Origin of the sequence: Novosphingobium sp. (assembly GCF_030699305.1) — a bacterium.
Taxonomy (GTDB): domain Bacteria; phylum Pseudomonadota; class Alphaproteobacteria; order Sphingomonadales; family Sphingomonadaceae; genus Novosphingobium.
This window is the reverse complement of the sequence record NZ_JAUYNB010000035.1, coordinates 1-51,423: the sequence shown is the minus strand read 5'-3', so window position 1 is coordinate 51,423 and position 51,423 is coordinate 1. Positions and strand designations below refer to the sequence as shown.

Genomic DNA, 51,423 nt, shown 5'->3' with positions numbered 1-51,423 from the left:
AGCAACCGCCGTGTCGGCTATTTTGGCACCCAGGGGAAGATGACTTTCGTCTGCGCCAGGGAAAGATTCACCGAGAAGACGACATTATTGCTATTTATCAATCTATTGATGTGATTGGCGCGTTCTTTGTCACGCCACAGCTTCGCGAGGACGAGAATGACTTCCTCGAGCTCGGCAGCGAGGAGGTGATCATCGAAGGCAAGGTGTTCCAGCGCTTCGCTGCAAGGGGCAGCGCTTGGGCAGCCTCGCTCGCCGCAGCCATGCGCCCGCATGTTTTCAGCCTCGGAGCCGCGCCGCTGGCGCTAGCCGGGCTCGCACCGCGTGCCGCATTCCGAGCCGAGCTTGAAAGCCCCCTTCGCTCCGTGCTGACCAAGGCGATCGGTACGGCCGCCGATGACCTGGCAACCGACCTTGCCGCGGTCCGCGCAGCATTGGCGTTGGGCGACGAGCGCCTGGCTGGGCTCTACGCCTCGTCGCAGGCGCCTGTTGTATGGCAGCTAATAGCGGCGCTGGGGCCCCTTACCCGCGCCGAACTGGCCCGCGCCCTCGGCGTGACCCGTCGCACCGCCTCACAGGCCGCCACCGCGCTCGAGAAGGCCGATCTGGCTATGTTACGCGCCGGAGACCAGGCGCTAGCTGCTAAAACGGCACGCAGAGCCTTCTAAGGCTCCCTACGGCCACCACGAGACTTCGCGGTAAGGCACGCCAATTCGTTTGGGGGCGCTGGCTCGTCGGCGCAGTAGCTGCCTGGCAAAGTGCGCGGCCTCATCTTCGGCAGCGAACGAGATCGCCCTCCCCTGCCCCTTCGTGCCAATGCGCCCCCAGGTGAACTCGACGATCGACGCGCCGAACAGGTCGCGGCTCAGCGCGACCGTGTAGCGCCGCGCGACATTGCGCTCCGCGCAGACCGCCTCGAGCCAGATGAAGGTGCCATGGGTAACGGTGTCCATCCGCGCATGAATGCGGCAGGCGGCAATGCGCAAGCCAACGGGAATTTTGAATCACTGGAATTGAACTGATTCACACAGGCGATTTGTTGGTGCCTCAAAGTCGAGAACAGCCGACTTCAAGTCCAGTATCGGTCCAAAACCGCGCGCACTGCTTCTTCGGCCTCCTGACGCGTCGCTCCGCCCTTACTCAGGAGGGTAAGGCGAATGCCCTTGCGATCAGCACCCTCGATCCGAAGCACGGGTTTGCCGCTCCCATTGGCAACCGTTTCTGCCATTCCTGACTTCTTGGGGGATCCTGACTTCTTGGGGGGATCGACCGCCAGTGACAGCGCCTTGATCACATCAATCACTGGCATGGATTGGCCGGTTGCCTCGCGCTCTTCAGCGAGGCGTGCAGCTTCACGGAAGGCCCTTTCCCTGCGATCATCAGGTTTCAAAAGTGCTTTGAGAGCGATCGCGTTGCGAATGCCAAGCTCCTGCGGATTGGCGAAAGCCTTAGTGAGCTCCTCCGGTAGACGCGCCAGATCGAGATAGCGCGTCAGCCAGCTTTCCGACACCTTCAGGCGCTCGGCCATCGTTTTTTGCCGGCCGTCATAGTAAGCTGTGAGCGCGCGCAGATAGTCTCGCGCCCTTTCAAGATCTGTGAGATCGTCCCGGGCACGGTTCTCGATGTCTGCGAGGCGGAAGGCCTCCTCATCGCCAATCTCTCGCACATCGACGAGGAATTTGAAGTCAGGGTAATTGTGGGACCTGAGCCAACTGATCGACCAATGTCGCCGGGCGCCGCAGATGACTTCGAATTCGTAGTCCTCATCACCCGATAGGCGACGAACGATCGCTGGGATTTCCTGCCGACCTTGCGCCTTGATGCTCTCGATGAGATCCGAACACCGTTCTTCGTTTAGCAGGGCGTAATCACGATTGTGCCCCGCCCACATCCGGCATCTGGCAGGATCCACCAACTCATGAGTCCGATTAACAATCGCCCCTGACGCAAGGTCGGCAAGACGGTTCGCCCGGCCGGTGAGCACGTTCGAAGCTATGCTCGATCGACGGGGTGCCGCACCTGCGTCGGTGAGGTCGATGCCTGCCGCCAAATCAGCTGCAAAACCGCTGTTTTTCTTACTCATGCGACCCTCCCGTCAGCATAATTGCACGCGTGCAATTTTCCGGGAACGCGTGGTTTTCGCGGCTAATTGCACGCGTGCAATTCCCGGATTTCATGCCAACGCCTCCTGGCGCAGGCGTTTGTGATGGCTCGGCCACATCGAACGGATATCGACTTCGATTTCGGCGTTCACGCCATCCAGGTAATTCAAGCATCGGTTCCGCACAGCCGAACTCGTAGCCGGACCATCAAGCTCGTAAACCGTCATCAAACGCGCGGTCGCATTGTCGATTTCAGCCGAATCTTTCAGCGGCGTGCGGACCATTGCATGTCCGAAAAGTGTGCGCATCAACTGCAGCAGCTCCTTTTGCATCGACTTGTTCTCATCGACTTTCGATGCAACGAAGCGAAGAAACTTCAACTCCGGCGCCAAGCCACGGTCTGCAAGCTGCTCAATCGTCTCGTCCAACATCGACAAGAATGCTGCGGTCGAAGAGAAATCCATGACCGTCGGCGGAACCGGCACAACCAACGAATTTGCGGCGCGAAGGACGGACAACGAGATCGCGCCGAGAGCCGGGGGTGGATCCATGACGACAACGTCAAACCGATCGGAAATACTCTCAATCCCCTCCTTCAGTCGGTCAAGAAGCCCGCCGTTACCCTGCGCCATCCGTGCTGCGAGTTCATATTCGGAATTGAACAGCCGAAGGTTAGCCGGGATCAGTTCCAAGCCGTCAAAATGCGTCTTGCGAAGAGCGTAATCGAGTGAGGACCGCTCCCCCTCCCGAAGAAACGGATAGAGGGTATCATCTTCGGTCAGATCGAGGTCGGGGACGTAGCCAAAAAGCGTTGTCGCCGATGCCTGGCTATCACAATCAACCAGCGCGACGCGATAACCTCGAATGGCAAGGTACTGGGCTAAGTGGACCGCCACGGTCGACTTCCCTACCCCACCCTTGAAGTTCTGAACCGCCACGACGCAGCAAGGATCATCCGCCGTTCGATAGGGCCTCGTCCCAAAGACACCTCGCATGTCGTTGAGCTGCGCCAGTGTATATCGTTCCCGCCTGTTGTTGTCGGTCCTTGCTGGCTCAGGCAGGCGACCGTCCTTCTCTGCATCGCGGATCGCAGCAGGAGTTCTGCCTACAAGTTCCGCCGCCTTGCCAATCGTGAAGGTTGGTTCGCGGCGGTCATCGGCGCGGGCGCTTCGAGCTGAATCCCGCAGTTTTTCGAGCACGGACGAAGTCCGACTGGCGAGCGTCGCGACCGAGACCAATCGCTCCGCTTCTTCTATCTGAAGTCCGTTAGACACATGCCCACCTTTCGCAATTGGGCGTGTGCTACACCCACTTGCGCTTTTGGGTCAAGAAATTCGCAAATTTCGAAAGTAGGCATGCCGAAAAGGGATCAAGCCGCTCCAAGTGGGCTCCAACCTGACTCGGTGGGGGATGTCGAAATTGCACGCGTGCAATTTCCGCTCATTGGGGCCGGCCGCGACGATTGACCCAGCCCTCACAAAACCCCTTCCACGCTGCGGTTAACTTCGCCCCACGAAGCTTTTCCAACCGCTCGCCCATATGTCCGCGAAAACCATCGGCGATCATATCCACATCCCAACCGCCGCCATACTGTCGGCCAATCGAACGAAACTCGGACTCGTCATCGCCATAGCGCAGGGAACCTCTCGGAAAGCTGGCTTCTGTCGGCTTGCGGCTCGCGACTGCTTTACGCGGTGCCGGAATAGCCCCCTGCCCCACCGAGATGTTTTCAACCGTCCCTTCCCGACGCGCTTGGCGGCCAGCTGAATGCCTATCCAGTTCGTCGACTGTCTCGATTACCTCGGGTGCACCCTTTGGCTCAAACCTGAACTCAAGCTCGGTAACGGTTCTGCCCTGCCGGATCTCACGCCACTCGACGCGGAAGTGAGCCAACTGATCGATCTCCGACTTGGCCTTTTCCAGGACCTTGCGGCGAAGCTGGGCGAAGTCCGTGTAGACATCGGGCGGGATACCAAGGGCTGCTCGGAGTGCTTGCATATCACCTCGCCATGTTGCCTGACGACGATGCAACCGAAGCGCCCCTAGTTCATACAATTTGAGCGCGTAATTCGAGCGGAAGCCCAGAACGGCCTGGCGGTTGAGAACGGCATAGGTTTCGGACGCTTGAATCAGTTTGCGTGCATCTGGCGTGAACTCCCACTCGATCCAGCCTGCTTCGCCGCCCTCTTCCTCTGTTTCCTCGCGAGACCGAGAGATCAATGAGAACAGGAGCGTTGCCTTCTTCCCACGCCAGGATTTGTCATCAACGGCAAAGAGCGTTCGGTGCAACTCCTGAAGCATGTCGGTGATCCGCTCATTGCCCTTGTGGCCGCGGCGGATGTCAGCTTTGCGGATTCGGTGTGGCCGATCCTCCCAAGCATCTCCACCAGCAGTTAGGATCATCAAAGCGAGAAGCCGAGACGCCGTGAGACTGAGCGATTCACCTTTGACGAACTTAATTTCGATGATGCTGCCGGGCTTGGCGAACTCGTCTCCACCCTTCGCCTTCAGGGCCGCAGCAACGCGCATGGCACGACCGGGAGATACTTCCTCCAGGTCCTCTTCAACAGCTTCGGCTATTTGGCCAGCTTCACTTTCCATGCCATATTTCGATCAGAACGTGATTCTCGGGATTGGATTGCTGCCTGACCTGACCTCTTTCGTCAAGTCAGGTCAGGATAATGATGCGGGTCCATCCCCCAAGCGGTCAGGATAGAGTTGCTGCCCGCCGGAACGGAAAGCGGCGAAAACTGGCGAGTCGGTGTACTTTTGGTCAAAATAGGAAAGTGACCTTGATTCCGTACACTTCGAGATTCAGAAGTTAGCGATGCGAGAGCACGGGAGGCTTAAATAGACGACTCCCCCAAGGAGTCAGGAAGACCCCAATGGGTCAGGTAAGTTCCCCCGGGGGGTCAGGCTGGAGCCCCCATGAGGTCAGGGAAACTCCCCCGTCCGGTCAGCTTTGGGGCTGTAAACATATGGATTTACGCCGCTTTTAGCCTACTGAATCTGAATCCTTAGAATCAAGAATGCTTCCGCTGCAAGCAGCGGCGTTTCCAAATTGATTTTAAGAGGATCAGATACCGATTCGTGTGCCGCACATGTACCGCCCATTCGGTAAGCACGGCATACAAGACACCCGACGGGGGAGGGGAGTTGGGCTGAGCTGGGCGGTTATGCCCCTCGTCAGCAATCACCCTACATCAGATCTCCGCACCCTCGTTGCTCGCCTGGGTGGCAAGTGGTCAGGCAACACCGCGATGTGCCGTTGCCCGTCCCATGCAGACCGAACCCCGTCACTCGCGATCAGGCAAGGCGATCGCGGCATCCTCGTGACCTGCCATGCCGGTTGTGATGCTAACGATGTTCTCCGTGCACTGCGCAAGATTTCGGACCTGCCAAGCATTCGCCCCGCTGAGGTAGCTGACCGACAAGCTCACCGGCCAACAGCCTTCCTGGCCATCTGGCACGCTGGTCGTCAGATTGAGGGCACCCTGGCCGAGCGATACGTCCGCGAAGTTCGCAACGTCTGGGCACCCCTTGAAGACCTGCGCTATCATCCACGCTGTCCAAGAGGGCAGGGGAGGCTCGTCCAGTTTGAGCCCGCCCTGCTCGTCGCGATGCGCAGGTCAGGCGAGATCGTCGCAATCCAGCGGATATTCCTCGATCCAACGACCGCCCACTACACCGAAAAGCTGGTGCTCGGGCAGGCCATTGGCGCTGCCTGGACCAACGGTCCGCCGGGCAAGACGATCGGTATCTGCGAAGGGTTTGAATCTGCCGCAGCATACACTTCGCTCACCGGCATCCAGGCATGGGCAACCATGGGCGCCAAGCGCTTCCACCAGGTCAAGATCCCGGCCAGCGTCGAACGCGTGATCCTGCTTGCCGACAACGACCGCGAAGGACGGCGCGCCGAAACCAAGGCCCGCGATGCGCTCGCCCGCCCGGGCCTCGCCATCGACACCGAGTGGCCACCGGGGCGCATGAATGACTGGGCACAGATCCTGAAGCGATGAGGGGAGGGGGGCTGCAGGGGATGTGCCGCCGGTCGGCAGCAGACCTCACAATTATCCCGGAGACCTCCATGACCGCTACGATCTCACGCACCAGCGCCATACTTGGCGCTGCGCGCACGCTTGCCGCAAAGCTTCTGCTCGCCATCACCATCGATCGGGCCGCGCTCACGCAGGCCATGACTGAAAGCGCGGGCGGCAGCGATGCCGCGGGAGGCTGGACCCAGCGCGAGAGTTTCGAGGCCCTCGAGGTGGCGCTGGCCATGGCAATCCCGGAACTCGTTGGCCGAATGGACGCTGGAGCGGCCATCGCCACGCTTGAGGCTCTGGCTCGCGAACTCCCCACCCACACAGTGCGCAGCGAAGACCAGATCGCATTCCAGCAGTTCTCGACCCCGCCAGCGCTAGCGTGCCTTGCCGTCCATCTTGTGCGGCTCGGGTCCGAGGATGTTTTCCTCGAACCCAGTGCGGGCACCGGGATCATCGCTTCGCTGGCGAAGAACGCCGTGAAGCAGTGTCTGCTGAACGAACTCGAACCGACCCGCGCTGAACTACTCGAAGGCCTGTTCCCGGGTGCACAGGTCTATCGCCACGATGGCGCAAAGCTTGCGGCTCTGCTCTCCGGCATCGCACGGCCAAGCGTGATCGTGATGAACCCACCGTTCTCGGTCTCACAGTCGCGCGGAGAAGATCAGAACACTGCGGCACGGCACCTGCGCGCCGCGCTCGATCTCCTGTTGCCCGATGGCAGGGTCGTGGCGATCATGCCGGACTGGTTCGCCGATACGGCGCGAGGGGGCGAGGTCTATCGCAGAACCCTGGAAGGTGCGCGGGTTGTCATGTCGCTGCGGCTCGACAAGGGCGGCTATGCCAAGCACGGCACCGGCATCGCAGTCCGGATGCTGGTAATCGACAAGGTTCCGGGTGACACCTCGGTCTCGACGATCAATCGCGCCTCGGTGAGCGAACTCTTCGCAGCGCTTGGCCCCATTCCACCACGCGCTGCGCTGCGCGACCCCAGCCCAGTTGCTGTCGCCCGGCCCAAGCTCAGCATGTTCCGGTCGGTGAAAAGCGGCCCGGCGCGCCCGGTTATCGTGCGGGCACCGCAAACCAACGAAATCAGGCCTGTCGCTTACCATGTGCTCGAAGAGGCCGCAGCCATGGGCGAACAGCGCGGAGTGTACGCCGACTATCGTCCCTCGCGCGTAGGGATCCCGGAAGCGGGCGAGCATCCGACCCACCTCGTCGAATCTGCTGCCATGGCGTCGATCGCCGCGCCAAAGCCCGGCTACGTCCCGTGCTTGCCCGAACGGACGGTGACCGCGCGGCTGCTCTCGGCGGCCCAGCTCGAGACCGTGATCTATGCAGGCGAGGCCTGGAGCCGAGATCTGCACGGTCGGTTCACGCATCCGGACGGCGAGGTGGCGCTGAAGGAAGACCCCGACGGTCAGCTCTACCGCACCGGGTTCTTCCTCGGTGACGGAACCGGGGCGGGGAAGGGGAGGCAGGCGGCGGCCTGCATTCTCGACCAGTGGCTCAAGGGCAACCGCCGCCATATCTGGATATCGAAGAACGCGCCGCTGCTTGAAGATGCCCAGCGCGACTGGACCGCGATTGGCGGGTTGCCATCGGACATCATCGATCTCGCGCGCTGGAAGATCGGCGAGGAAATCACCGCACCGGAGGGCATCCTGTTCGTTCCCTACGGCACGCTGCGCTCATCGCGAGTCGAGGACACCAGGCTCGACCAGATCGTGCGCTGGGCCGGTCCCGCGTTCGAAGGCGTGATCGTGTTCGACGAAGCTCACGAGATGGGCGGCGTTGCGGGCGGGGAGGGCGCTCTCGGCCAGAAGCAGGGTTCGCTCCAAGGGATTGCCGGGGTGCTGCTGCAGAACACGCTGCCGCGCGCCCGGGTGCTCTACGCCTCCGCCACCGGAGCCTCCGACGTCAACAATCTTGCCTATGCTGTCCGGCTTGGCCTCTGGGGGCCGGGAACGGCCTTCGCCAACCGCGAACAGTTCATCTCTGAGATCCGCGACGGCGGCATTGCGGCAATGGAACTCGTCGCGCGCGACCTCAAGGCCTCGGGGCTCTATCTCGCTCGCGCGCTCAGCTTCGCCGGGATCGAATACGACATCCTGCGCCATGACCTCAGCCTCGATCAGATCGCGATCTACGATACCTATTGCGAGGCGTGGACCATCATCCACCAGAACCTCGAGTCGGCGCTAGAACTCACCGGCGTGGTCGACGGGCTTGAGAACCGCACTCTGAACAGCGGCGCCAAGGCGGCCGCGCGCAGCCGGTTCGAGGGGACCAAGCAGCGCTTCTTCGCGCAAGTGCTGCTCTCGCTGAAGCTGCCCTCGATCTTCCCGGCGATCGACGAGCACCTGACGCAGGACGAAAGCGTGGTCGTCCAACTCGTCAGCACGGCAGAATCGATCCTCAACCGGCGGCTGAACGAGCTCGATCCCGAGGAGCGAGAGGCGCTGGACGTGGACCTGTCGCCGAGGGAAGCGATTGTCGATTACCTCACGCGCGCGTTCCCGACCCGGCAGATGGAGGAATACGTCGACGAGCTCGGTGACGTCCGCTCACGGCCGATGTGGGACGAGGCCGGCAACCCGGTTCACAACCCGCAGGCTGAGGCAGCGCGCGAACAGCTGATCGAGCATATCTGCGCTATGCCGCCGATCCCGACCGCGCTCGATGCGCTGCTCGATCACTATGGCGTAAGCGCGGTGGCCGAAGTGACCGGGCGGTCCAAACGCCTGGTCCGCGATGGCAGCGGCCAGCAGCGCCTCGAAAGCCGCTCGCCGCGCACCAACCTTGCCGAGACCACCGCGTTCATGACCGGCGCCAAGCGTATCTTGGTCTTCTCCGATGCCGGCGGGACGGGCCGGAGCTACCATGCGAGCCTCGATGCCAAGAACCAGCAGCGCCGCGTGCATTTCCTGCTCGAACCTGGCTGGCGCGCTGATCGCGCGATCCAGGGGCTGGGACGAACCCACCGCACCCATCAGGCCTGCCCGCCGCTGTTCCGCCCGGTGACCACCGACTGCAAAGGCGAGGCGCGGTTCACCAGCACGATCGCGCGGCGGCTCGATGCGCTCGGCGCATTGACCCGCGGTCAGCGCCAGACCGGCGGGCAGGGGATGTTCGATGCCTCCGACAACCTCGAGAGCGCTTACGCCAAGCACGCCCTGCACGACTGGTATGGGCTGCTGGCGACCGGCAAGCTCAAGAGCACGACCCTCGGTCAGTTCCAGTCGATGAGCGGGCTTGAGCTCACCGATCAGGACGGCGTGCTGCGCGAGGACCTGCCGCCGATCCAGCGCTGGCTCAACCGCATCCTGGCGATGAAGATCGCGGTGCAGAACGCGATCTTCGACGAGTTCCTCACCCTTGTCGAAACCCGGGTCTCGGCGGCCAAGGAAGCCGGCACCTTCGACATCGGCGTTGAGACCGTCTCTGCCGAGACCTGCGAGGTCCTGTCGGACACCGTGATCCGCACGGATCCCGTAACGGGGGCGACCTCGCACCTGCTCGAACTGTCGCTGACCCAGCGGCGCAAGCTGCTCACGCTCGAGCGCGTGCTGAAAATGGCCAGCTACGAGGACAGGCCGCTGTTTTTGCGCAACGCCAAATCCGGCAAGGTTGCGCTCGCGGTCCCTGCGCCGTCGCACATGGACGAGGAGGGCGAACTGATCCGCCGCTTCGAGCTGGTGCGGCCCCTGCGCAGCGAATACATCCTCGCTGGCAGGCTGGACGAGACCGCATGGGAGCCGGCGGCCAAGGCCGAGTTCTGCGCGCTGTGGGAGGCAGAGTACGCTGCGGACGAGAATCAGCTGGTGACCGAAACCGTGTTCCTGGCGACCGGCCTGCTGCTGCCGATCTGGGGTGCGCTTCCCAAGGAGGACCTCACGGTCAACCGCATCGTCGACAAGTTCGGCGCGTCCTGGCTTGGCCGACATGTCCATGACCTCTACGTCGACGCGACTCTCGAAAAGCTCGGGGTTTCGCGCAAAGCGCAGACCGATCCCGCCAAGATTGCGCAGGCCATCCTCGGCGGTGGAACATGGAAAGCACCCCATCCGCTGAACTTCACAATCCGGACCTCACGCGTGAACGGGGCGCGGCGGATCGAGATCGTCGGCGCCGAGCCAGCCCGCATCCCCGAGCTCAAGGCAATGGGCTGCTTCACCGAGATCATCGCCTACAAGACCCGCGTGTTCGTGCCGATTGACGGGGCGGAGGGCATCATCACCCGCATCTCTGGGCAGACTTGAGCCCATTACGCCAGACTGGCCGAGGGTATGTCGGTCCACCGGGTGGTGAAACTTGGCGACAGGTTTTCGCGCCGCATCCGCCATTCGCTGTCCTTCTGCGCCAGACCCAGTCTCGCTGAGCCCCGGCCATAGCGGGCATTGATCTGGTCGATCGCACTCATCAGCCTGTCATCGGGCGCTTCGAGCGCATCAAACAGCGATGCCGGTGCCGCCCCAGGCAGGCCGAGGTCAAGCAGCAGCACGCCTGCCTTTCGCCAGCCAAAGCCCTCTCGCCAGACCCGATCGAAGATCCGCCGCACGGTGGCCGCAATTTCGCGCGTATCCGATGTTGGTCGGTGAAACGTAGCCGAGCCTGATAGGGACTTCTGCGGCGCGTTTTGCGCGAACGGGTCGGTCCGCACGAACAACTGGACCGCGCCCGCCACCTGGCCTGCATGGCGAACTTTTTCGGCGGCGCGCTCGACGAAGCTCATGACCGCGTCGTGGACCTGCGCCTTGTCGAAAATCGCCGTGCCGAAGGTGCGCGAGCAGCATGTCGTTTGGCGGGGTGGGGGCTGATCTTCGAGCGCGTGGCAGACAGACCCCCGCAGTTCATGCACCGTGCGCAGGCCAACGACGCCCATTCGCTGGCGCACCCAGGCATCGGGCGCCTCTGCAAAATCGAACGCTGTGTGAATACCGCGTTCCTGGAGCATGACCGTCCATCTGCGCCCTACGCCCCAGACATCCTGGATCGGGGTCTTGTGCAATGCCGGGGTTATCCATTCGGGATTGTGCGAAAGATCAAGCACGCCGCCAGCCCGGGCGGACTTCTTGGCCAATCGGTTGGCAAGCTTGGCCAGGGTCTTGGTTGGGCCGACACCGATCGAAACCGGGATCCCGGTCCACCGCGTTGTCGTCTCGCGCAGATGCCGGCACCATGCCGCGAGGCTGGGGACAGCCAGTTGATCGAGATCGAGGAAGCACTCGTCGATGCTGTAGATTTCATGGGCTGGAGCACTCGCTCCGAGCACATTCATGACCCGCTCGGAAATGTCCCCGTAGAGCGCATAGTTCGACGAACAGACCGCAACGTCGTGCTCATCGACCAGCTTGCGGATCTTGAACATGGGAGCGCCCATACCGACGCCGAGGGCCTTAGCCTCGTTCGACCGGGCAATCACACAGCCATCGTTGTTCGACAGGACGACGACCGGGCGGCCCCGCAACCGGGGCTGAAACAGCCGTTCGCAGGACGCATAGAAGTTGTTGCAGTCGACAAGGGCAAAGGTGGCCATCAGCGGCCACAATGGCGCCGGATACTCGTTGTGATGACGCCCCAGATCTCGCAGCCGTCATCGCTGATCGCGAGCGATGGATAGTCTTCGTTCTCAGCCGCGAGATGCCATTGTCCGGCGACCTTTTTCAGGCGTTTGACGGTGAGGTCGCCGTGCAGGATGGCAATGACGATGTCGTCGGACTGTGGGGTGATGCTGCGATCCACCACGAGGAGGTCGCCGTCGAAGATTCCGGCACCGCGCATAGATTCTCCCGCAGCGCGCACGAAGAACGTGGCGGCCGGCCTGCGGATCAGATGTTCGTTGAGGTCGAGCTTTCCCTCGATGTGATCGTCGGCAGGACTGGGAAAACCCGCAGGAACCTGCGAGCCGAAAAGCGGAAGATCGAGTTTTGAAGGGGAATCGACGAAGCTCAGCACAAGAATGTAGTCCATGAGGAAGGGAACATAAAAAGAACAGATGTGCTCTGATTCGTCAATCGTCCCTCCGACGGAAAGCGGCATGATCGAATGCGGCGAGGTACTGGCCGGGAACTTGTGCGCGCAGTACAGGGCGCGCATGAAGCCCATCAAAGACCTTGCTCAACTCGGAAAACAGATTGCAGCGCAGCATGGCTGGGCGGCGGCGAAAGCGTTCAAGGCTTATGAGATGAACGACAGCGATCGCGCCGTCTTGTCGCAATGCGCGCTCGATCTGCTCAAAGTCTTTCCGCCGATGCCCGGTGCCTGCGCGCTGATGAGCGCATCGCTCGCAGGTACGCTGGAGAGGCGCATGACGGCTCCGGTCCATGTGGTCGCTGGAACCCTGGTGGTTGATGGCGAACCTGTCTTCGGCGACCGAAAGCCGTTCGATGGGCCTGCGGCGTTCGCCGCGTCGAACCCCGATTGGGATGGCCACGTCTGGGTGATGGTCGGACCTTATGTGGTCGATGTCTCCCTGTTCCGTACCGCATATTCGCGGCATGGCCCGCCGCGACTGGCAAAGCATATCAATCTCGCCTTCGGTCCCAACAAAGGCCTGTACGTCGACCACTGGAAGCGGACCGGACAGCTCGGTCTAGGCTATGAGCCCCAATATTATGTATTGAGCGCCGAAGAGGTGACCAGTCTGATAGGCGGCGCGTATCACGTCATCAAATCAGACATCGTCAAATAACGGGGCGGTGGTGACGGCCGTGCGCGAGCCAGATGCGCTCATTGTTTTCCATCACGAGCATCGCAAGTGTGCCAATCACTCTCGGCGGCAGATTGATCGGTCGGCCGACCGTAGCACATGCCCAAGCGAAGCAACTTGGCGTCGATAGCATCTCTGATGGGGCACCACTTATTGATTGTAGCTTCGTCGCTACTGCCTCGACACAACTCGTTTGCCCCGGCCCAGTCACCGAGCATCTGGCGGATTCCGGCAGGTTGATCCTTGTACTGGCGCATCATGTTGCGCTTAGCCTCGTTGTAATAATCCGCGTTGGTTGGATCAGGTGCTGCGGAATCCGGAACGGGAGGATCAATCTTGACCGTGCTTGGGCGCGCTACCAGAGTTGGCGGAGAGGGCGCCGCTGCTGCACTATCCATTCCTTTGGAAGCCGTCGATGCCGGGACGATCACGGTGCTTGTGTCACTTCCAGTCTGCTTAAGAGCGTAGAAAGCTGTCGGCGCAAGGATGGCGACCGCAATTGCGGAAACGATAATCAGAGGCTTCGAATATCCGGACTTTCCGGAGAGTAGCAGCGCCTTCTCATGTTCAAACTCTTCTGCGGTCAGGGCCCCGCTTTCGCGAAGGCGGTTGAGCTTCTCGAGCTTATCTAAATCTGCCACGTGCACTCCTTACGCTCGTCTCTACATAGCTCCCCGCAAGGCCCGTCAAGCTAGCGAGGTCTTCTCTCCCATGAGCAGATAATACCGGGAAGACTTTAGCGTCCCGGTCTGTTCGAGCGCGCCAAGGGAGACCAGCTCCTGCAAGTCACGTGTTGCCGTGGCTCGCGATGTGTCGGCGATCGTGATGTAGTTGGCCGCGCTGAGCCCGCCCTTAAACCCCCCGAGCCCCTCACGGAACATGCGCGCGATGACTTTCTCCTGCCGCGGGTTGAGCTTCCCCCGGTACCGGTCATGGAACCGGGTTTTCTCCAGCAGGAAGTCGATCAGGGCCAGGCTGTGGGCCTGCGCATCAAGGACCGTCTCGGCCCAATAGGCGAGCCAGTCCGAGATCTCATTGGCCTTGTTCGCCGCTTCGAGCGCGTCGTAGTAGGCCGAGCGTTCTCGCTGGATGGTCTGCGAGAGCGCGATCAGGCTTGGCTGCCCGATTGCCTGCGACAGCGCCTTCTCCGCAATCGCGCGCCCGATACGGCCATTGCCGTCTTCGAACGGGTGAATGGTCACGAAGTAGAGGTGCGCGAGGCCAGACCGGGTCAAGCCGGGTAGCGGCGTAGCGCCACCCGGGCCGGTGGCCGCGAACCATTCGAGGAACCGCGCCATTTCCGTTGCCATCTCGCGCGACGGCGGCGCCTCGAAATGGACAGTGGGCTTGTGCAATGCGCCCGAGACGACCTGCATCGCATCTTCGTGTTCGCGGTAACGGCCCACGACGTCGATGTCGCTGCGTCCACTCAGGACCAGGCGGTGCCAGTCGCCCAACGCCTCTTCGGTAAGCGGGTCAGCGAAGTCCCGGTAGAGCGCCATCATCATCTCCGCGATCCCGCGTTCGGCGGGCGGAATTCGGCGCGCTTCGCTTTCAAGACCGAACTCGCGGCGCAGCGAAGACTGGACGCTATCGCGATTGAGAAGTTCGCCTTCGATCTGCGAGGTCTTCATCGCTTCGTCGGTCATGACGTCGAGCACGATGCTGGTGCGGTCCTCATCGGCGAGGTGCTTCACGACCCCGATGATGATCCCGGATTGCTGCAGGAAGCGGGCCTCGTGCACGGCTAGGGCTTCGCTGTTCCAGCGAAAATTGGGCCAATCCGGCTGCTGCCAATTCCACTTCATGAGGCATTCGGTTCCGCTTTATAACTCACCCGATAGCCCATTATGAGGCATAAAGCCATAATTTATGGCTCATGAACTTCGGTCCCGCACATGTGCCGGTGGGTCTGAACCCCTGTGCCGTTCCTGAAATGTCGAGGGGAGGGGGGCTGGAAGGGGTGAGCCGAAGGGCTCGGTCAATCCAGCTTTCAGGAGCACCCCCAATGAACGACATCGAGATGATCCCGCTTGGCAAGCTGCGCTTGTCCGAGGCCAATGTGCGCAAGAACGACAGCAACCTCTTCATCGAGGAACTTGCCGCCAACATCGAGGCCAAAGGCCTCCTCCAGAACCTTATCGTCGCGCCGGCCAAGAAGCGGGGCATGTTCGACGTAACCGCTGGTGGGCGCCGCCTGCGTGCGCTGAACTTTCTCCTCGAGGCAGGCAAGCTGCCCAAGGATCACCCCGTCGCCTGCCGCGTGCTCGACATCGATGCCGCCGAGCAGTCCGAGCTGTCGCTGATCGAGAATGTGATCCGCCTCGACATGACCCCGACCGATGAAATCCGAGCCTACAAGCACTTCGTCAATGAGGGCAGCGACCTCGATGCGATTGCCAAGCGGTTCGGCCGCACCCGCCGGTTCATCGAAGGCCGACTGCGCCTTGCCGACCTGGCCGATCCGATCTTCACCGCGCTCGAGGAAGGCAAGATCACCCTCGACGTCGCCAAGGCCTACGCAACGACACCCAACCATGAGCGCCAGATGCTGGTGTGGAACGAGCTTTCGAACAGCTGGCAGGGCAACCAAGCCGATTCCATCCGCCGGATGATCACCCACAGCGCGATCCGCTCGTCCTCGCCCATGGCCAAGCTTGCGAGCGAGGCCGACTACCTCGCCGCCGGCGGCAAGATCGAGCGCGACCTCTTTACCGAGGATGGCGGCGAGACCTGGATCGACGCGGAGATCGCCCAGCGTATCGCGGGCGAGAAACTCCAGGCCTACGCGACCCAGATCGCCGAGACTTCGGGCTACGCCTGGGTGCGGCCGATCCTCGAGACTCGCGTGACCTACGGCGCAACCGAAGACCTGCATCAGGTCCATCTTGAGCCCGCCCCGCTATCGGATGAAGAACAGGCGGAAGCCGACCGTCTCATGGAGACGATCTCCGCGCTCGAAGCCGAAGGTGAGGCGCTCGACGAGGACGATGAAAGCGCCGCCGCCGAGTTTCAGGAACGCTGGGATGCGGCGACCAATGCTTACGACGCACTCCACGACAAGCCACCAGTGATCCCCGACGAGATGAAAGCCAATGTCGGCTGCTTCGTGATCATCGGTGCCGACGGCGAACCGACCGTGGCCAGCGGGCTCTACAGCGACAAGCCGCTCGAGAAGCGCAAGGCCCGCGGTGGTGCCGATGCGCCGGGCGGCGCTGACAGCAGGGCAGGGGAGGGGGCAGGCGCCGCCTCGGCACCCAAGCCGCTGTCGCAGAAGCTGGTCGAGGAACTCGCCCTCCAGCGCCGCGACATCCTCGCGATCAATCTCGCGTCCAACCCGGCGATCGCTCTCGACTACCTGATCTTCGCCATTGCGGATTCGCGCGCGCTCTACAGCGCCCAGGCTCTCGGCACGACGCTGCGCGCGCCGTCACCCTCGCTCTACCTCGCGAGCTATCCCGAGAGCCCAGCGCATACGCTCATGGCCGACATGCGCGAGACGCTCGATATGTCCTGGACCGAGCACCGCCGCACGGTCGACCGGTTCGCCGCGTTCAGCGCGCTCGACGACGATGCCAAGGCGAGCTGGCTCGCCTGGTGCATGGCCAAGACCCTTGAAGCCAGCATGGGCATCGACAAGAAGACCGGCCAGGGCGGTCCCGAACCGATCGATCTCCACGATCACCTTGCCACGCTGATGGGGATCAATGTCGCGAGCCACTGGCGGCCGACTTCGGCCAACTACTTCGACCGCGTGAGCAAGCAGACGCTGCTCGCTCATGTCAGCGAGGTCGGCGGCCCGACAATGGCGTCGAGCTTCATGGGCTCGAAGAAGGGCGACCTCTCGGCCTCCTGCGAGAAACTGTTCGCCGGCGAAACCATCGTCGCGCCCGAGGTCAAGGAGGCCGCACTCGCTTGGGTGCCCGAAGCGATGCGGTTCCGGGCCATCGCCGCCAGCGAAACCGAGGACGAGCAGGCGCCGATCGAAGCTGGGGGCGAACCCGCGCCGGAGGGTGAGGACGACGGACTGGAAGCCAACGAGGACCAGGAAGTCGTCGCGGCTGAGCCTGTCGACGCCTGATCCAACCCTAACGACGCAGCCGCAGGCCGATACGCCTGCGGCTGCACGTCTCCCACATTCAGGATACTCCACAATGACTACGCTGACCAAACTGCGCGCCCGGGTTTCACCGCAAGCGATCTCCAAGGTGACCCGCATCTTCAACGGGACCCTCGACGACATCTTCAATGAGCTCTTCCAGAACGCCCGGCGCGCCGGCGCCACCTGCGTTGCCGTTACCGCCGAACATCTCGCTGACGCCTGCCTGATCACCGTCGCAGATGATGGCGCGGGCATCGGCGATCCGGCCGACCTCGTGTCACTTGGGCAATCCGACTGGCCCGGCGACTGCCGGACCCGCGAAGATCCCGCTGGCATGGGCTTCTTCAGCCTGGCCGGACTCGACACGGTGGTGAGTTCCACCAGTGCTGTTGGCTCGTTCTCGCTGGCGATCGCAGGCGATGCCTGGACCGGTGAGGCCGACATCGATGTGCTCCCTTGGGATGGCCCGCGCGGCACGACTATCGCGTTCCACTTTCCGCCCGGGCCCGATGGCAAGCTTGAGCGCACCGTTGAAGCGGCGGCGCGATTCTTTCCATTGCCGGTCAGTTACAACGGCAAGGACCTCGCCCGCGCCGACTTCCTCTCCGATGCCTACAAGGTCATCGAGCGCGATGGCTATCGCATCGGGGTGTTCCGCGACCGGCATTCGCCGCACGTGGCGACGCTCAATTTCCACGGGGTAACCCTCAAGCACGCGTTCCCGGTAATCAAGGAGGTCCACCACACCCAGTGGAGCGTCCAGGTCGATATCGTTGATTCCCCGGATCTCGTCCTCGTCCTGCCCGCCCGCAAGGAGATCTACCGCAACACCGCGCTCGACCACCTCGTGGCGTTGTGCCGGCGGGCGATCTTCTCGGTCATCTACGCCGAACCGCTGCACCGACTGAGTTTCGAGGACTGGCTCGAGGCACGGTTCTACTGCGACAATTTCCCCCAAGCGGCGCGGCAACTGCCGCTCTGGTCGCCCTCCACTGCCCGCGGCGACTGTCGCCCGGTCCCGGCTTTCGCTGATCTTGAGCCGTTCGCCACCATTTACGATGACACGGACTCCTATGATTCGGTGACGTTCGGCCGCGCGCTCCGGCGCTCGAATGGCGGCGAGCCGCACAAGCTCGGCGGACCGGACCCCCGCGCGTTCTATGAGCCGATCACCAATTTCATCGGCTATCCATGGTACGACGCGCTGTCCTGCTTCATCCTCACCGGCGAGTGCTTCACGCACGACGGCGATCAGTCGGCCACGAGTGAACCCGACGCCCTGACACTGCGCCCTGACGCGATCAGGATCGAACTGACCGATCAGCACGGTCACCGCCTCGACGTCGAGACCGACTTCGTCATCCAGGAGGGCGATGATTCGTGGGGCGATCCTGACTGCGCGGTGATTGCACTCACCCGGGGCTCGGAACTCGATCCGAACGATCTCACCGACCTCATCATCGATGCGGTGTTCTCGCCCTCGGACGATTCCGATGCGGACAGCTACGACACCCAGGAGACCCGCTTTCGCCACGACGCTGCCGTGCGGGCCCATGCCATCCTTGAAGGAGATGACGCCGCCATTCTTGCTGGCATCCGCATGGCCTTTGCCGACCGCGTAGCCTGGCGCATCCCGCACGGACGCAAGCTCCAGCTCGCCTGGTCGAGCGGCGGCAATGACCTGACCCTTGTCGACGCGAGGGAGGGCTCGGACCAATGACCCGTCATCCGAAGCCCGATGTCGCCCAGGTAATCACCGACCTGATCCTCGAAAAGATCGCCGCCGGCACCGCCCCGTGGCTCAAACCTTGGTCGGCGACCAGCACCCGTCCGCTACGCCACAACGGACTTTCCTACACGGGGATCAACACCTTCTTCCTTTGGGCGGTCGCCGAAAGCCGCGGCTTCACCAGCCCCTACTGGATGACATTTCGTCAGGCAGCCGAGCTTGGGGCCCACGTTCGCAAGGGCGAGAGCGGCTCGTTCAGCGTGTTCTATTCCTCGGCACGCAAGACTGACACCGATCGCCTGACCGGTGAGGCGACTGAGAAGACCATCCGGTTCATGAAATGGAACCACGTGTTCAACGCCTCGCAAATCGATGGACTGCCGGGGCACTACTATCCCGAGCCGCCAAGCCCGGCGGCAATCGGCGAATTGTCCGCCGGGGTTCGTGACTTCCTGGAGGCAATCCCGATCCGCGTCGTCCATGGCGGCGACAGCGCATACTATTCGCCGGGAACCGATACGGTCACCTTGCCGCATCCGCAGGCATTTCATTCCATTGAGGCTTACTTTTCAACAAGATGCCACGAATTTGGTCACGCTACAGGGTCTGCCAAACGGCTCAACCGGCAGTTCGGCAAGAGGTTCGGCGATGATGCCTATGCTTTCGAGGAGATCGTTGCCTCGCTGACCCAGGCTACCCTCTGCGCCGAATACGGTCTGCCCAACGAACTCCACGACAGCCACGCCGCCTACATCCATCACTGGATGAAGATCCTACGCGGGGACAAGACCGCGATCCTCCATGCAGCCGCCAAGGCAGAGCAGGCGGTCAAGTGGCTGCGCCAGTTCGATCCGGCGCTCACGGGCGACCTCAAGGAAGCGGCCTAACGGAAGTCGGACACGCTCGCATGGCGAGCGGGAAGGGGAGGGGGTGGGAGCCCGGCGCGCCATGGGGCGCGATGGAGGCTTACACCCATGAACTACGATCTCGACTTCCGCTATCGCCGGGCGCTCCAGCCCGACGGGCTCGCGACCATCCCGACCGCTACCCAGGCTGTGGTCGACGCGATGCAGGATGCGCGCAATGCCGGCATCGATCCGGCTCGCGATCCCGCGACCATACTGCTGGCCCGGCATCTCGGCCGTATCGCGCTCGGCCATGCTCCGGACGAGACCTTCACCGAGGACACGCCGCTGCGCCGCCAGTGCATCGCCAAGATCGATGAGCTGAAGTCCAAGCCCGCGCTGGTCGCACTTGCCCGGCGCGGGATCGGCTATGACCCTGAAGCAAAACGCGCCTTCCACCGCGAAGCGCGCTCGGCGCTCCGGGTCGCAGCCCGCCATCTGGACCTGGACCCCGATCAGTATGACCTGCGCAGCAACTTCGCCGGTCCCGCTGTCTCAGGCGAGATTACCCTCCATGGCGACGAGATCTACGTCCAGGTCTCGATCCCCTGCATCCGGCCTGGCCGTGAGGTCATGTTCCGCCGCTGCAAGGGGCGCCAGGACTATCTCGGCGGCCGCAATCACTTCTGCGACATCGCCGTCCTCGCCGCCCCGCACAGCTTCCGCGCGCTGGTCGTCCGCGAGACCGGCCTTTCCATCAACCCGCGCAGCCAGGCGCTGCTCTAGGAGAAAACCCCATGGGCTGGCTGTTCATGTCCCGCGGCGGGATGTCGCCTTTCGCCACGCCGAAGGCGTATCTCGACAACCAATGCACCTATCCGCCCGATCCGGACAAAGGCCGCGATACCGGGCTGAGGGTGATCAAATCGACCGTCCGCTCGGGCGCCTACTACGCCGCCTGCCAGACCTATGACGCCGAAGGTCCCAAGGAGACCTTTGCGATCATCTGCCTAGTCAAATGGAACCCCGGCGCGCGCAGCGGCGAAGAGTTCGGCTACAAGGACATGACCGAGACGATGGGCCCCTACCACTGCGATTGCCCGGCTTCGATCCTCGACCTGCTGGGTCCTCCCGGCAACGAGTATGCCGCCAAATGGCGCGAGGCTTGCCGTGCGCGACTTGCGCTGACCTCGCGCCGCAAGCCGCGGCCGGGCGACACGCTCGTCCTGGCAGAACCGCTCACGTTCACCGACGGGCAGAGCGAACGCAGATTCCGGGTGGTCCAGTCAGGCCGGAAGACCATTTTGCGCCGGATGAACGACGGGATGGGCGTGAAGATCAGCAAGCTGATGAGCCGCGCCTGGACGATTGTTCCGGCCCCGGCCGCCCCCTCGGCGCCGTGACTTGCACGCGAGCTTGCACCGCCATGCCGGACCAGCCACCCCCCGAACGCTCACCCAAACGTGGGCGCCTTTGCAGCATCGAGAATGCCAACCGCGTGGCAACCCGCGTCGCCGAGCATATCCTGACCGACACGGCGGTCGTGAAGACAGGAAACCCGCTGCAGCCATTCCGCGTGGTCCTGGCGAGCAAGGCCGCGCCGGGCCGCACCGTCTCGCGGGTCGTCACCTGCAATGATGACGAGCCCTGATCACTCAGTAGGGTTCCGGGCCGCGCTCGACAAACCACGACTGGCCGAGCTCAAAATCGGGGTTCGGCGACACCAGCGGGCCGTCGGGGCCTTCCGCCACATAGGGCGAGACCAGGTCCTTGCGGCGTACCCGCGAGCGGCTGAGCCAGGCCGCAGTCCGACCGCGCGCCTTCAGCATGCCCAGCAGCCAGTCCATTGCCTCGGCCATCTCGACCACGCCGCGCCCGGCGAGGCTGTAGTAGATCGCCCGCTGGAAATCGTCGCACGAGGTGCTGAGGATCGCCGCGAGCTTCGCCCGCCCGCCGGGCGCATTTTCATGCACCAATGACACCGCTTCGCGCAGTTCGCGGACCGAAAAGTAGGCGTCATCGACCCCGACCCCAATGCACAGGGCTGCGATCGCGCGCCGCGGCGGCAGGACATTGAGGTCGCACGAGGCATCGCGCAGCGCGATATCAAGATCGAAATGGTCGGTGTGGGCGCCGATGGGCATCGGGAATTTCCTTTCGAGAAAGAACGTAGCGTGAACGCTCAAGCGCCGTCAACCGGTAGGCGGAGGGGAGGGGGAGTCCATCGGACGATCATTGTAAAAGGAGAGTTTGATGACCCAGCTTGCCCAGGCCGCCCCTGCCGACACCGACCGAACCACCGAGATAGCCGCGCTCAATGATGCCGCCCGCGCAGGGTCGCTTGTGAACTCGAAGACCGTGTTCACCCGGGCGCTCGCGGATATTCTTGCCGGAGAGGATCCCGATCCTGGCACCCGCCAGTTCAACCTGATGATGGGACAGCGCGCACTGCGGCGGCTGATCAACGAAACGCCGATCGATCCTGGCAACGACCCGCACGGCGAGCGCGACTTCGGTGTGGTCGAGCACCAGGGCCACAGGTTATTCTGGAAGGTCGACATCTACGCCAACGACGGCACGTTCGCCTGGGGATCGGAGACGCCGTGGGACGCACAACAGAGCTTCCGCGTCGTGACCATCATGCTGGCGAGCGATTGGTGACGCGATGAGCCGGTATTCGTTGAAGCCACTGCCTAACCGTGCGGATGTGTTCGAAGTAGCAGTGGGGTGGGATCCCGGCCTGAGCACCTATTTTGCTATCGTGTTTGGCGCGCCAGAATTTGCCTGCGAGCCTGAAGTGTTGCTTTGGCGTGGATGCACGTTCGGCGAGATCTGCCGAGTTGCAGAACTGCTCGACATCGTGAGGGAGTTTGCCGAAGTGGCTCCAGAATTGAGGCGCCGATTGGATGCCGACCCAAGCGCTGAACCCCCTAGCTAACGCAAGTCACTCAGCGGGCCACCCGGCGTATCTCCTCGACCAGAAGCGGGGACAGCTCATACATGTCGAGGTTGGCCTCCTTCAGCCAGATGCGTGCCTCCGCGATGGTCATGTTCTTGTTGACGGTGGCATCATTTAGAATGGCTGCGGCGACACGAGACAAACCGAGGCCCATGAAACTGATCATCGACCTGTCCGAAGCACCAACCTCGAGATAGAGGGAAAGTGGCGGCACCGAGCCGGCCATCTCCGACAGGCCGATCTCATTCAAAACGTTAAGGAGCACGGCACAGTAGCATGACATCAGCCGGACCACCTCGAACCGGATCACCTTCTCGATAGTCTCGAGCGTGTTGCGGATCACGGCCCGGGTGCTCTTCTTCTTGTCGAAGTTGATGGCGTTGTCGATGATCTTAGGGAGAGGGTCGCCGCTCATCCAAAACACAGCCATCAAGGCATGGTACCGGTGCGATCCGTGGCTCTCTGGAAGACCCAGCAGGTGCATATGGCAAAGCCTCAGGAGCGATGCGTAGGAGAAGTATGCTCCGCTCTCGCGCGGATGCGCGGGGATCAGCGCGCGCACGCTCTCCTTGTCCGTACCCACTCTGGCGAGTAGTGCGGCGTGAAGCGACTGTTGCCGATGCGGTGACAGGTTCGGACTTTGGCGAACGACCTCAACGGGCAGTGTCAGCACTTTGACCACCTCGTCGAGCGCAGTCTGGACCCGTTCGGTCGACGTTGACGGCACGCCCGCCGCGGTCAGTCGCGACAGCGTTGTCGGCAGCTCACCGCGCGAATGGTCGTCTAGTAGCCGGATGAACAGGGTCTCGAGGTCACCGTCCGGCTTCCTGTCGTCACTATCGTCGTCGGCCATCGTCGCTACGAGATCCTCCAGCCGCTGCGCGACACCGTCTTGGAGGGCAGGCACGATCTCGCTGTCCCTCTCCTGATCGAGCGGCTTGGCCTTCCACTCGTCATAGTCGATCAAGAAGATGTTGCCCTGGAACTCGCGGCGCAGCCGGCCGGCGCGACCGGCGAGGTTCCAGAAGTCCGTACCCTCCAGAGGGCGCTGCCTCCCCTTCTCAGGCCTGCACATGAAGACGTTGCGGGCCGGCAGGTTCACGCCCTGAAGAAGCGTACTGGTACACACTAGGAAGTCGATCGCACCATCCGCGAAGGCATCCTCCACCGCCTGCCGAACTTGCGTTGGCATGTTGGAGTAGTGGAAGCCAACACCCCGACGGATCGCCGCTGCCAGGACATAGGATGGGTGTACCGACTGGGCGACGAGCTCTGCCACCGCCTCGCGCCGCGGCGTAGTCTCCCGGTCCGCAAACAGGTCGGCCAGCTGGATGGCTAGGTTTTCCGCCTCGGCGGCGCCGTTCGCATAGACGATGGAGGGCGCGCCTTTGCCGAGAGCGGCCGATATGTGAACGAGGCGCTCCTTCTTCGATGCGATCGTTTGTCCGATCGCGAACTCGCCGACCAGCGCCTCTTCGCCGCCCGGCTCGATGTTTAAGACCGAGAATTCGCCCTGGCGCGACGAGGTTACGCGCACGATCAGGAAGTTCTGCGCAACCGTCGACTCAGTCGATGGAAGCGTCTCCACGCTATCGAGGCCGAAGGTGCGACCGAACACATCTAGGTTGCGGATGCCCGGGCTGGCGAAAAGGAGCTGCGCATCCGCGCGGCGACGAAGCAGGTCGTCCACGACCCACTGCAGTAGAATGCCGCGGCCTTGGTCGGCGATGCTGTGCGCCTCGTCGACGATGACGATCCCGGCGCTCATGTCCGGATGCGCCGCCAGCATCAGCTGGGTCCGCTCCTGCGTCATCACGAATACCGCGCGATTTGGCAGCGGCTGATCTCCGTCGAGCGGCACGGTGACAATCTCCGGCGCCCCTTCCGTTCCGAAGAAAAGGTCTGCCAGATCGCGAGCGACCTGGGCAATTAATGCACGAGTCGGCACGAGGTAGACGACGATGCGCTCCCCAGCCTCGTTGAACACACGCGCGAGATGGCCCTGAAGGATGAAGGACTTTCCGGCGGACGTCGGTGCGGCGACGGCGATGCTGCGCCCTTCGCCAAGTTTGCACCACAGGTCGTGCTGGAAGCTCGTTAGCAGCGCGGGGCGATCCCGCAGTAGGACGCGGCGCCGGTCCGAAAGGGCCATCTCCTCAATCGCGAGATCTAGCGGCAGGTCCGCAGCTGCGCGGCCGACATCTTCGCGCGTTTCCAGCGCGGGAAAGTTGCCGAGCCGGGCAAGCACAACGCGGAGCGCCTGCTGCATGGGCAGCGTCTTTGCGCCCACCACCTCGTACGTCATGGTCGCCGAACGGTATGCCTGGCTCCGATGCACCGGATCCGTCGAACAAGCTAGGATCGCGGATGCCTGCATAAGCCGCACTGCCTCTTCGACGGTCACCTCCGGCTCAAGTGGCCTTCCTAGCTCGCGCGCCAGCCAAGTTCGATGGGTAAGAGCCGCTGCGTCGTGGAAGCGGCTGTTGCCCCAGATCTGATCAGCCAGTTCCTGCATCAGGCGTTGTCCCCTTCATCTTGCGCCTGCTTCTTGCCGCGGCCTTTCTTCGGTGCCTTCTCGGCGGCCGGATGCTTCCAGCCGATTTTGTCTTGAAACAGATCGCGCAACGTTGCCACGGACGGAACCGGCATGATGAACATCTCGACCTCCTGGTGCTCGATGCCCTTTGCCTTAAGAGCCTTGGCAATCTTCGGCGCGGCTTCTTCAAGCTGAGCAAGAGCCAACTTGCGGAACTCGTCCTCGGCATCGGCCTCGCAGGCCAGCACAGAAGCAAAGGCGTCGAAATCGAAGGCAACGAGGCAGGAAATCACGTCGTGGCGGTTTGTGTATTCCGAACCATACGGATCGAGGAAGTCGAGCATTGCCTTCTTGGCGTGAGGCGTCAGGCTTGACAGATCCAGGTGCCGCTTCACTAGCGTAATCTCGTGCTTGATCTTCTTGTCGTCCAGGGATTCGGCGATCGACTTAGCCGCCTCCGTGATCGCCTGGTCCAAACTGCCGTAGAGCTTCGCCTCTCCCCAGTAGATGTAGAGCCGCCCCGTCGCCGCACAGTATCGGACGTGCACTCCGTCCGCACCATGTACAGGCATCTCGGTGTTCGTCTTCAGCGACATCTTCGCGACGATCTGGGGCGCCTCAAGGAGCCACTCCGTCAGCAGGTACAGTATCAGTTCGCCGGCTTCGCCGTTTCGGTTCGTCGCTACATGGGCGCGCTTGAAGAGATCGAAGGCTTCCTGGCGGAGAACCTCGAACATCTTAGTGAAGTCCTCCGGCGAAACCTTGCCATATTGTTCGTAGAGGTCAGTGACCTGCTGTCGGGGCAAGCAGAAATTGACAATGTAGGTCGAGACGGTGTCCACCAGTTCCGCGATCATCGGCTTGCGCTGCCTAAACGCAGGATAGTGGAGGCGGAGCTTCAACGCCTTGCAATCGGTCATCACGGCATGATCGACCGACTTGAACCGCATCGACAGCTTGGACAGATCGCGCTTGAGAGACGCAAGCGCATCTTCGAGGGCGCCGGTCGGCGGTTCGGACGGAACGGCGGTGGTATCGGTCAACGAAGCGCAGGTCCGTAGGGCTCGATCGTCATAATGTCGATTTTCTCACTTCTCGCCGTTGCTCAAATGTGTTGCACATGGGAAGCCGTTGTTATGCTTGGGGATGGCAAACCGTCAATCACACGAATTCTAGCAAGCAATTCCGTAACAAGGCACAGGGACGGCAATGCCGGACAAGGTATACAAATACAGACCCTTTAGTGTGAACACACTGCGCGCCCTAACCGAGGCAGAGGTCTTCTACGCGAAGCCATCTACTTTCAACGATCCGCTGGACTGCGATCCCACGATCGACGTGGATATCGACCGTAGACACCTCGAACGTTTGCTCTACCGCATGATTGTCAGACGGAAGAACGAGGAAGAGGGACGCAATGAGATCGGCCGTCTCCGCTATAATTCCTCAGAGTACGGCGACTACCGCACTAATGCCGAGGTCGAAAGCTATTTGATGCGCACCCTCGCGAGCACCATCAAACACGAGCTCGACCTGGAACTTGGAGATGAGGGCGTGCTCTCGCTGTCCGCGACGTGGAAGAGCGGGCTAATGTGGTCGCACTATGCCGATGAGCATCGTGGCATTTGCATTGAGTACGACACCCGCGATCAGGGGCACCCACGTCTCAAGGCGGTCGATTACAAGGGCCCCCGCGCGATCAAGACAAGTGATCTTTATCGGTGGAAGGTCCGAGATGATTTGGTAGCACAGGAGCGGGTGTTTCAGACCTACTTCTATACAAAGTCGAATGAATGGAAGTACGAAAAGGAGTGGCGCGACGTTCGCGACAGGAACGGCGTCACTGACGCCCCGTTTCGCATAACCGCAATCCTCTTCGGACTCAGATGCAACGGGTCTGTCATCAAGAGCATAGTCAAGCTCCTGAACGATCATCCACAAATCAAAATTTGGCAGGTTCTCCCTAAGGACGACGGATTCGGACTGCGTCGGTATCTGGTCAATCGAGACGAGATCGATGCGATGGCGGTTCGGGAGCCCAGCTTCCTCATGTTTAAGGACATCGTCTGGGACGATCTAGACGATTTAGAGGATCTCGGTACAGTGGCTGAGCTCGCCGGACCGGAAGAGGATCCCGGAGCCTAAACGTGACCGAACCCGCACATGCCGCATTACTCGCGGGCGCAAAGAAGCACTTCTTGCTCATGGATCAAAACCAGATCGCCAGTCAAATCGTCTTCACAATCTGGGTTGCTCCTGACCTTAGTGTTTTGACTCAGTCGCCTGTAGTAGCTGCGAGCTCGCGTATCAGTTGACTCATCGGTTCACGAAGAGTCTCGTGTCGACGAACCCAAATCCGACGCAAAAGATCTTCTGGAACATAGGCGTCATATTTCTCGACAATGAGATTCTCCACGAACCGCCCGAGGTCCTCAATTGGAGGGCAACCATCAATTGATGCGATCACAGCGGAAGCGTCCTCGATTGGACAGCCAGTCAAAGTGATCCCGACATCGAATGTTTCGCACGCGAAGCCCATGGACGTGAGCAAGACCGCGAGCAGTGAATTTGCTGATGTACCTTGCCAAGTTAGGACGTGCGTCGCGGAGCCCGCATCGATGTAGCGGGATTTTTGCAGGCCGAGTTCGGCAAAGGCCGAGCGGCCGGCAGCCAAGAGCTCCTTGGCGTTGTCGTCGAGATAGTCCGGCAGATCCTCACTCATCAAGACGGCCAGCATCTCAGCTGCAAGGCGGTCATGGATTGGCTCCTGACCAAGGCGATCAAACTTTGGCACACGCCCTGTGTTATGGGCGACAACTTCAACGACCTTCGCCTTGTCGTCGATACCGGTCGCACGCCAACGACGTCCCGCAAATCCGATTATCGATCCGACGACTAGCGCATTTACGATCGGCAGTGTTCCGAGTGTCCGTCCGGAATGGACCAGGCGCCATTCCTCATCGGTCGAGAAGTTGGCATAGAAATCTCGCGATGCAGTCAGCTTTTCCCCTTCTGGGCCGAGCATGAGCGAACCGTCGGGTGCTTGCTCGATCAGACCTGCCTCATCACTGCCCATTCCTCGGAGCAGGTCGGCGAAATCGGCTTTCTTGAGAGCTGTAAACGGTCCCTGCTGACACAAGGATGCGTATAGGGCCCCGGCGCTTATGGCACCCCGTTGGACTATGAGCGACAGAATCTGGTGAACACTGACCGATAGCAAAGCTGGGTCGGCTTGAGGGGGTTCGACGAACTTCAAGCGTAGCAAATTCAGCGCTGCCACGGCCTGGACCACGGGCAAGTGCAATTTGTCTAGCGGATCAGCGTCGGCAACAGGATATGGTTCGCGCAAATAATTCCGGAAGATCGCGCTGGATCCCTCCCGCCGACCAGACCGGCCTAGGCGTTGCCGCAACGATGCGAGCGAGCGTGGCGCGCCAAGCTGCGACACTGCAACGACGGAACCGATATCGATCCCAAGCTCCAGCGTCGTCGTCGCAACTGCTGTTGTTGGCAGGCGGCCATCCTTCAGTCGCAACTCGAGTTCTTCTCGCAGGCCTTTGCTCAGGCTGCCGTGATGAGGAAAGAACTCGTTGGGTACCTGGCCTTCCTCGCTGATTGTGCGTAGCCGATCGGCCAGAGTTTCAACGTTGGCCCGAGAACTGGCAAAAAAGAGGTTGTTGCTGCCACGTAGAGCTTCAAAAGCGTGCCGAGCGATCTGAGCCAAAGCTGATCCAGATTGCGGTTCATTGAGCATCCCATCGCCGTCCGCACCGCCTTCGGGTGGTTCGACATAGGCCCGGACTTGGACTTTCAGCGGTGGGGCACCGCCCGCAACCGCAATGATCTTCGCTGGTTTGGGTGCGGTGGCGCTTAACCATCGCGCCGCGAATTCGAGGTCGCCTATTGTCGCTGACAATCCTACTCGTCGCGGCCGCCGATCGTTCAGCACCTCAATCCGATATAACAAGCTCGAGAGGTGAAGACCTCTCGGTCCTTGGAGGAATGCATGAAGCTCGTCGATTATGATTGCATCAAGCGCACCGAAAAGGGCTTCGGCAGTTGCCGGTCGCCGCAACAGCATTGCCTCGATTGATTCCGGGGTGATCAGCACCACACCGGAGGGTGCCTTGATGATTTTGTTCTTGGGACCTTGGGGGGCATCACCATGCCAACGAACCAGAGGTAATTCGAGTTTGTCGCACAGCTCTTCAAGCCGACGGTACTGATCGTTGATCAGCGCCTTAAGCGGAGCGACGTATAGAATCGAGATACCAGGCTCCGCCCGCGCTGTAGAGGAGCCCAGGAGCGGCAAGAAAGCTGCTTCGGTCTTGCCGGCTGCGGTCGCGGCTGAAATAAGGACGTCCTCGTCACTGCCACAGATCGCTGCGATCGCCTGCTCTTGCACATCTCGCAAACGAGACCAGCCCTGCTGCCTGACCCAGCGTTGGACCTGCGGATGGAGCAGATCGAACCCGGAACCGCTTTCAGAGCTCGAACGTGGCAAGCTCATCATCGCCGTCCACTGCAGTGGCGACGTCTTCGCCAGGATCGTCATCCACCGAAACACTCCCGATCAAGGTTCGCCAATCGAGAGCGGGGTTCTGCTCCAAGATTGCAAGGAGCTGGACGAAGGCCTTGATGGTGTTACGCGGCGTCCGAAAGTATGCTTCGCCAATGCGCTGGCTGCAATGCGCCATGAATGCGTCGAGCGCTTCATCGGGCACGAGATGCTTCGTCGGGTCGCCTAACGCGAAGATCGCGCGGATGTTGCCCAACAGGATCAAGAATTCCTCAGGCGAAAGGTTTTGGAGGCGAACGACCGGGCCGCTAAGATCGACCAAGCCGGGGGCGGCAAACTGGTTTTCTGCAAGCCGGGACTGCAAGGCCTCATAGCTGTAGAGCCCGCGGCGGCTGTCCATGAGGAATTCAGGCGTGCCACCGAAAATGAAACCAAGCCCTTCGGAATTGCCCTGGAGCATGTCGTTGACCATGCGCAGGATCTGCTCGAAATTTTGGTTTCGTGCCTGGGAGCTCTGCAATTTGTAGATGTTGACCATCTCGTCGAACACAACCAGCAAACCAGTGTAGCCGGCGAGCCGAGTGAAGCGAGCAAGGAGCTTCAAGCTGTCAAAGACATCGGCGTCGTCGATTATCGAACGGACTCCTAGAGATTGGCGCGCCTCGGTTTTCGTCGGAAACTCGGCGCGTAGCCAACGCAGGGCCGAAGCCTTCAGAGCCTCGTTACCAGCCTCACTGCCTTGCCAGTAGCACTTGAGCACGTGCGAAAAATCATGGCCGCCCACCAGCTCTTGGATCGAAGCCAGACGGTCATCGATGACCTGTTCTACGGGCCGGTTATCAGCGTGCGCGACCTTCACGCATTCGCTGATGAAGCGTTCAACAACGCTAGGCAGTGCGCCGCCATCCGGTTTGGTCCGTGTGGCCATGTTGCGGATCGCTTCTGCATAAAGCCCGCGCGCCTGACCGCCGGTCGCATGAATGCGACGATCGGGAGCCAGGTCTGCGTGAATGGTAACGCACCGACGCTCCAACGCGATTAGCCGCACAAGACTCAGGAAGAATGTCTTACCTGCGCCGTATTCCCCGATAACGAACCGACAAGATGACCCGCCGTCGGCGATCCGGTCGATGTCCTTTATTAGGGCGCTGACCTCGAGCATCCGCCCGACCTGAATGTGCTGCAAGCCGACCCGCGGGACGACGCCAGCAGCGAGGGCTTGGACTATCGTGTCGCGGTCGCGAAGCCGGATTGGTGTTCGCTCGGTCATGCGGCGGCCATGCTCCTGATTTTGTCGATGAGGTGCGGTTGAATCGAAACGATGTCTTCGCATTCGATCGCGATGTCGTCGAGGGCGTCGAAAGCCCAATCGTTTATGGTTTCAATGGCTCCATCGGGGAGCAGCCGCTGCACACGACAGAGGGTCTCAAAAACGTCGGCTTCGACCGGCTGCTCCGAGAGCGTCAGAAGTACGTGCGAGTGCGCGGCATCAAGACCAGGCAGGCTCCTTTCTTCTGGCTGTGGTTGGGCCGTAGTTTCTGGCGAGGCCAATTCCTCTTCCTGGAAAATGCTGGAGAGCATGGTCGAGACTGCGGTTGTCTCCCGTCGAAGCCGGGCCAGCCTCTCGCTATCGACGATGTGGGCCGGTTGCTTCGTACCGGTGCGTTGCGATCGTGGGCTGTTCTCGCCCGCGTGCAGTCGCGCATAAACCTCGTCCTGCGGCTTCCCAAGTGACTTGTAGAGACCCTCCAGAAAACGCACTTCGGACGGCAATACGCGTTGATCGGCAAGGATCGCGCGAACGGCAGCATTCAGCACTCGATCCTTCTCAGCGTCGGGTAACGCCAGCAGCCGATTGGTCGCCGCGCGCAATTTTGAAGGGTTTGATGCCAAAGCCTGTGCGTGAGCGCGCAATCTATGCTGGTCGTTCGAATCCAGCCCTTCAATTTGTGCGACATCGTCGAGGATCACGCTCATTTCCGCCTCGACGACCTGGTCGTCTGCCTTGGCGGCCAGAACGGCAATCTCGATCATCGTGCGGGCCGAACGATACTCGTCACGTTCTTGATGCGCCTTGATAGACTTACCCATCTCGAACAGGCACAACACGGTGTCGTCACTTGGAGTGGGGGCAGGGCCGAACCGCTTATCTGGTTCGAAACCGATCTGCATCGCATCGAGGATTTCGGGCAGGCGCTTAGATAAGAACGCCCTTCGGTCTGCAGCCAGTCCCCCCGGATTTCCTGCCAACACTTCCAACACTTTGCCGACAGGCTTCTGCGCAAAACCATCTTGGCTATTTCCGTCAAATAGAAGAGTCCGTGCTGCGCTGAGGAGGGCTTCGGCGCGATCATTCAAGGCCTCTGCGGGACAAAGTGCGGCAGCGAGCAAGGTCGCGCGCTCTTTGGGATTGCGGCCAAGGAACCTGCTGAGCGGATCGAGTTCCTCGGTACATGCCGTCAGCAAGGCTTCAAGCTTGGTCACAGGCCCTGCGATTGCTCCAATATCGGGCAGGTCCTCTAGTTCGGCATGAGCATTGAATTCGCCGCTCGCCGCTCGATAATTGAATTGCAGACGCGTTTTGCCGCCACGCACCTTGATGCCATCGGGGAAGCGTTCAGCGAAGCGATACCTCCACAGCGCGCAGAACTGATCAAAGCAGCGACTAACGGCGGTTCGTGGATAGAGCTGGGGATGGGTCAAGGCCCAGCACAAGGCGTCATCGGAATCTATTGCTATACCGTCACGGACTTTGCGGCCGAGCCGCACCCGGATGTCAATGGGGATTTCCCAACCTCGCCGCATGTCGAGCGAAATTACATTTCCAGGGGGTGCGATGTCGAAGATCAGCTCGCCAGCCTCGATCAGCGCCCCACAATAATTACGGAATGAGTGGTTGTCGCCGTAGATGTCCAGCAGGCGACGCGCTTCCGCTAGGATTGCGCCTGCATCCTGCTCGCTCTTCTCCGCGATCAAGCGACGCTCGAGGCCATAGAAATAGACGAAAACATACCCAATGGGAGCGTTCGGTGTACTACGCCCGGAAGCAAGCCATTCCAGATACGCTCGACGTGCAGAGGGCGTTAGCTCGCTATAGTTCGGCCAGTAACCCAGAGATGTCCCGAGCGAGTCTGAATCGGATGCCACCGACAACGTCGGGTCAACCAGAGCTCGATGGTTCGACCGTCGATCGCCTTTCCCGTAGTAAAGAAGCTCCCCTTGAAATTCGATTCCGGCCACCTCCACCGTGGTTGGCTCGGCGATCCAATGTGCAGCTGGTGCAGGAGCAAAAGGCTTGGCGAGTTTGGCGATGAAGCTTTGAGACGGCTCCCTTCTCGGGGCGGAAACTGGCTGGGGTTGCGCCGTCGGAACTGGCCTATGGCCGTAACCAGTGGCTGCCCTTCGCGCATCGTCAAGCTTGGGATGGGCGTACCCACGAACGTAAAACTGACCATCTCTGCCCAGCTTGATGCCAGGTTCGATTTCCGCCCAGCTCTCCTTTGGGCCGCTGTACGTCGCAGGCTTGTTAGGATTGTCAGGGAAGCCGGCGGTTGCACCGTTCGTCCCTACGGCCGCCGAAGGTGCGGCTGTTCCTCGGCGGCGCTGCGCATAATTCTCAGCCTGTGCCCTCGTGGTGAATGTATAACCGCCGGACATGAAACGGCCATCCGAGGTCGGTGTGACCTCGTACCTGTCAACGCCGACTCTCATTGACGAGGCACGATTTTCTGGAGCCTGCTCCTTTGAGGCTGAATCGAGCACCCCTTCGATTGCAGCGTTCCGCCGCGCACCGCCGTCAGCTTCACCTGGTCGCCGCGTCGAACGCCTCTCCTCGGTGAGACCGAACTGATAAGCCTCCTTATAACTGGCAAAAACCACTCCGGCACACTCGAAGGTCCCATCTGACAAGCGCAATACACCATGCTGGTCGCGGGTTGGTTGCTCGTCGGAAGCCTCAATGTCACCTCCGGACGATATACCGACCGTGTCGAACCTTGCATCGGCCACCTCGGACGCTGCGCCATATTGGTTTCTCCCCCGTTCGCCCCGCAGTGCCATAAGACCAAGAGAAATAGCCAGTAACGCCATGCCTGCCAGCGGTTGGATGAAAAGCGCGACATAGCCAGCGATGTTGATCGAAACGAGCCAGCCACTCCTGCCCTGATCATGCAGGCGGCGCACCTGGAGCGCAAACCATGGCACTCCTGTGACCGCCCACCAGAAAACGTATGCCAGCGCCCAAGTCGGAGTAGCCTTGGCAGAGGTCTGCGCGCTGAGACCGGTAAGCAAAACCGTGGTGACGAATACAGCAGCCGAAAGTGCGAAGAACGACCAAAACTCACGCGTGCTCGCACGTCCGGAAAAATCCGAGTACTTCCGAAAAGGTATTAAGGCGTTGTGCATGCGGCTGAAATTCACTCATGTGGCGGATAAGTCAAACGTCACTGCATTCGTGACTCAATGACACTTCCATTCACCCCTTTCCGAACGCTGAAGCCATTGGGGACAGCCTGTTGAACCAGCGGCACGTGTGAAATCAGTCCAACAGATCGGCGTTCGCCAACGATGTCCTGCAGAACCTGCAGAACTTGATCCAGCGTGCCAGCGTCGTTCTCGGTATCCAAGCTGCCGAAGCCTTCATCGATGAAGATCGTGTCGAGCCTAATGGCCCCGTGGGTCATCTCAACCACATCAGAAAGGCCAAGCGCCAGGGATAGGGCCGCGATAAAGGTTTCGCCCCCAGACAAGGTTATGATCTCACGCGCCCGGCCTGTTTGGATATCGTGAACGCGCACATCGAGGCCGCGTTTCGATCTCCCGCCAACACTCACCGTGTCCCTCTCGAACCGATATCTACCACCGGTCATCGGGTCGAGTCTCAGATTTGCGGCTTCCAGGACCTGATCGAACATGGCGCCGATGGCAAACGTCTCAAGGGTAGTCCGCAACTCGTTTTGCCCATCGAAGGCTTCGGCGAGACCGCGCAATGAGCCGGAAGCTTGCTCGAGGCTCTGCAGGTTCTCCAATTCGTCGGCCAAACTTGTCTTCAGATCGATCAGCGAGCGATGCTTCTGCTGTGCTTCGGCGCTATTCTTTGAGGCTTCGTCGGCCGCTGTCTGCGCCTGATTGCAGCTGAGCCGGAACGGTTCCAGGTCGGGACGCTGAGCAGTTCCGACATTATTCCTAGCAGCCGTTTGCCGCCCACGTGCTGCTGCCAAATCTCTGTCGAATTCGACGATCGACCCTTCCAGCTCCCCGATCAGATCTACGTCGGGAATGGCTAACCGATATGCTGTTTCGGAAATCCCGAGCTCAATCAGTCGGCTGTCGAAGGCAGTCTGCTTCTTTTCGACTTCATCCGCACAATCTTTGAGCGAATTCGACGCGTTCTGTAGGGCCGCCTCGGCCTTGATCAGAGCGGCCTGGGAACTCTGCTGTTGCTCCAGGGCTTCGGAAATCGCCTTTTTGCGCCGATCAAGATGGGCCCTTGCATCATTAATTGCAGCCTGCAGCACGGTAGCGTCGCGCAGCGTCTCCGGAACGGAGGCGATGCGATCAGCATAGCCTTGGCGGGACACGGCCTCGGCAGTGGTTGCGTCGCCCAGAGTGGAATTGGCTTGCTGGAGCTTGGTTGCAGTCGCCAACTTGCGAGCGCGTAAGTCGTCGACCTCCTTTGCGAGGAGGGTCAAATCGACGATGCTTCCGAGCTCGTTGATCGCGGCGAGGAAATGCCGATACTCAGTATCGATCTCGCTGACGCCGCGCTGCGGCACATCAAGCCCCGATAATGTCGCTTGGCGCTCCTTCAGCGTTGCGTTCGCTGCGCTGGCCCGCGATTGCGCCTCGCGATCTTTCTTCGCTGCAGAGACGGAAGCGGACTGCGCCGCTCGCCAGGCTTTCTCCAGTAGACCCGCATCACCGGTCCCGTGCGCTGGTTGAGGATGATCGCTGCCGCCGCACACCGGGCAGGGCACACCATCTTCCAGTCGCTCGGCAAGGACACTCGCCTGGGCGGAGATATAATCACTTTCGCGCGCGGCTACTTCTTCAACGGCATGATGATGGCGATTTTGGGCTTCCAACGCTTTAGCAGCCGCTTCGTCGAACTCAGCCTGTGCATGTCCCACTGCCTGGGTGGCGCTAAGATGTGCATTCGCGCCATCTAATTCGATTTTCAGCGTATCGCGGCGACCGATCAAATTCTGCCGCTTGAGAGTATTGCGTTGCGCATCAGCGAAGGCAGCGGACTTTTCCTCAAAGGTTCGATCGGCCTGCTGTTGTTGCGCAACGGCCTGGTCATGCCCCTGCTTCGCGCTTTCCAAAGCGACCAGAGCCTTTTCATGCTCCACAAGGCGCTCGGCCGAATCGACGAGCACTTGCTGGTGGCGGTCCATTTCGTCGACTTTGCGACCCAAGGTCTCAATTTCATGTTCCAGGGCTCGCAGGTCGGCCAGCAACGCACTTGCCGCTGCCGCCGCATTACGGGCACGAACTTCTGCTTCGCTGGCGCTGGCCTGTGCCGCTACGGCCGAACCATGGCGCGTACGAGCGTCGGTGAGACTGCTGTCGAGGTCCGCCATGCGCCGTGCCAACTCTGCACGGGACTTACGGGCACGAACGGCATCGAATTCAGGAACCTTTCCTTCCAGCTGTTCCAGCGCAGCGTCGGCAGCCTCCACTTCGACAAACAGTTTTTCTCGGGAAACAGCCTCGGCAAACACATTATTCGCCAACGTGAGTACCGCGGATGCTTCGGCGACGGCCAATCGGCTAAGCTCATATCGCTCCAACGCGGACGCAATGCCGACGCTGAGTTCATCCGAGCTGGCAAATCCCTCTGCCGCAAGACGCTGCCCGTTCAATCGATATCCGTCTTCGATCTCGCGCCGGACCTCCGCAGCTTCCAATTTGAGCTTTTCCGTGAGCTTCCGGTATAGCGACACGTCGAAAAGTTCGCGCAGGATCTCGAGCCGATCCTTGCTGTTCGACACCAGAAACCGTTCGAACCGACCTTGTGGTAGCAGCACGATCTGACGAAACTGCTGGGCGCCGTAGCCGAGCAGCTCCTCGACAAGCCTCGCGACATCTCCAACCTTACGCTCGGCTAGTGGAACGCCGCAGCAGTCCGGGCCGACATCGTCAATCGCGACCGATGACACGTCGAAGAGCCAAGCCGCATGCGGCTGCATGGTTTGCCCTTCTCCCCTGGCCTTCGGACGGGGTTGGTCGGGAATCCGCCGGACGTAATAGCGCTTGGCCCCAAGCTCGAATTGCAGGCTAACCTCGGTCAACAGCGCATCGGTTGCAAAATCCGAACGCATTGTCCCAATGCCCTGCTCCTCCTTCGCACCTTCCCCAAACAGTGCAAAGGCGATCGCGCTGAAGATCGACGACTTGCCCGAACCGGTCGGTCCGTAGATTCCGAAAAGACCGGCATCTGTGGCGTCGCGGAAGTCGATGCTCTCGACGCCGCCATAGGGACCAAATGCGCTCAACGTGAGCTTGATTGGCCTCATTGAACCACCTCCGTCGTCGCCAACGCATTGAGCGCGGAGGCTACAATCCCCGCCTCAGCTTCGGACATCGGGTCGCCCCTCACGATCTCAAGAAACGTCGAGGAGAGCGCATGGGGATCGTCAATCGCCGCTCGTTGTTCCTCCAGGCGCTGCGCGAGCGGGCGGCCATTCCGTTCATAGGCAAGCTGGACTGCATTGGGGTAGAGCGCCCTGATCCTTTTCATCGGGTCGATCTGCGGTGCTTCATCAGTCAGAACTACGCGCACAAGGTCGTTCGACACCTCGGTAGCAGCCAGCAACTCCAAGAGCTTTCCGCGGATGGTTCGCACCTGACGCAGCGGCTTGATGGGAAATTCGGTTACACCGACGGTTCCGTCGTGCGCGAGTTCGATCAGGCTGACGGACTTCTCTTGGCCTTCTTCGTCGAAGCCAAAGGCCAGCGGCGCTCCCGAATAGCGAACATGCTTTAGACCCACCGATTGGGGGCGGTGCAGGTGCCCCAGCGCAACATAGTGCGCCCCGTCGAACGCCGACGCCGATACCGTTTCGATCCCGCCAACCATTCGCATGAGCGGCCGCTCGCTTTCACTCGTGGCAGCACCGTCTACGAAAGCATGGGCGACGACGATCCAGCGCATTCCGTCGGCAAGGTGCTTGCGCGCACTGGCGATCTGAGCGCGAATGACATCTGCGGGACAAACAATTTCCTCGTCATCGAAGCACAATCGCGCCGCATATTCGAAGGCAAACGGCAAAGCGGAAATCGCCACCGGTCCGTCTGCATCGGAAATGACCAGCGGCCTTTCATTCTCGTCCAAGGGACCGCGCACGATGGCTTCACCATCTTTCGCAAGAACGCCCAATGCCCCTATCTGTGCGGCTGAATCATGATTGCCAGCGATCAACACGATGGCTGCGGATGATGTCGCCCTTACCGTCGTCAGGAATTCTGAAAGCCGCTTAAGAGCGCTTTGGGGCGGATTAGCTCTGTCGAAGATGTCGCCCGCGACAATGAGGACGTCTGGCTGCTGATCATCGATTACCGAAAGGATCTGGACGAGAGCGTGATCATGGTCTTCATCCAGCGCCACGCCGTGGAATTGGCGACCTAGATGCCAGTCACTTGTGTGCAGAATGCGCATTCGCCGAACCCCGAATCTCAATACGTATAAAATTTATATAGACAGCCCAAACTGAGTCAAGTAGCGTTTGCCTCAATGAGCGATCCCACCCTCAAGCCTGCCATGTTCGCCCGCCTGGTCTATCTAGATCAATGCCTGACTTGGCGCGGGCAAGTGAATCGTAAAGACCTGATCGAACGATTTGGAATATCGTCGCCGCAGGCGGCCATAGACTTCAGAGAGTATTTGGAGCGGGTGTCAGAGCCAAAGCCTAGGTATGACACGGTCCGCAAATGCTACCTTGCCGACAGAAATCATAACGGGTTGCCCTTCACGTACGAAGCCGGCTCGCCTGATGTGCTTGTCAGAAGCCCAGGATCCGACGACTTCTCAATGCTACCCACGCCCGTTCGGCAGTCTCCGCCATTTGTGATGCGCCAACTCTATCAGGCGATCGAGCAGCAGATGAAGATCGAGATCGACTATGTCTCGATGTCGACTGGCCTTCGCCAAAATCAGTGGATTGCGCCTGCAAATTTCGCGTCTGATGGCGAGCGTCTACATGTCAGAGCGTGGAGTTTTCACCATCAGGAATGGCGCGACTACCTGCCGGTACGAGTGTCGCCCGAAAGCAGCTTTTCAATCGCGGTGATCGACCAGGAGCATCCGCGGGATGCCGATTGGGAGGAGATCGTGGAGGTACGGCTTAGGCCTCTGGATGGGCTTTCGGACGAGCAGAAGGCTGCTGTCCGGCTTGAATACGGCTTCACCGACGATCTTCTGAAGTTTCAAATTCGCAGATCACTGGAGTTCTACATCGATCGGCGTTGGGGGCTCAATCGACCCGGGACACGGTTGGAGCGTTGCTAGGTTTTTGGCGAACGCGACGATCGCTCGTCGCGTGATTGGAGGTGACGATGGCGGCAAACGTAACCACTCATTTGCTGGTATGGGCCGGAGCGGTCACAAATCCCGAGACCGACGTCGTGCGTAGCGTCGGATCGACCGCTATGTGTATTGAATATTGACTGACGCAAGGCGACCTTGTGCCACAACATGGCAAAGGTCCGGCGACCTGAGGGTGCCATTTGCGCGATGCAATGATGGCATCGCACGTCACGTCGATCGGATTTCCGGTAGGTCAATGGGGCCGTTCCGCTGCCTAGATTGCGGCGAACTCTTGCAGCTGAGAATCTCGACCAGGGCGCGGCCACATTTTGCACATTTGCCGGATTCCCGCTGTGCTGGCGAAACGGCTCTGCATGTTTATGCCAAGGAGTTGCTGGAACGCGAACGACAACTAACCTTTGCGCCGCTCGTCTTGCGACAAGAAGGCGTCGAGGAAATCGTGTTCGAAGGAGGCCGGTTTAAGCTTGATCGTGTCGTCATCGAGGTGGACCGACCAGGATTTCGACCTGACGCCATCGTCGTGTTGTCGAGCAACGAATTTGCGGTCGAGTTCAAAGTTGCACACGCTGTTGACGATGCAAAACAGGAGAAGGTTGCCGCCGTCGATATTCCGATGATCGAAATTGACCTCAATTCCCTGAGGTTTCAGCAGATCAGCATGCAGGAACTGGACGAGGCCATCCTTCATAACTGTGTTCGCAAATGGATCCATCATCCCGAACGCAGTCTTGGACAAGCCCGCCTTGAGAGCCGCGTCGCAGCCAAGAAGGAGGAGCGCGGTCGACGCCTCAAGTTTCATATCGAGCGCAAGCCGCGCGGCAAAGTCGACTACGACTACCATCGGGAGTCTCTGGCGTCGCTCGAAGAGGTGGGTTTGCTCGACGAGATAGGCGTGCCTGTGGATTGCCAACATTGGTTCTGCGTTGCCTGCCGGTGTGGCAAGCAGCTCTGCTTGCCACGGGTATTGTCGCACCTTCGCGTAGCAGCACTCCCGGATCTAGGATCAAAGTCCGTGGCGATTGGCCGGACTACCAAGGGTATGCCAATCGCCTGCCCACCTGGATGATCCGGTCAGATCTGAGTGCCTATAATTGGAAGAGGTTGGAGGAAGCAGGATACACCACATCCAGCTTCGGCAGCGCGGATAATGCGATATTTCACTACTTGGCTCATCTTGCCGTCAACCAAGACGTTGTTGTGTGGGACCGGGACGAAGAGGCCTTCTTCGTTGCGTCGGAATTGCACGGACGCATCTACAGACTTCATGAATTGGGCTGGAAAATTCGACGGGTGCTCGAAGCCGCTGGAGCCCCTGATCCTGACGAGGTAAAAGCGAGGTGGTTGGGTAAGTACAATGTCGATGGCGTATCGCCCACCGAAGTTGCTCGAAGCGGAGGGGCCGCATACGATTCGCTTTTGTCCAGGGTCGAAGCACTCGTGCGAATGGCTGACTCATATCTCAAGCCGGTCGTCGTTGACGACCTATGCGGGCTCCCACTTGAGCCGATGCGGCAAGCACGCTTGTCAGCAATCGAAGAGCAAGCCGCAAAGCTAGCGAAGGAAAAGGTTGCGGCAGCTTTGGACCGCAGAAATAATCTTGAGACCTCGGCGCGTGAAGACCTTGGGCCAGATGCCAACACTTGGCTCAACCAAAACGTGCCGAACGCGTCGGTATCGTTCTTAGAATGGGCGAGCGAGACTGACGGCAATCTAACTCAGGCATTTTCCTTCCTGCGCGTGGCGACCCGGGAGAGGAATGCTCGGTTAGCAGCAGCTGCCGCTGTCCAGGGGTATCAACGGCAACTTGTCGACGCAGCCAAGAGGGCCTTTCCTGACGAGACACGAGCACGCCTCTTTGTCAGCTCATGGCACGCAAAATGCGATAGCCCTTCTGCATTGCGCTCAATTCTAGATAAGCTGCCGAAGGCTCGGAGGTGACAAGACGAGAGCTCCGCTGACTGGCCGGTTGCGTTTTTCTCGAGTGACTTCGACCAGACCAGCCTACGAAAGTTGCGCTCGAAATGATGCCCGAGGAAATCCAAGAAAAGATCAGAATACGCCCGGGTGTGTCGGTGAGTCCTGCTCAATTCCCATCGACCTTTACGCCAGATTGCTCGAGCCAGAACAAGGTCTCCGCCCGCCGCGTAATGTCGGAAAGTGTGTGGAGGGCACAATCCTGAAAGAGTGTTTCAGCTAGCGCCATGCGTTTGTCGAACGAGACACGTCCATGATTGAAGGACGGGTGTTTTAGCAGAACCAGCGCGTTGCGGTCGATCGCCTTGGCTTCTTCCGAATGTTTCGAGGCTTGGCCGGCACTGGCGTTTTCGCGGGCAACTTCTAGAATCGCCTCGACGGCGTCTCCGAATTCGTCGTGCCAAGTTGCGGTGGCGACCGCAGTATGAAGCACCCCGTCAATCATGAAACTCGCGATTGTCGCACCAATCTGCCCGTCATAGGCGGCAAACCTGCGCTGGGTTGCCTTCAAATGACTAGGCGAGTGTTCGACGCCAAGGTCATCCAGTTCATCCTGCGCAGCTTCGATCTCATCAGCAAGGTCGAAAACTTGCTCAACAAGATATATTATCCGCGGTGCATGGGCGTTGATCACTCTGACCGCTTCGTCGGCGCTCAATATTGCAATTGGCACGGATCCGTCGTCACGTGTCTGAACTGTTGCTTCAACGAGAACTGATTCTGACGACGAAGCCGCATCTTTGATCGAAGACCCCAGCTTCGCTGCCTCATTTACTGACATATTCATTCCCAATCTGCGTGCTTGGCCGCTCAGCTGCGGGGCTATCCTGCGAAGCCCCGTTGCCGTCGTCAATCGCATCATCCCCAAAGAGCATAGCGGAAGTACAATCCGCATGCAGGGTCATCCAGGTACCGTCTCACCTCCTGAAAGCATAGTACATCACCGGACGGGTCTCCCCCTGCGGGCATTGCCCGCAGCTTCGGCCTGACGGCCGGGAGGGAAGGGGGGTGGGAAGAGAGTGACCGGACAAGGGGTTCGGTCGCAATCGATCCTACCAGGAGACAGTCCATGAACATCGGTGAAATCCGCAAGAACGCCAACGGCCAGCTGATCGGCTCCGTCGAAACGCTCACCATCACCCGCACCATCGGCCTCCGTCCGGTGACCTCCAGCAACCCGCGCGCGCCCAAGTACGAAATCGTCGCGCTCAACGATCAGCGCCGCTGGGTGATCGTCGGCGCGCTGTTCGAACTCTCCTCGAACTCGACCGGCGAGAGCTTCTACCAGGGCAAGATCGACGATCCGTCGATGGCGCAGCCGCTCTACATCGCCGCTTTTCCGCGTGAGGACGGCACGATGGCGGTGGCCTGGCAGCGTCCGCGCCGCCGCAGCAGCCAGCTCGGCTCGGCCGAATACGGCGAGAGCGAAATGTTCGGTGCCGACGACGTCGCCGGTGACCGTGCAGGCGGCGAGCAGGCCGGCGAAGCCCGCCACGAAGACGGCCTTGGCGACAGCACCGCGACGCCTCCGGGCAAGCGCGGCCGCGCGCAGGCCAAGGACGGCGCTGAACACGATGGCGCGCTTCCGCCGCTCGTCGACGCCTGATCGTCCGACCACTCCACTGACGGGGACCCACTCGCGGGTCCCCGTCCCCGTGAAAGGCCGCGGATGAGCCCCCCGCGCGGCCTGAGGCGGAACGCCGGCTACCCCCCCCCCCCGCCCGGCGTTCCGCCTCTTCATTTGCCTGGGGCAATCTGGAGATCCCGACATGCTGACCGACAGCGAACGTTTCGCCTTCGAGACCCGGCGCCATCACGCCTTTGCGAGCACCGGCAATGCGTACGACGCCTCGCAGTGCGACGAGGCGATCAAGACTGGCGACACCCTCATCGTGCTGGCCGAGCAGGTTGTGGCGATTGCCATGACCTGGCCGTTCGCGGTGACCGCGACCTGCGGCAAACTTCACGCCTTGTCAGCGTCGCGCCCCGGCGAAGACCTCGCCGCGCTCGCGCGAACGCTTCACGTGCGCGCCGCCGATTTCCGACACGCCGCTGACCTTGCCCGCCGTCTGGGATTTCCGATCGATCCGCAGCTCATCCCGCTGCTGGATATGCTTGCCGAGTGACGCTGTCCCGTTTGCCTCAGAGCGGCAGCGACGTCTGCGCTTCGGCCATTTCGCTGGCAGGCGCAGTTACGGCATCGGCGATGACCCGGGCGAGTTCCAGTGCGGCGTCCTCGCGCAGGCAGGAGCTTGGGGCGGTGATGCCGATGCGCGCCCAGCCCGGGGCGCCCAAGATCGCATGCGCGACCGCAGACGTATCGATTCGTTCCATGAGAGCAACAGAACATAGAGGGAACATATTTGCAAGGGTGGGTCTGTTGGATTGACACGGGCAGCCGTCCAACCGAGCATCGGGTTATGTGCAATTTGTACCGCATGACCAAGGCGCCCGCCGAGATTGCCCGGCTATTCGGCGCGCGGGCAGGGCAGGGCGCCAACTTCGCGGCCGAGGTCTATCCTGGCTATCCGGGGCTGGTGGTCGCCGAAGGCGAGGCCCGGGTGATGACCTGGGGGTTCCCGCTCGTGCTCAAGGGCAAGAGCGGTCAGCCATTGAGGCCCAAGCCGGTCAACAACGCGCGCGAGGACAAGCTCGGCACCGCGTTCTGGCGGGCCAGCTTCGAGCGCCGCCGCTGCCTGATCCCGGTCAGTGCCTGGGCCGAAGCCGAAGGCGACAAAGGCGCGATGACCCGCACCTGGTACTCGCTGGCAGGCCAAGAGGTCTTCGCCGTCGCCGGGCTCTGGCGTCCGACCGAGGAATGGGGCCAGGCCTATTCGATGGTGATGGTCGATGGCTGCCCGCAAATGGCCGACGTCCACGACCGCATGCCTGTCGTGCTGGCGCGGAGCGACTGGGAGCAATGGCTGGCAGGAACCCCGGCTGAGGCATTCGCGCTGTGCCAGACATGCTCAAGTGCGCTTGAGGTCGACCGCACCCCCGAGCGCTGGGCCGCCCGCCGCAGCTGACTATCGAGGGGAGAGGGACTTGAGCGGGGTCGGATCAACGACACCTGCGAAAGGACCTGGCCCATGGGCAACCGCGCTCCCATTCACATCACCATCGGCGGCACGTTGCCGCGCGAACACCTTGAGGTCTTCGCCGCCCACGCGGCCGACTATGACTTGCGCACCGAATGGGACGGCGAGCCGTTCGACGCCGCCGCGCTGGTCGCGGGCGAGCCGCTCGAACTCTACGGCACCGAGCTCAACGGCGGGCAGATCCCCGCAGTCGACGCCTTTTGCTGCGAGCACGGCCTGCCGTTCCGCCGCTGGTCGGGCGGTTGCCTCGGAGCGTTCATGCCCGAGATCGTGCTGTACGACGGCACCGGTCCCTTGCGCGACTACACGGCGAGCGAGGACGAATGGGTCCTGTTCCCGCCGTCATGGATCAAAGGCTTCACCCGTCTGCGCGAGCTCAAACGCGAGATGGCCCGCGCCGAGCTGACCATCCCGCCATTCGTTCTCCTGCGAGGAGCACGGGCATGACCGACAACAACGATGCGGCAATTGCCGAACTTCTCGCCCGCTTCCCGCTGTCGCGGGTGAGCGAGGCGTTCCACGACGACATGCTCGGCGTCCTGCCGCCGGTCCATATCCGGGGCATGCCGGGGTTCCTCGTCAGCGAGGCGGTAGCCGAGGATGTCCATGCCCAGTTCGTCGAACGCGGCGGGCGGTTTTACGGCGCCTATGTCGCGCTGCGCAGCCCTGCGACCTGGATCACCCACGCGGCCATTGCCGCCTACGATGCGAGCCATTCCGACCCACCGGTGCTGGACTGGTATCCGGACGCCGCCGACGACCAGTGAGGGGAGGGGGCTTGGAGCTGGTGTTCCTTTGGGGAGACCGGCCATGCTTCGCTTCTATTCCGGGATTGGCGCGCGCGCGACGCCACCCGAAATGCTCAGCCTGATGACCCGCGCCGCCTTTGCCCTGCTCAAGCGCGGCTATGTCCTGCGCTCGGGTCACGCGATCGGCGCCGACAGCGCCTTCGAACGCGGCGCGGGCGACGCGGCGCAGATCTTCCTGCCAGCGGCAGGCTGGCGCGGCTCGGGAAGCGCGTTTCATGCGGGCGTGTTGGGCGAGGAGATCTGGGGCAGGGCGCGCGAAATCGCCGCTGCGCACCATCCGGCTTTCGCCGGGCTGTCGCACTTCGTCCAGGACCTTCACACCCGCAACGTCTTCCAGATTCTGGGCCCCGCGCTCGATAGCCCTTCGGAATTCGTGCTGTGCTGGACCGCTGATGGCGAGGCTTCGGGCGGCACCGGCCAGGCGCTGCGTATTGCCGCGACCTACGCCGTCCCCGTCTACAACCTCCAGCGAGTCCGCGAGCGCGCGCACGTCGAGCGCCACCTCGTCCTCTGAACCTTCAATCCCGTGCATTTCCGCCGTTCTTGACGGTGTCCCGCCGTCATGACGCGGGGCAGCGGCGCTGCGCGATGCCAAGCGAAAGCCTCAGACCATGTCGTCACGCACGCTCACTCTCGAAATCGCCTGCACCCGCGAGGAGGCCGCGCGCTTCGCCGCGGTCGAACTGTTCCTTGCCGACCTCGCGAGCGATGCATCCGCGCAGCCGCCGGGCGAACTCGATGCAGTGTTCGGCGCGAAAGCGAAGGAGACCATCCTCGGCCTCGTCGGCCATCCCGAGCCGCTCGGGATCAGCTGCCGCTACGACCGTGACACTGGCGTGCTGACGCTGCTGGCGATCGACGGCCGCCCCAATCTCGCGGCGCTGCCGGTGCTGCTGCTCTGGCTTTACCCCGAAAAGCTGCCGCTCGCCTACTCGGTCCACGTGACCGACAACCCAGACCTGGCGGTTTGGACGATCGTGTCCCTGCAGCGGATCGAGATCACCCAGCACGCCGATGAAGTCCCTGCGCGCCTCGAAGCCCTGCGCGCCGCCGCGCCCGCGCCCCACCGGGTCGATCTCCTGCCGACCCGGCCGTTGCCCCGTCCGGAAGACTAAGCTGAAGAATCAGGCTGCAGCCTGAGCTTCCCAGCTTCGCCGGGGCCGCGTGACGCGCGCCGGGAGCGGCTCGCCTTCCTTCCAGAACCGGTGTGCGACGCCTTGCCCGGCAAGCAGCGCTTCGAGCGGTTCGGCCACCTCGTTGTCGCGGTCATGGATATGGACCGCGCAGGCTTCCTCGCCAGTGTCCTTGAGCACCAGGCTCGCGATCGGCGTGTCGACGTCGAGATTGACGCGCAGACCCTTCACGAACCGGCGCTTCTCGGCGACCGCCTTGGCGATCAGGTAGCGCTCGTCGCTGGTCTCGTATGGCAACCACTCAGCGCTCACCGGCATTAGGGCGACCTCTATCAGGTCGAACGTGCCTTCGCGCCGCCGCGCGAACGAGCCCGCGATCACCAGGTGATCCTGCTCGGCCTTGGCGCCGTGCTGCGCCTGCCACAGCGCGAGCTCGCCCGCGAAGCGCTTGTGGAACCGGCGCGCCATGTCCGGGTCCATCACGAAGGGCATGTCGCCGACGTGGCGCAGAACGATCCGCTCCGAGCCGTGCGCCGAGACGATCTCCTTGATCTCACCTACCACCACCATCAGCTCGTCACGTGAGCGATAGACCCGCTCGAGCGCGGCGCGGCGGCGGGCGCGGATGTCCTCTTTCTCCTCCAGCTTGAAGCTCTCGGGCACGAACAGCACGTGGGGCAGGGCCTCCTGCTTCGTCCGGCACGAGGCCGCCGCCTCGAGCAGCGCGCGGCGCACCACAAACCAGCTGCGCTTGCCTGCCATCTTGGGATGCCAGTGCGTCAGTTCGGCCCGATCCCACAGGACGTGGAGCAGCCCGCGCATCGACAGCTTCTGCCCCGACGACTTCACCGTCGGCTTGTCGTTGGTCAGCGCTGCCGGCGCGAGCCGGGCGCCGCCGCGCGACAGGGGGAAGCCCAGCTTGAGCGCGGTCTCGCCGCTCGCTTCGTCGTCGAGGATCGCGCTGCCGCGCACCTGGCCCATGCCGGTCAGGTAATCGGGCGCCTCGTAGTGATCGCAGGCGGTCGCATGACGCGCGCCCGAGCCCGGCCAGCGCGCGAGCACGTAGCGGTCATTGCGGTGCGAAATGTAGAGCGGCAGGTCGGTCCCCTTGCGGCATTCGCACAGGACTTGGGCCTTTTGCGCGTAGGCTTTGGCAAGCATCGGCTGAAGTTCATCGCCTTCGGCCACGCTGCGGCCGAGCAAACGGTATCGCTGGATCATTGGTCTTTGCTCCAATTTCTCGCGATCGACGCTGCCCGTTCGACCTCTCGCGCATCTCCTTCGGTTAAACGCGAGCCCCGCATGGACTCGCTGGGGTCAGTCTATGCCGGGCCTTCGCCTGCGGCAAGATGCCGCGGATGGGACTGCTGCTTGCCCGGCTCAGCCGTGAATGGTCTCGCCGCGCTCGAGCATGGCGACGAACGCAGCGATCTTGCGCGCGCGGGTCTCGGCGCGTTTGACCGCGCCGATGCGGTAGAGCACCGCATAGCGGTTTGCGCCGGTCAGCGTGGCGAAGAACGCTGCAGCCTTGGGGTTTGCGGCGAGCGCTTGGGCCAGATCCTCGGGAACTTTGGCGGTGCTCGCCGGCGCATAGGCCGCCGCCCAGCTGCCATCGGCCTTGGCGCGTTCCACTTCGGCGAGCCCGCGCGGACGCAAGCGTCCTGCCGCGATCAGTTCTTCAGCCCGGGTCCGGTTGACCTCGGACCACTTGCTGCGGGCCTTGCGCGGCGTAAAACGGATCAGCCAGCTCTCCGCATCGTATTTGTCGAGCTGGCCGTCGATCCACCCGTGGCACAGCGCCGCATCGATCGCCTCGGCCTTGGTCAGGCTGGTGATTGCGGTGCCCTTCTTCGCGAAGCGCAGCCATGCGCCGGGGGCACCTTCCGGTTGCTGTGCCAGCCATTCCTCGAACGCAGGCTGCGCCGCGAACAAGAGGATCGGCAGGTCTCCACGCAGTTCGGTCATTGAGCGGAGCCTAGCGGCCCCGGCTGCCGACGGCTAGGGCGGGGGGATGGACGACCTGTTTTCTCCTCTCGGCCTTTCGGGGCGGACGCTGACGCGTTCCGATCTTGCCCCGCTCACTGGCGGCGCGCCGCAGGTCGTGACCGATTGCGACCTCGAGGAGGCTGACCTCTCCGGGCTCGACCTGACGGGCTGGCGGTTTGAAGGCTGCAATCTGCGCAAGACCGATTGCAGCGGCACCAAGCTTGAAGGCTCCGTCTGGCAAAGCTGCCGGGCGCCATTCGTCAGTTTCGTCGGCGCAAATCTCAGCGAGGCTACGTTCTTGGGCGGCGACTTCAACAACTCCGTCTGGCGGCGCGCGACGCTGACTTCCACTAAGTTCGTGGGGACCAAGCTCACCGGGGCGGATTTCTCCGAAGCGCGGGCCATGCATATCCACTTCGAGGAAGTGCTGCTGGTCAGCGCCAAACTGCCTGGCTTCTCCTTCCGCAAGGAGAGCCTGCGCCGGGTCGACCTCTCCGGCGCTGACCTGCGCAAGGGCGACTTCCGCATGACGGTGTTCGAGGACTGCAGCCTGCGCGAGGCTATGGTCGCGGGATCGCGCTTCGAAGGCTCGGACCTGCGCGGTGCCGATCTTGGCGGGCTGCGCCTGGTCGATGCCAACCTGTTTCGCGGGGCCACGATCTCGCGTGAGCAGGCGGGGCAATTGCTCGGGGAACTCGGGCTCACGGTCCGCTAGACTGGGGTGGGGCCTGTGGTTTCAGCCACCGTCCGGTTCGTCTTGCGCCAAGTTCTCGGCCACGCCCTCGGCAAAGCCGAAGCACAGGGCGGCTTCCTCGCGGGTAAGCACGATCTCGCTGGCGCTGTGATCGGCGAGCTTCTTGCCCAGCACGGATGACATAGCCTGAGCCACCTGCAGCGCGCTTGGCATGTCTGAGTGATCAACCATCTGGCCTCCTCCTTAGGATCGGACACTGTCCTGCCTGCGGCAGCGGGTCCCAGGCGATGTCTGTCGGGGCGATGATACCGGGCTTGGTCTTGGTTGGCGAGGGGGCGGCAGGGAATGGGCACCCCGGCGCCCGCGCCCCACGCGGGCTGGGGTCAACCCGCTCTACTCGCTAGGGCGCGCGTCGGCGCTGTCGCACCGCCGCCCACCCAAGCTCGCCGGCATGAATGCCGGCCCTGCGGGTGACGATCGGGGCCATTGGCGCGAAGGGGAGGGGTTGCTAGGGTCCCGGCCATGCCTATCGTTCTTGCTGCCGTCGTCCTGTGTCTTTCGCCCTCGGTCCACGACGGCGACACTATCCGCTGCGGCGGCGAACGGGTGCGGATCGCCAACATAGATGCCCCCGAGCTCCCCGATAGTCCGAAGTGCCAGGATCGACGTGTGAGCTACGCTTGGTGCGATTATCGCGCCGGGGAAGCTTCGCGTGTTGCGCTGATCCGGCTTCTGTCGCGCGGCCGCGTCATGATCGAGCGGCTCGGGACCGACCGCTATGGGCGGACGCTGGCCACCGTCTCGGTCAATGGCGTGGACGCAGGCGATTACCTCATCTCGCAGGGTCTCGCCAAACCTTGGCGCTGAGAGCCCACTGCGGTGGGTGGCTGCGCGGGCCTCGGATACCCTGACTTGTGCGGCTCCGGTGCCAAGGACCGAGGCGGCGTGGGCGGAAGGAGAAGGATCGGAGCGCCTCATTCTGACTATGCCGCCGGGCAAGGCGGCGAAGCCAGTGAGGGTAAGGCGTGCATGCACTGCGATGGCAGATCCGGGGCGGGGCTGATCAGCGACCAAGGCTAACGGGCGCAGGGTCTTGCTGATTTCCGGCATGAATTGACGAAACCGCCCTTCGTTTGCCGATGAACCCTGCGGCGCCAGTCCCTGGCCGCAACCCAAAAGCAGCGGACCGTGAAGCCCTTCGGGCTTGCCGCACCACTCCTCGCTTTTGGGTTTCCCTCACTGCGTTCGGTGCGGGCCCGGGCCTAACGGCGCCGCCTGTCTGGGTCATCGGCGGGCGGTTCCGCCGAATTCAAGACCGGAGACAACCCATGAAGAACCTCGTCATCCTGATCGGCCGCATCGCGTCCGCCCCTGAAACCCGCCACGCTGGCGAAACTGCGATCACCTCGTTCACCCTTGTCACCGACCGCCCCAAGCTGGTCGACGGCAAGACGGTCAAAAACGAAGCGGGCTACACCGAGACCATCCCCGAGTTCCACCGCATCACCGCCTTCAATGGCCTCGGCACCTCGGTCGCCAAGCACAAGAAGAAGGGCGATCTGGTCGAGGTCCAGGGCCGCCTCCACTACTCGAAGTGGACCGACCGGGAAGGCGTGGAGCGCTACGCGGTCGAGATCGTCTCCGAGGAAGTCCTCTTTCTCTGAACCGAGCCGGGGAGGCGGCAGCGCCGCCTCCCTTCGGGCTTCTCGGGCAAGCGCCCGGTGCGTAAAATTCAACAGCGTGGGCCCATTTCGCACTTGCAGCATAGGCAGCCGCGACCCATATCAGCCTTGCCTTTCAGGCATCCTCTCCCAAGACTTTCACGGGGCCGGCAGCAATGCTGGCCCCATTTTTTTGTTCATGGACATCCTGCATTCGCGCCCATGAACTGGCAATTCTTCGCGCGCGCCCATAGGGTCCGGCATCGCCACTTCGAGGAAGCGCAAAGATCATGGCCGACGAAACCTTGCTGGACCACGTTGCCGACATCGTCTCCGCCCATGTCAGCAACAATTCGGTCTCGGCCAATGATCTGCCGGGCCTTATCCAGTCGGTCTATGCTTCGCTCGCCGCGCTTGGCCAGGCACCAGAACCGGTCGAGGAAAAGCTCACGCCTGCGGTCTCGGTACGCGCGTCGGTCAAGCCCGACGCCGTGACCTGTCTCGATTGCGGCGCGAGGATGAAGATGCTCAAGCGTCATCTGGGCACCGACCACGGCATGACTCCGGCCGAGTACCGCGCGCGCTGGAACCTGCCGGCCGACTATCCGATGGTCGCACCCGACTATGCCGCCAAGCGCAAGGAACTCGCGGTCCGGATCGGTCTTGGTCGCAAGCCCGGGCAGAAGCCGAAGCCCAAGGCTGAAACCGCCAAGGTCGCCAAGCCGCGCAAGAAACTTGGCGTTGCCTTTGGCGCTACCGACGCTGGCTGAGTCCTGAAATCACGATAAGCTGTTGATTTCATTTAACATAAGATATATTATCAATCTTGGATTTTGTGTAAGCCCCATTTAGAAATGACACCCCTCTGCTAGATAGAAATGACACCCTCGGGTGTCGTCAGCGGAATACGGTGGCATGGTTCTCCCGGTGGTTGGGAGGACGCTTCTATGACGGTGCTGGCAATGAGCCATGGCGAA

At 61.7% G+C, this 51,423-nt stretch carries 49 protein-coding genes; 27 read left to right on the top strand and 22 right to left on the bottom strand.

Annotated elements, in window-relative coordinates; translation table 11 throughout:
• Positions 1–665, top strand: a 665-nt coding sequence (locus Q8Q53_RS14170) for a MarR family transcriptional regulator (RefSeq protein ID WP_305702436.1), incomplete at its 5' end; no start/stop codon positions are given.
• A 6-nt stretch (positions 666–671) separates the two neighbouring features.
• Here Q8Q53_RS14170 and Q8Q53_RS14165 read toward each other — a convergent pair.
• The 5 genes from Q8Q53_RS14165 to Q8Q53_RS14145 all read right to left on the bottom strand — a co-directional run bounded on the left by Q8Q53_RS14165 (position 672) and on the right by Q8Q53_RS14145 (position 5,659).
• Positions 672–950, bottom strand: coding sequence for a WGR domain-containing protein (locus Q8Q53_RS14165; protein ID WP_305702435.1), 279 nt, complete (start codon positions 948–950; stop codon positions 672–674).
• Positions 951–1,066: 116 nt separating this feature from the next.
• Positions 1,067–2,080 (bottom strand): ParB/RepB/Spo0J family partition protein, encoded by a 1,014-nt coding sequence (locus Q8Q53_RS14160; protein WP_305702434.1) that lies wholly within the window; start codon positions 2,078–2,080, stop codon positions 1,067–1,069.
• A gap of 90 nt (positions 2,081–2,170) precedes the next feature.
• On the bottom strand, positions 2,171–3,373 hold the full coding sequence (locus Q8Q53_RS14155; RefSeq protein WP_305702433.1) for an AAA family ATPase: 1,203 nt from the start codon (positions 3,371–3,373) through the stop codon (positions 2,171–2,173).
• Positions 3,374–3,539: 166 nt separating this feature from the next.
• Positions 3,540–4,628: a replication initiation protein gene (locus Q8Q53_RS14150; RefSeq protein ID WP_371136568.1), complete on the bottom strand. Its 1,089-nt coding sequence runs from the start codon at positions 4,626–4,628 to the stop codon at positions 3,540–3,542.
• Positions 4,629–5,395: 767 nt separating this feature from the next.
• On the bottom strand, positions 5,396–5,659 hold the full coding sequence (locus Q8Q53_RS14145; protein WP_305702431.1) for a hypothetical protein: 264 nt from the start codon (positions 5,657–5,659) through the stop codon (positions 5,396–5,398).
• A 60-nt stretch (positions 5,660–5,719) separates the two neighbouring features.
• On the opposite strand from Q8Q53_RS14145, the gene Q8Q53_RS14140 reads away from it, so the two are divergent.
• The gene (locus Q8Q53_RS14140) at positions 5,720–6,118 is read left to right on the top strand and encodes a toprim domain-containing protein (RefSeq protein WP_305702430.1); all 399 of its coding nucleotides are present in this window, start codon (positions 5,720–5,722) and stop codon (positions 6,116–6,118) included.
• Positions 6,119–6,186: 68 nt separating this feature from the next.
• Positions 6,187–10,404: a strawberry notch family protein gene (locus Q8Q53_RS14135; RefSeq protein WP_305702429.1), complete on the top strand. Its 4,218-nt coding sequence runs from the start codon at positions 6,187–6,189 to the stop codon at positions 10,402–10,404.
• A gap of 5 nt (positions 10,405–10,409) precedes the next feature.
• Here Q8Q53_RS14135 and Q8Q53_RS14130 read toward each other — a convergent pair whose 3' ends face one another.
• Positions 10,410–11,681 (bottom strand): Y-family DNA polymerase, encoded by a 1,272-nt coding sequence (locus Q8Q53_RS14130; protein WP_305702428.1) that lies wholly within the window; start codon positions 11,679–11,681, stop codon positions 10,410–10,412.
• On the bottom strand, positions 11,681–12,115 hold the full coding sequence (locus tag Q8Q53_RS14125; protein WP_371136567.1) for a LexA family protein: 435 nt from the start codon (positions 12,113–12,115) through the stop codon (positions 11,681–11,683). Before Q8Q53_RS14125 ends, Q8Q53_RS14130 begins: the two co-directional genes overlap by 1 nt.
• Positions 12,116–12,239: 124 nt before the next feature.
• Here Q8Q53_RS14125 and Q8Q53_RS14120 point away from each other — a divergent pair, with 124 nt between their 5' ends.
• Positions 12,240–12,836 (top strand): hypothetical protein, encoded by a 597-nt coding sequence (locus tag Q8Q53_RS14120; protein ID WP_305702426.1) that lies wholly within the window; start codon positions 12,240–12,242, stop codon positions 12,834–12,836.
• A gap of 38 nt (positions 12,837–12,874) precedes the next feature.
• On the opposite strand, the gene Q8Q53_RS14115 is transcribed toward Q8Q53_RS14120, so the two are convergent.
• Together Q8Q53_RS14115 and Q8Q53_RS14110 are read right to left on the bottom strand one after the other, a co-directional pair.
• The gene (locus Q8Q53_RS14115) at positions 12,875–13,495 is read right to left on the bottom strand and encodes an SHOCT domain-containing protein (RefSeq protein ID WP_305702425.1); all 621 of its coding nucleotides are present in this window, start codon (positions 13,493–13,495) and stop codon (positions 12,875–12,877) included.
• 45 nt (positions 13,496–13,540) lie between these two features.
• The gene (locus Q8Q53_RS14110; RefSeq protein WP_305702424.1) at positions 13,541–14,662 is read right to left on the bottom strand and encodes a Fic family protein; all 1,122 of its coding nucleotides are present in this window, start codon (positions 14,660–14,662) and stop codon (positions 13,541–13,543) included.
• Positions 14,663–14,862: 200 nt separating this feature from the next.
• Here Q8Q53_RS14110 and Q8Q53_RS14105 point away from each other — a divergent pair, with 200 nt between their 5' ends.
• The 6 genes from Q8Q53_RS14105 (at position 14,863) to Q8Q53_RS14080 (ending at position 21,181) form a co-directional block, all read left to right on the top strand.
• On the top strand, positions 14,863–16,935 hold the full coding sequence (locus Q8Q53_RS14105) for a ParB/RepB/Spo0J family partition protein (protein ID WP_305702423.1): 2,073 nt from the start codon (positions 14,863–14,865) through the stop codon (positions 16,933–16,935).
• Positions 16,936–17,008: 73 nt separating this feature from the next.
• Positions 17,009–18,676, top strand: a complete 1,668-nt coding sequence (locus Q8Q53_RS14100; RefSeq protein ID WP_305702422.1) for an ATP-binding protein — start codon at positions 17,009–17,011, stop codon at positions 18,674–18,676.
• Positions 18,673–19,572: an ArdC family protein gene (locus Q8Q53_RS14095; protein ID WP_305702421.1), complete on the top strand. Its 900-nt coding sequence runs from the start codon at positions 18,673–18,675 to the stop codon at positions 19,570–19,572. The genes Q8Q53_RS14100 and Q8Q53_RS14095 overlap by 4 nt, the downstream gene beginning before the upstream one ends.
• Before the next feature lie 87 nt (positions 19,573–19,659).
• Positions 19,660–20,316, top strand: coding sequence for a hypothetical protein (locus tag Q8Q53_RS14090; protein ID WP_305702420.1), 657 nt, complete (start codon positions 19,660–19,662; stop codon positions 20,314–20,316).
• 11 nt (positions 20,317–20,327) lie between these two features.
• Positions 20,328–20,933: a hypothetical protein gene (locus Q8Q53_RS14085; RefSeq protein WP_305702419.1), complete on the top strand. Its 606-nt coding sequence runs from the start codon at positions 20,328–20,330 to the stop codon at positions 20,931–20,933.
• A 95-nt stretch (positions 20,934–21,028) separates the two neighbouring features.
• Positions 21,029–21,181, top strand: coding sequence for a hypothetical protein (locus tag Q8Q53_RS14080; protein WP_324608756.1), 153 nt, complete (start codon positions 21,029–21,031; stop codon positions 21,179–21,181).
• A gap of 4 nt (positions 21,182–21,185) precedes the next feature.
• On the opposite strand, the gene Q8Q53_RS14075 is transcribed toward Q8Q53_RS14080, so the two are convergent.
• Entirely contained in the window at positions 21,186–21,674 is a 489-nt protein-coding gene (locus Q8Q53_RS14075) for a hypothetical protein (protein ID WP_305702417.1), read from the bottom strand.
• A 109-nt stretch (positions 21,675–21,783) separates the two neighbouring features.
• Here Q8Q53_RS14075 and Q8Q53_RS14070 point away from each other — a divergent pair, with 109 nt between their 5' ends.
• Complete coding sequence (locus Q8Q53_RS14070) at positions 21,784–22,191, top strand: DUF3768 domain-containing protein (RefSeq protein WP_305702416.1); 408 nt, start codon at positions 21,784–21,786, stop codon at positions 22,189–22,191.
• A 4-nt stretch (positions 22,192–22,195) separates the two neighbouring features.
• The gene (locus tag Q8Q53_RS14065) at positions 22,196–22,468 is read left to right on the top strand and encodes a hypothetical protein (RefSeq protein WP_305702415.1); all 273 of its coding nucleotides are present in this window, start codon (positions 22,196–22,198) and stop codon (positions 22,466–22,468) included.
• Positions 22,469–22,478: 10 nt separating this feature from the next.
• Here the strand turns inward: Q8Q53_RS14065 and Q8Q53_RS14060 are convergent, their stop codons facing one another.
• Positions 22,479–25,004, bottom strand: a complete 2,526-nt coding sequence (locus Q8Q53_RS14060) for a DEAD/DEAH box helicase (protein WP_305702414.1) — start codon at positions 25,002–25,004, stop codon at positions 22,479–22,481.
• On the bottom strand, positions 25,004–26,068 hold the full coding sequence (locus Q8Q53_RS14055; protein WP_305702413.1) for a DUF1837 domain-containing protein: 1,065 nt from the start codon (positions 26,066–26,068) through the stop codon (positions 25,004–25,006). The genes Q8Q53_RS14060 and Q8Q53_RS14055 overlap by 1 nt, the downstream gene beginning before the upstream one ends.
• Positions 26,069–26,234: 166 nt before the next feature.
• Between Q8Q53_RS14055 and Q8Q53_RS14050 the strand changes: the two genes are divergently transcribed.
• On the top strand, positions 26,235–27,170 hold the full coding sequence (locus Q8Q53_RS14050) for a DUF2971 domain-containing protein (RefSeq protein WP_305702412.1): 936 nt from the start codon (positions 26,235–26,237) through the stop codon (positions 27,168–27,170).
• A 130-nt stretch (positions 27,171–27,300) separates the two neighbouring features.
• Here the strand turns inward: Q8Q53_RS14050 and Q8Q53_RS14045 are convergent, their stop codons facing one another.
• From Q8Q53_RS14045 to Q8Q53_RS14025, 5 genes are read right to left on the bottom strand one after another with little or no spacing between them, the layout of a single operon-like run.
• The gene (locus Q8Q53_RS14045) at positions 27,301–29,580 is read right to left on the bottom strand and encodes a DEAD/DEAH box helicase (RefSeq protein ID WP_305702411.1); all 2,280 of its coding nucleotides are present in this window, start codon (positions 29,578–29,580) and stop codon (positions 27,301–27,303) included.
• Complete coding sequence (locus Q8Q53_RS14040; protein WP_305702410.1) at positions 29,510–30,814, bottom strand: ATP-binding protein; 1,305 nt, start codon at positions 30,812–30,814, stop codon at positions 29,510–29,512. Before Q8Q53_RS14040 ends, Q8Q53_RS14045 begins: the two co-directional genes overlap by 71 nt.
• A complete protein-coding gene (locus Q8Q53_RS14035) occupies positions 30,811–33,948 on the bottom strand; it encodes a TerB N-terminal domain-containing protein (protein WP_305702409.1) in 3,138 nt (1,045 codons plus the stop codon). Before Q8Q53_RS14035 ends, Q8Q53_RS14040 begins: the two co-directional genes overlap by 4 nt.
• A gap of 38 nt (positions 33,949–33,986) precedes the next feature.
• Positions 33,987–37,061, bottom strand: a complete 3,075-nt coding sequence (locus tag Q8Q53_RS14030; protein WP_305702408.1) for an SMC family ATPase — start codon at positions 37,059–37,061, stop codon at positions 33,987–33,989.
• Positions 37,058–38,203, bottom strand: coding sequence for an exonuclease SbcCD subunit D (locus tag Q8Q53_RS14025; RefSeq protein ID WP_305702407.1), 1,146 nt, complete (start codon positions 38,201–38,203; stop codon positions 37,058–37,060). The genes Q8Q53_RS14030 and Q8Q53_RS14025 overlap by 4 nt, the downstream gene beginning before the upstream one ends.
• A gap of 75 nt (positions 38,204–38,278) precedes the next feature.
• Between Q8Q53_RS14025 and Q8Q53_RS14020 the strand changes: the two genes are divergently transcribed.
• The 3 genes from Q8Q53_RS14020 (at position 38,279) to Q8Q53_RS14010 (ending at position 41,029) form a co-directional block, all read left to right on the top strand.
• The gene (locus Q8Q53_RS14020; RefSeq protein WP_305702406.1) at positions 38,279–39,052 is read left to right on the top strand and encodes a hypothetical protein; all 774 of its coding nucleotides are present in this window, start codon (positions 38,279–38,281) and stop codon (positions 39,050–39,052) included.
• 274 nt (positions 39,053–39,326) lie between these two features.
• Positions 39,327–40,157, top strand: coding sequence for a competence protein CoiA family protein (locus Q8Q53_RS14015; protein WP_305702405.1), 831 nt, complete (start codon positions 39,327–39,329; stop codon positions 40,155–40,157).
• On the top strand, positions 40,154–41,029 hold the full coding sequence (locus Q8Q53_RS14010; RefSeq protein ID WP_305702404.1) for a hypothetical protein: 876 nt from the start codon (positions 40,154–40,156) through the stop codon (positions 41,027–41,029). Before Q8Q53_RS14015 ends, Q8Q53_RS14010 begins: the two co-directional genes overlap by 4 nt.
• 145 nt (positions 41,030–41,174) lie before the next feature.
• Here the strand turns inward: Q8Q53_RS14010 and Q8Q53_RS14005 are convergent, their stop codons facing one another.
• Complete coding sequence (locus Q8Q53_RS14005) at positions 41,175–41,918, bottom strand: hypothetical protein (RefSeq protein WP_305702403.1); 744 nt, start codon at positions 41,916–41,918, stop codon at positions 41,175–41,177.
• A 216-nt stretch (positions 41,919–42,134) separates the two neighbouring features.
• Between Q8Q53_RS14005 and Q8Q53_RS14000 the strand changes: the two genes are divergently transcribed.
• Complete coding sequence (locus Q8Q53_RS14000; RefSeq protein WP_305702402.1) at positions 42,135–42,671, top strand: DUF736 domain-containing protein; 537 nt, start codon at positions 42,135–42,137, stop codon at positions 42,669–42,671.
• 163 nt (positions 42,672–42,834) lie between these two features.
• Positions 42,835–43,191: a hypothetical protein gene (locus Q8Q53_RS13995; protein WP_305702401.1), complete on the top strand. Its 357-nt coding sequence runs from the start codon at positions 42,835–42,837 to the stop codon at positions 43,189–43,191.
• 16 nt (positions 43,192–43,207) lie between these two features.
• Here Q8Q53_RS13995 and Q8Q53_RS13990 read toward each other — a convergent pair whose 3' ends face one another.
• Positions 43,208–43,399: a DUF6771 family protein gene (locus tag Q8Q53_RS13990; protein ID WP_305702400.1), complete on the bottom strand. Its 192-nt coding sequence runs from the start codon at positions 43,397–43,399 to the stop codon at positions 43,208–43,210.
• Positions 43,400–43,485: 86 nt separating this feature from the next.
• On the opposite strand from Q8Q53_RS13990, the gene Q8Q53_RS13985 reads away from it, so the two are divergent.
• The 5 genes from Q8Q53_RS13985 to Q8Q53_RS13965 all read left to right on the top strand — a co-directional run bounded on the left by Q8Q53_RS13985 (position 43,486) and on the right by Q8Q53_RS13965 (position 46,087).
• Complete coding sequence (locus Q8Q53_RS13985) at positions 43,486–44,091, top strand: SOS response-associated peptidase (RefSeq protein ID WP_305702399.1); 606 nt, start codon at positions 43,486–43,488, stop codon at positions 44,089–44,091.
• Positions 44,092–44,154: 63 nt separating this feature from the next.
• Positions 44,155–44,610 (top strand): hypothetical protein, encoded by a 456-nt coding sequence (locus Q8Q53_RS13980; protein ID WP_305702398.1) that lies wholly within the window; start codon positions 44,155–44,157, stop codon positions 44,608–44,610.
• Positions 44,607–44,930 (top strand): hypothetical protein, encoded by a 324-nt coding sequence (locus Q8Q53_RS13975; protein WP_305702397.1) that lies wholly within the window; start codon positions 44,607–44,609, stop codon positions 44,928–44,930. The genes Q8Q53_RS13980 and Q8Q53_RS13975 overlap by 4 nt, the downstream gene beginning before the upstream one ends.
• Before the next feature lie 43 nt (positions 44,931–44,973).
• Positions 44,974–45,486 carry a hypothetical protein gene (locus tag Q8Q53_RS13970; protein WP_305702396.1) on the top strand — a complete coding sequence of 171 codons (513 nt, stop codon included), beginning with the start codon at positions 44,974–44,976 and terminating at the stop codon, positions 45,484–45,486.
• A gap of 97 nt (positions 45,487–45,583) precedes the next feature.
• Positions 45,584–46,087: a hypothetical protein gene (locus tag Q8Q53_RS13965; protein ID WP_305702395.1), complete on the top strand. Its 504-nt coding sequence runs from the start codon at positions 45,584–45,586 to the stop codon at positions 46,085–46,087.
• Positions 46,088–46,096: 9 nt separating this feature from the next.
• On the opposite strand, the gene Q8Q53_RS13960 is transcribed toward Q8Q53_RS13965, so the two are convergent.
• Together Q8Q53_RS13960 and Q8Q53_RS13955 are read right to left on the bottom strand one after the other, a co-directional pair.
• Complete coding sequence (locus Q8Q53_RS13960; protein ID WP_305702394.1) at positions 46,097–47,326, bottom strand: DUF1173 domain-containing protein; 1,230 nt, start codon at positions 47,324–47,326, stop codon at positions 46,097–46,099.
• Between the two features lie 159 nt (positions 47,327–47,485).
• Positions 47,486–48,070 carry a YdeI family protein gene (locus Q8Q53_RS13955; RefSeq protein ID WP_305702393.1) on the bottom strand — a complete coding sequence of 195 codons (585 nt, stop codon included), beginning with the start codon at positions 48,068–48,070 and terminating at the stop codon, positions 47,486–47,488.
• A 46-nt stretch (positions 48,071–48,116) separates the two neighbouring features.
• Here Q8Q53_RS13955 and Q8Q53_RS13950 point away from each other — a divergent pair, with 46 nt between their 5' ends.
• Entirely contained in the window at positions 48,117–48,806 is a 690-nt protein-coding gene (locus Q8Q53_RS13950) for a pentapeptide repeat-containing protein (protein ID WP_305702392.1), read from the top strand.
• A 21-nt stretch (positions 48,807–48,827) separates the two neighbouring features.
• Here Q8Q53_RS13950 and Q8Q53_RS13945 read toward each other — a convergent pair whose 3' ends face one another.
• Complete coding sequence (locus tag Q8Q53_RS13945) at positions 48,828–49,016, bottom strand: hypothetical protein (RefSeq protein WP_305702391.1); 189 nt, start codon at positions 49,014–49,016, stop codon at positions 48,828–48,830.
• 291 nt (positions 49,017–49,307) lie between these two features.
• Between Q8Q53_RS13945 and Q8Q53_RS13940 the strand changes: the two genes are divergently transcribed.
• The 3 genes from Q8Q53_RS13940 (at position 49,308) to Q8Q53_RS13930 (ending at position 51,216) form a co-directional block, all read left to right on the top strand.
• Positions 49,308–49,652 (top strand): thermonuclease family protein, encoded by a 345-nt coding sequence (locus Q8Q53_RS13940; protein WP_305702390.1) that lies wholly within the window; start codon positions 49,308–49,310, stop codon positions 49,650–49,652.
• A 461-nt stretch (positions 49,653–50,113) separates the two neighbouring features.
• Positions 50,114–50,449: a single-stranded DNA-binding protein gene (locus tag Q8Q53_RS13935; RefSeq protein WP_010890940.1), complete on the top strand. Its 336-nt coding sequence runs from the start codon at positions 50,114–50,116 to the stop codon at positions 50,447–50,449.
• A 287-nt stretch (positions 50,450–50,736) separates the two neighbouring features.
• The gene (locus Q8Q53_RS13930) at positions 50,737–51,216 is read left to right on the top strand and encodes a MucR family transcriptional regulator (RefSeq protein ID WP_305702389.1); all 480 of its coding nucleotides are present in this window, start codon (positions 50,737–50,739) and stop codon (positions 51,214–51,216) included.
• Positions 51,217–51,423: the final 207 nt, after the last annotated feature.

Bases quoted from the DNA above. Each gene is read 5' to 3' on its own strand.
- Q8Q53_RS14165 (WP_305702435.1), bottom strand. From the start codon at position 950: ATGGACACCGTTACCCATGGCACCTTCATCTGGCTCGAGGCGGTCTGC.
- Q8Q53_RS14160 (WP_305702434.1), bottom strand. From the start codon at position 2,080: ATGAGTAAGAAAAACAGCGGTTTTGCAGCTGATTTGGCGGCAGGCATC.
- Q8Q53_RS14150 (WP_371136568.1), bottom strand. From the start codon at position 4,628: ATGCGCGTTGCTGCGGCCCTGAAGGCGAAGGGTGGAGACGAGTTCGCC.
- Q8Q53_RS14145 (WP_305702431.1), bottom strand. From the start codon at position 5,659: ATGATAGCGCAGGTCTTCAAGGGGTGCCCAGACGTTGCGAACTTCGCG.
- Q8Q53_RS14140 (WP_305702430.1), top strand. From the start codon at position 5,720: ATGCGCAGGTCAGGCGAGATCGTCGCAATCCAGCGGATATTCCTCGAT.
- Q8Q53_RS14135 (WP_305702429.1), top strand. From the start codon at position 6,187: ATGACCGCTACGATCTCACGCACCAGCGCCATACTTGGCGCTGCGCGC.
- Q8Q53_RS14130 (WP_305702428.1), bottom strand. From the start codon at position 11,681: ATGGCCACCTTTGCCCTTGTCGACTGCAACAACTTCTATGCGTCCTGC.
- Q8Q53_RS14125 (WP_371136567.1), bottom strand. From the start codon at position 12,115: ATGGACTACATTCTTGTGCTGAGCTTCGTCGATTCCCCTTCAAAACTC.
- Q8Q53_RS14120 (WP_305702426.1), top strand. From the start codon at position 12,240: ATGAAGCCCATCAAAGACCTTGCTCAACTCGGAAAACAGATTGCAGCG.
- Q8Q53_RS14110 (WP_305702424.1), bottom strand. From the start codon at position 14,662: ATGAAGTGGAATTGGCAGCAGCCGGATTGGCCCAATTTTCGCTGGAAC.
- Q8Q53_RS14105 (WP_305702423.1), top strand. From the start codon at position 14,863: ATGAACGACATCGAGATGATCCCGCTTGGCAAGCTGCGCTTGTCCGAG.
- Q8Q53_RS14100 (WP_305702422.1), top strand. From the start codon at position 17,009: ATGACTACGCTGACCAAACTGCGCGCCCGGGTTTCACCGCAAGCGATC.
- Q8Q53_RS14095 (WP_305702421.1), top strand. From the start codon at position 18,673: ATGACCCGTCATCCGAAGCCCGATGTCGCCCAGGTAATCACCGACCTG.
- Q8Q53_RS14090 (WP_305702420.1), top strand. From the start codon at position 19,660: ATGAACTACGATCTCGACTTCCGCTATCGCCGGGCGCTCCAGCCCGAC.
- Q8Q53_RS14085 (WP_305702419.1), top strand. From the start codon at position 20,328: ATGGGCTGGCTGTTCATGTCCCGCGGCGGGATGTCGCCTTTCGCCACG.
- Q8Q53_RS14075 (WP_305702417.1), bottom strand. From the start codon at position 21,674: ATGCCCATCGGCGCCCACACCGACCATTTCGATCTTGATATCGCGCTG.
- Q8Q53_RS14070 (WP_305702416.1), top strand. From the start codon at position 21,784: ATGACCCAGCTTGCCCAGGCCGCCCCTGCCGACACCGACCGAACCACC.
- Q8Q53_RS14065 (WP_305702415.1), top strand. From the start codon at position 22,196: ATGAGCCGGTATTCGTTGAAGCCACTGCCTAACCGTGCGGATGTGTTC.
- Q8Q53_RS14060 (WP_305702414.1), bottom strand. From the start codon at position 25,004: ATGCAGGAACTGGCTGATCAGATCTGGGGCAACAGCCGCTTCCACGAC.
- Q8Q53_RS14050 (WP_305702412.1), top strand. From the start codon at position 26,235: ATGCCGGACAAGGTATACAAATACAGACCCTTTAGTGTGAACACACTG.
- Q8Q53_RS14045 (WP_305702411.1), bottom strand. From the start codon at position 29,580: ATGACGATCCTGGCGAAGACGTCGCCACTGCAGTGGACGGCGATGATG.
- Q8Q53_RS14040 (WP_305702410.1), bottom strand. From the start codon at position 30,814: ATGACCGAGCGAACACCAATCCGGCTTCGCGACCGCGACACGATAGTC.
- Q8Q53_RS14035 (WP_305702409.1), bottom strand. From the start codon at position 33,948: ATGCACAACGCCTTAATACCTTTTCGGAAGTACTCGGATTTTTCCGGA.
- Q8Q53_RS14030 (WP_305702408.1), bottom strand. From the start codon at position 37,061: ATGAGGCCAATCAAGCTCACGTTGAGCGCATTTGGTCCCTATGGCGGC.
- Q8Q53_RS14025 (WP_305702407.1), bottom strand. From the start codon at position 38,203: ATGCGCATTCTGCACACAAGTGACTGGCATCTAGGTCGCCAATTCCAC.
- Q8Q53_RS14020 (WP_305702406.1), top strand. From the start codon at position 38,279: ATGAGCGATCCCACCCTCAAGCCTGCCATGTTCGCCCGCCTGGTCTAT.
- Q8Q53_RS14015 (WP_305702405.1), top strand. From the start codon at position 39,327: ATGGGGCCGTTCCGCTGCCTAGATTGCGGCGAACTCTTGCAGCTGAGA.
- Q8Q53_RS14010 (WP_305702404.1), top strand. From the start codon at position 40,154: ATGATCCGGTCAGATCTGAGTGCCTATAATTGGAAGAGGTTGGAGGAA.
- Q8Q53_RS14000 (WP_305702402.1), top strand. From the start codon at position 42,135: ATGAACATCGGTGAAATCCGCAAGAACGCCAACGGCCAGCTGATCGGC.
- Q8Q53_RS13995 (WP_305702401.1), top strand. From the start codon at position 42,835: ATGCTGACCGACAGCGAACGTTTCGCCTTCGAGACCCGGCGCCATCAC.
- Q8Q53_RS13990 (WP_305702400.1), bottom strand. From the start codon at position 43,399: ATGGAACGAATCGATACGTCTGCGGTCGCGCATGCGATCTTGGGCGCC.
- Q8Q53_RS13985 (WP_305702399.1), top strand. From the start codon at position 43,486: ATGTGCAATTTGTACCGCATGACCAAGGCGCCCGCCGAGATTGCCCGG.
- Q8Q53_RS13980 (WP_305702398.1), top strand. From the start codon at position 44,155: ATGGGCAACCGCGCTCCCATTCACATCACCATCGGCGGCACGTTGCCG.
- Q8Q53_RS13975 (WP_305702397.1), top strand. From the start codon at position 44,607: ATGACCGACAACAACGATGCGGCAATTGCCGAACTTCTCGCCCGCTTC.
- Q8Q53_RS13970 (WP_305702396.1), top strand. From the start codon at position 44,974: ATGCTTCGCTTCTATTCCGGGATTGGCGCGCGCGCGACGCCACCCGAA.
- Q8Q53_RS13965 (WP_305702395.1), top strand. From the start codon at position 45,584: ATGTCGTCACGCACGCTCACTCTCGAAATCGCCTGCACCCGCGAGGAG.
- Q8Q53_RS13960 (WP_305702394.1), bottom strand. From the start codon at position 47,326: ATGATCCAGCGATACCGTTTGCTCGGCCGCAGCGTGGCCGAAGGCGAT.
- Q8Q53_RS13955 (WP_305702393.1), bottom strand. From the start codon at position 48,070: ATGACCGAACTGCGTGGAGACCTGCCGATCCTCTTGTTCGCGGCGCAG.
- Q8Q53_RS13950 (WP_305702392.1), top strand. From the start codon at position 48,117: ATGGACGACCTGTTTTCTCCTCTCGGCCTTTCGGGGCGGACGCTGACG.
- Q8Q53_RS13945 (WP_305702391.1), bottom strand. From the start codon at position 49,016: ATGGTTGATCACTCAGACATGCCAAGCGCGCTGCAGGTGGCTCAGGCT.
- Q8Q53_RS13940 (WP_305702390.1), top strand. From the start codon at position 49,308: ATGCCTATCGTTCTTGCTGCCGTCGTCCTGTGTCTTTCGCCCTCGGTC.
- Q8Q53_RS13935 (WP_010890940.1), top strand. From the start codon at position 50,114: ATGAAGAACCTCGTCATCCTGATCGGCCGCATCGCGTCCGCCCCTGAA.
- Q8Q53_RS13930 (WP_305702389.1), top strand. From the start codon at position 50,737: ATGGCCGACGAAACCTTGCTGGACCACGTTGCCGACATCGTCTCCGCC.